Annotated in this window: 52 protein-coding genes, 1 pseudogene and 1 riboswitch (1 of these 54 only partly in view); of the genes and pseudogenes, 30 read left to right on the forward strand and 23 right to left on the reverse strand. The window is 67.7% G+C overall.

Going from position 1 to position 55,685, the window contains the following annotated elements:
- Positions 1-331, forward strand: a pseudogene (locus tag ASF18_RS24170) (methyl-accepting chemotaxis protein); the annotation flags it as partial.
- Positions 332-455: 124 nt separating this feature from the next.
- On the opposite strand, the gene ASF18_RS16530 reads toward ASF18_RS24170, so the two are convergent.
- Positions 456-1,346 carry a LysR substrate-binding domain-containing protein gene (locus ASF18_RS16530; protein WP_244472736.1) on the reverse strand — a complete coding sequence of 297 codons (891 nt, stop codon included), beginning with the start codon at positions 1,344-1,346 and terminating at the stop codon, positions 456-458.
- Between the two features lie 372 nt (positions 1,347-1,718).
- Between ASF18_RS16530 and ASF18_RS16535 the strand changes: the two genes are divergently transcribed.
- The 3 genes from ASF18_RS16535 to ASF18_RS16545 all read left to right on the forward strand — a co-directional run bounded on the left by ASF18_RS16535 (position 1,719) and on the right by ASF18_RS16545 (position 5,066).
- The gene (locus tag ASF18_RS16535; protein ID WP_082487774.1) at positions 1,719-1,988 is read left to right on the forward strand and encodes a hypothetical protein; all 270 of its coding nucleotides are present in this window, start codon (positions 1,719-1,721) and stop codon (positions 1,986-1,988) included.
- Between the two features lie 359 nt (positions 1,989-2,347).
- Positions 2,348-4,048 (forward strand): ABC transporter ATP-binding protein, encoded by a 1,701-nt coding sequence (locus tag ASF18_RS16540; RefSeq protein ID WP_056353141.1) that lies wholly within the window; start codon positions 2,348-2,350, stop codon positions 4,046-4,048.
- Positions 4,032-5,066, forward strand: a complete 1,035-nt coding sequence (locus tag ASF18_RS16545; protein ID WP_056273493.1) for an HlyD family efflux transporter periplasmic adaptor subunit — start codon at positions 4,032-4,034, stop codon at positions 5,064-5,066. Before ASF18_RS16540 ends, ASF18_RS16545 begins: the two co-directional genes overlap by 17 nt.
- Positions 5,067-5,854: 788 nt before the next feature.
- Here ASF18_RS16545 and ASF18_RS23795 read toward each other — a convergent pair.
- Positions 5,855-6,154 carry a hypothetical protein gene (locus ASF18_RS23795; protein WP_156389575.1) on the reverse strand — a complete coding sequence of 100 codons (300 nt, stop codon included), beginning with the start codon at positions 6,152-6,154 and terminating at the stop codon, positions 5,855-5,857.
- Positions 6,155-6,178: 24 nt separating this feature from the next.
- Positions 6,179-7,150, reverse strand: coding sequence for an alpha/beta hydrolase (locus tag ASF18_RS16550; protein WP_056353144.1), 972 nt, complete (start codon positions 7,148-7,150; stop codon positions 6,179-6,181).
- A gap of 1,251 nt (positions 7,151-8,401) precedes the next feature.
- Between ASF18_RS16550 and ASF18_RS24845 the strand changes: the two genes are divergently transcribed.
- From ASF18_RS24845 to ASF18_RS16560, 4 genes are all read left to right on the forward strand, one after another.
- On the forward strand, positions 8,402-8,878 hold the full coding sequence (locus ASF18_RS24845; protein ID WP_244472769.1) for a hypothetical protein: 477 nt from the start codon (positions 8,402-8,404) through the stop codon (positions 8,876-8,878).
- A 76-nt stretch (positions 8,879-8,954) separates the two neighbouring features.
- Positions 8,955-9,521, forward strand: a complete 567-nt coding sequence (locus ASF18_RS23180) for a PilZ domain-containing protein (protein ID WP_082487656.1) — start codon at positions 8,955-8,957, stop codon at positions 9,519-9,521.
- A 66-nt stretch (positions 9,522-9,587) separates the two neighbouring features.
- A complete protein-coding gene (locus ASF18_RS23800; RefSeq protein ID WP_156649902.1) occupies positions 9,588-9,743 on the forward strand; it encodes a hypothetical protein in 156 nt (51 codons plus the stop codon).
- Positions 9,744-9,882: 139 nt separating this feature from the next.
- Positions 9,883-10,101, forward strand: a complete 219-nt coding sequence (locus tag ASF18_RS16560) for a hypothetical protein (RefSeq protein ID WP_056218723.1) — start codon at positions 9,883-9,885, stop codon at positions 10,099-10,101.
- A gap of 384 nt (positions 10,102-10,485) precedes the next feature.
- On the opposite strand, the gene ASF18_RS16565 is transcribed toward ASF18_RS16560, so the two are convergent.
- Entirely contained in the window at positions 10,486-10,677 is a 192-nt protein-coding gene (locus tag ASF18_RS16565) for a hypothetical protein (protein WP_056353148.1), read from the reverse strand.
- A gap of 342 nt (positions 10,678-11,019) precedes the next feature.
- On the opposite strand from ASF18_RS16565, the gene ASF18_RS16570 reads away from it, so the two are divergent.
- From ASF18_RS16570 to ASF18_RS16595, 6 genes are all read left to right on the forward strand, one after another.
- Positions 11,020-11,280: a hypothetical protein gene (locus tag ASF18_RS16570; protein ID WP_056353150.1), complete on the forward strand. Its 261-nt coding sequence runs from the start codon at positions 11,020-11,022 to the stop codon at positions 11,278-11,280.
- 337 nt (positions 11,281-11,617) lie between these two features.
- Positions 11,618-11,827 (forward strand): hypothetical protein, encoded by a 210-nt coding sequence (locus tag ASF18_RS16575; RefSeq protein ID WP_056218733.1) that lies wholly within the window; start codon positions 11,618-11,620, stop codon positions 11,825-11,827.
- Complete coding sequence (locus ASF18_RS16580; RefSeq protein WP_244472737.1) at positions 11,787-12,095, forward strand: hypothetical protein; 309 nt, start codon at positions 11,787-11,789, stop codon at positions 12,093-12,095. The genes ASF18_RS16575 and ASF18_RS16580 overlap by 41 nt, the downstream gene beginning before the upstream one ends.
- A 3-nt stretch (positions 12,096-12,098) precedes the next feature.
- Positions 12,099-12,755: an SOS response-associated peptidase gene (locus ASF18_RS16585; protein WP_056353154.1), complete on the forward strand. Its 657-nt coding sequence runs from the start codon at positions 12,099-12,101 to the stop codon at positions 12,753-12,755.
- A 169-nt stretch (positions 12,756-12,924) separates the two neighbouring features.
- Positions 12,925-13,377, forward strand: coding sequence for a BLUF domain-containing protein (locus tag ASF18_RS16590; RefSeq protein ID WP_056353157.1), 453 nt, complete (start codon positions 12,925-12,927; stop codon positions 13,375-13,377).
- Positions 13,378-13,701: 324 nt separating this feature from the next.
- Positions 13,702-15,171, forward strand: coding sequence for a PAS domain S-box protein (locus ASF18_RS16595; protein ID WP_056353159.1), 1,470 nt, complete (start codon positions 13,702-13,704; stop codon positions 15,169-15,171).
- Between the two features lie 51 nt (positions 15,172-15,222).
- On the opposite strand, the gene ASF18_RS16600 is transcribed toward ASF18_RS16595, so the two are convergent.
- The 3 genes from ASF18_RS16600 to ASF18_RS16610 form a co-directional block, all read right to left on the reverse strand.
- Positions 15,223-15,597, reverse strand: a complete 375-nt coding sequence (locus tag ASF18_RS16600; protein WP_056353160.1) for a response regulator — start codon at positions 15,595-15,597, stop codon at positions 15,223-15,225.
- Between the two features lie 228 nt (positions 15,598-15,825).
- Positions 15,826-16,905 carry a quinone-dependent dihydroorotate dehydrogenase gene (locus ASF18_RS16605; protein ID WP_056353162.1) on the reverse strand — a complete coding sequence of 360 codons (1,080 nt, stop codon included), beginning with the start codon at positions 16,903-16,905 and terminating at the stop codon, positions 15,826-15,828.
- On the reverse strand, positions 16,902-17,294 hold the full coding sequence (locus ASF18_RS16610; RefSeq protein WP_056353164.1) for a DUF952 domain-containing protein: 393 nt from the start codon (positions 17,292-17,294) through the stop codon (positions 16,902-16,904). Before ASF18_RS16610 ends, ASF18_RS16605 begins: the two co-directional genes overlap by 4 nt.
- A 217-nt stretch (positions 17,295-17,511) precedes the next feature.
- Here ASF18_RS16610 and ASF18_RS16615 point away from each other — a divergent pair, with 217 nt between their 5' ends.
- The 3 genes from ASF18_RS16615 to ASF18_RS16625 all read left to right on the forward strand — a co-directional run bounded on the left by ASF18_RS16615 (position 17,512) and on the right by ASF18_RS16625 (position 20,461).
- Positions 17,512-18,144, forward strand: a complete 633-nt coding sequence (locus ASF18_RS16615; RefSeq protein ID WP_056273458.1) for a helix-turn-helix transcriptional regulator — start codon at positions 17,512-17,514, stop codon at positions 18,142-18,144.
- Between the two features lie 87 nt (positions 18,145-18,231).
- A complete protein-coding gene (locus tag ASF18_RS16620; protein WP_056353166.1) occupies positions 18,232-19,347 on the forward strand; it encodes an ATP-binding protein in 1,116 nt (371 codons plus the stop codon).
- A gap of 115 nt (positions 19,348-19,462) precedes the next feature.
- Complete coding sequence (locus tag ASF18_RS16625; RefSeq protein WP_056353168.1) at positions 19,463-20,461, forward strand: TIM44-like domain-containing protein; 999 nt, start codon at positions 19,463-19,465, stop codon at positions 20,459-20,461.
- A gap of 87 nt (positions 20,462-20,548) precedes the next feature.
- Here ASF18_RS16625 and rsmA read toward each other — a convergent pair whose 3' ends face one another.
- From rsmA to lptF, 5 genes are read right to left on the reverse strand one after another with little or no spacing between them, the layout of a single operon-like run.
- Positions 20,549-21,409 (reverse strand): 16S rRNA (adenine(1518)-N(6)/adenine(1519)-N(6))-dimethyltransferase RsmA, encoded by an 861-nt coding sequence (rsmA, locus tag ASF18_RS16630; RefSeq protein ID WP_056353170.1) that lies wholly within the window; start codon positions 21,407-21,409, stop codon positions 20,549-20,551.
- Positions 21,406-22,428, reverse strand: coding sequence for a 4-hydroxythreonine-4-phosphate dehydrogenase PdxA (pdxA, locus tag ASF18_RS16635; protein ID WP_056273447.1), 1,023 nt, complete (start codon positions 22,426-22,428; stop codon positions 21,406-21,408). Before pdxA ends, rsmA begins: the two co-directional genes overlap by 4 nt.
- A 36-nt stretch (positions 22,429-22,464) precedes the next feature.
- Positions 22,465-25,131, reverse strand: coding sequence for an LPS-assembly protein LptD (locus tag ASF18_RS16640; RefSeq protein ID WP_056353172.1), 2,667 nt, complete (start codon positions 25,129-25,131; stop codon positions 22,465-22,467).
- The gene (lptG, locus tag ASF18_RS16645) at positions 25,131-26,219 is read right to left on the reverse strand and encodes an LPS export ABC transporter permease LptG (RefSeq protein WP_056218780.1); all 1,089 of its coding nucleotides are present in this window, start codon (positions 26,217-26,219) and stop codon (positions 25,131-25,133) included. The genes ASF18_RS16640 and lptG overlap by 1 nt, the downstream gene beginning before the upstream one ends.
- Before the next feature lie 15 nt (positions 26,220-26,234).
- Positions 26,235-27,404 carry an LPS export ABC transporter permease LptF gene (gene lptF, locus ASF18_RS16650; protein ID WP_056218783.1) on the reverse strand — a complete coding sequence of 390 codons (1,170 nt, stop codon included), beginning with the start codon at positions 27,402-27,404 and terminating at the stop codon, positions 26,235-26,237.
- Between the two features lie 282 nt (positions 27,405-27,686).
- On the opposite strand from lptF, the gene ASF18_RS16655 reads away from it, so the two are divergent.
- The 4 genes from ASF18_RS16655 to msrP all read left to right on the forward strand — a co-directional run bounded on the left by ASF18_RS16655 (position 27,687) and on the right by msrP (position 32,756).
- Positions 27,687-29,183 (forward strand): leucyl aminopeptidase, encoded by a 1,497-nt coding sequence (locus ASF18_RS16655; protein WP_056353174.1) that lies wholly within the window; start codon positions 27,687-27,689, stop codon positions 29,181-29,183.
- 5 nt (positions 29,184-29,188) lie between these two features.
- Complete coding sequence (locus ASF18_RS16660) at positions 29,189-29,884, forward strand: hypothetical protein (RefSeq protein ID WP_200917626.1); 696 nt, start codon at positions 29,189-29,191, stop codon at positions 29,882-29,884.
- Positions 29,885-29,969: 85 nt separating this feature from the next.
- On the forward strand, positions 29,970-31,664 hold the full coding sequence (locus ASF18_RS16665; RefSeq protein ID WP_056353176.1) for an AMP-binding protein: 1,695 nt from the start codon (positions 29,970-29,972) through the stop codon (positions 31,662-31,664).
- Between the two features lie 135 nt (positions 31,665-31,799).
- Positions 31,800-32,756 (forward strand): protein-methionine-sulfoxide reductase catalytic subunit MsrP, encoded by a 957-nt coding sequence (gene msrP / locus ASF18_RS16670; RefSeq protein ID WP_056353179.1) that lies wholly within the window; start codon positions 31,800-31,802, stop codon positions 32,754-32,756.
- Between the two features lie 57 nt (positions 32,757-32,813).
- Here msrP and ASF18_RS16675 read toward each other — a convergent pair whose 3' ends face one another.
- The 8 genes from ASF18_RS16675 to carA all read right to left on the reverse strand — a co-directional run bounded on the left by ASF18_RS16675 (position 32,814) and on the right by carA (position 42,624).
- Entirely contained in the window at positions 32,814-33,704 is an 891-nt protein-coding gene (locus ASF18_RS16675) for a LysR family transcriptional regulator (RefSeq protein ID WP_055956592.1), read from the reverse strand.
- Between the two features lie 251 nt (positions 33,705-33,955).
- A complete protein-coding gene (gene trxB, locus ASF18_RS16680) occupies positions 33,956-34,930 on the reverse strand; it encodes a thioredoxin-disulfide reductase (protein WP_056219483.1) in 975 nt (324 codons plus the stop codon).
- A 14-nt stretch (positions 34,931-34,944) separates the two neighbouring features.
- On the reverse strand, positions 34,945-35,970 hold the full coding sequence (locus ASF18_RS16685; RefSeq protein ID WP_056353181.1) for a mitochondrial fission ELM1 family protein: 1,026 nt from the start codon (positions 35,968-35,970) through the stop codon (positions 34,945-34,947).
- Positions 35,971-36,020: 50 nt separating this feature from the next.
- Entirely contained in the window at positions 36,021-36,533 is a 513-nt protein-coding gene (locus ASF18_RS16690; protein ID WP_056353182.1) for a hypothetical protein, read from the reverse strand.
- 7 nt (positions 36,534-36,540) lie between these two features.
- Positions 36,541-37,017 (reverse strand): transcription elongation factor GreA, encoded by a 477-nt coding sequence (gene greA / locus ASF18_RS16695; RefSeq protein ID WP_181017364.1) that lies wholly within the window; start codon positions 37,015-37,017, stop codon positions 36,541-36,543.
- A 126-nt stretch (positions 37,018-37,143) separates the two neighbouring features.
- Positions 37,144-40,629: a carbamoyl-phosphate synthase large subunit gene (gene carB, locus ASF18_RS16700; protein WP_056353184.1), complete on the reverse strand. Its 3,486-nt coding sequence runs from the start codon at positions 40,627-40,629 to the stop codon at positions 37,144-37,146.
- A gap of 163 nt (positions 40,630-40,792) precedes the next feature.
- Positions 40,793-41,170 (reverse strand): hypothetical protein, encoded by a 378-nt coding sequence (locus ASF18_RS16705; RefSeq protein ID WP_056353186.1) that lies wholly within the window; start codon positions 41,168-41,170, stop codon positions 40,793-40,795.
- 212 nt (positions 41,171-41,382) lie between these two features.
- A complete protein-coding gene (carA, locus tag ASF18_RS16710) occupies positions 41,383-42,624 on the reverse strand; it encodes a glutamine-hydrolyzing carbamoyl-phosphate synthase small subunit (protein WP_056353188.1) in 1,242 nt (413 codons plus the stop codon).
- 208 nt (positions 42,625-42,832) lie between these two features.
- Between carA and ASF18_RS16715 the strand changes: the two genes are divergently transcribed.
- From ASF18_RS16715 to ASF18_RS16755, 9 genes are all read left to right on the forward strand, one after another.
- A complete protein-coding gene (locus ASF18_RS16715) occupies positions 42,833-43,294 on the forward strand; it encodes a GatB/YqeY domain-containing protein (protein ID WP_056353190.1) in 462 nt (153 codons plus the stop codon).
- A 77-nt stretch (positions 43,295-43,371) separates the two neighbouring features.
- Complete coding sequence (dnaG, locus tag ASF18_RS16720; RefSeq protein ID WP_056353191.1) at positions 43,372-45,288, forward strand: DNA primase; 1,917 nt, start codon at positions 43,372-43,374, stop codon at positions 45,286-45,288.
- 200 nt (positions 45,289-45,488) lie between these two features.
- Entirely contained in the window at positions 45,489-47,483 is a 1,995-nt protein-coding gene (gene rpoD / locus ASF18_RS16725) for an RNA polymerase sigma factor RpoD (protein WP_056353193.1), read from the forward strand.
- 231 nt (positions 47,484-47,714) lie between these two features.
- Positions 47,715-48,962, forward strand: a complete 1,248-nt coding sequence (locus ASF18_RS16730) for an adenylate/guanylate cyclase domain-containing protein (RefSeq protein WP_056218825.1) — start codon at positions 47,715-47,717, stop codon at positions 48,960-48,962.
- Positions 48,963-49,007: 45 nt separating this feature from the next.
- A riboswitch (TPP riboswitch) is annotated at positions 49,008-49,136 on the forward strand.
- Positions 49,137-49,237: 101 nt separating this feature from the next.
- A complete protein-coding gene (gene thiO, locus ASF18_RS16735; protein ID WP_244472770.1) occupies positions 49,238-50,419 on the forward strand; it encodes a glycine oxidase ThiO in 1,182 nt (393 codons plus the stop codon).
- Entirely contained in the window at positions 50,416-50,628 is a 213-nt protein-coding gene (gene thiS, locus ASF18_RS16740) for a sulfur carrier protein ThiS (protein ID WP_056218832.1), read from the forward strand. Before thiO ends, thiS begins: the two co-directional genes overlap by 4 nt.
- Before the next feature lie 34 nt (positions 50,629-50,662).
- Positions 50,663-51,448 (forward strand): thiazole synthase, encoded by a 786-nt coding sequence (locus tag ASF18_RS16745; RefSeq protein WP_056353198.1) that lies wholly within the window; start codon positions 50,663-50,665, stop codon positions 51,446-51,448.
- A 41-nt stretch (positions 51,449-51,489) separates the two neighbouring features.
- Positions 51,490-52,146 (forward strand): thiamine phosphate synthase, encoded by a 657-nt coding sequence (locus tag ASF18_RS16750; RefSeq protein ID WP_056353200.1) that lies wholly within the window; start codon positions 51,490-51,492, stop codon positions 52,144-52,146.
- Positions 52,147-52,164: 18 nt separating this feature from the next.
- Positions 52,165-53,238 carry a nitronate monooxygenase gene (locus tag ASF18_RS16755; RefSeq protein WP_056353206.1) on the forward strand — a complete coding sequence of 358 codons (1,074 nt, stop codon included), beginning with the start codon at positions 52,165-52,167 and terminating at the stop codon, positions 53,236-53,238.
- Here ASF18_RS16755 and ASF18_RS16760 read toward each other — a convergent pair whose 3' ends face one another.
- The 3 genes in view from ASF18_RS16760 to ASF18_RS16770 are tightly spaced (at most 37 nt apart) and all read right to left on the reverse strand, a layout consistent with a single transcriptional unit that may run on beyond the window.
- Entirely contained in the window at positions 53,239-53,991 is a 753-nt protein-coding gene (locus tag ASF18_RS16760; RefSeq protein ID WP_056218845.1) for a hypothetical protein, read from the reverse strand. It lies immediately after the preceding gene.
- Positions 53,992-54,022: 31 nt separating this feature from the next.
- Positions 54,023-54,850: a transglutaminase family protein gene (locus tag ASF18_RS16765; RefSeq protein ID WP_056273412.1), complete on the reverse strand. Its 828-nt coding sequence runs from the start codon at positions 54,848-54,850 to the stop codon at positions 54,023-54,025.
- A gap of 37 nt (positions 54,851-54,887) precedes the next feature.
- Positions 54,888-55,685 carry the 3' portion of an alpha-E domain-containing protein gene (locus ASF18_RS16770; protein WP_056218850.1) on the reverse strand. The gene runs 147 nt beyond the window's last position, so only the last 798 of its 945 coding nucleotides appear in the window; the start codon falls outside the window, past its right edge; it ends in the stop codon at positions 54,888-54,890.

The raw sequence follows: 55,685 nt of genomic DNA on the forward strand, positions 1-55,685 counted from the left end.
TATCGCCCAGATCCAGGGCTCGACAGCGCGTGCCGTCTCGGCGATCGGCAGCATCACCGCACGTATTCAGGACATCAGCGGGGTTGCAACGACGATCGCGGCGGCGGTGGAGGAGCAGGGGGCCGCCACCCAGGAAATCGTGCGCAACGTCGCGCAGGCCGCGATGGGGACGAGCGAAGTCACGAGTAACATTTCGGGGGTAGCCGGCGCCGTCGAAGAGACGGGCGCGGCTGCGAGCCAGGTACTGGGCGCCGCCTCCGAGCTGTCACGCCAGTCCGAGCACTTGAACGCCCAGGTCCGTCAATTTCTCGCAACGGTGCGGGCGGCATAGATGGCCGGCAAAGCGCCGGACACGGTGATGAGGTTCCCATCGACGAGACGGTGCAGCCCTGTTTCGGGACGTTTCGGACCACCTGCGGTGTTCGCAGGACGACAGTGTTGCCGGACCGGCGACGCTACAAAGCGACTGTTTCCTGGCAGGTCGCGTGCCGCTCCAGTGCAGCGATGATCGTGGAGGACAGGAGTTCTGCAGCCGGTGAGAGGGGGCCGGGCGCCCGGTAGAGGACGATCTCGGTGTCCGGCAGCTTCGGCAATCGTAGGCGATTGCCGACCGAGACCAGTCCCGCCGGGATCATCTCGGTCGGCAGCACGGTGACACCGAGTCCCGCCTGAACCGCCGCTTGAAGGCCCGCCAGGCTCTGACTCGTGTAGACCACGCGCCAGGGGCGTCCGCTCGCATCCAGCGCGGACAAGGCGCGCCGGCGGTACACGTCGGGCGAAGGCGGAAGGACGAGCGGCACCGGATCGCTGGCTTCCGTGAGGAGGCGGGGCGATGCGGCCCAGTCGAGGATTTCCCGCCAGACCTTCGTGCCGCCGCCGGACCCCTGGGGCTCGCGCTTGAACAGCATCAGGTCGTAGCGGCCCTTCGAGAAATCGTCGAGCAGGTTCACGGTGAAGTCGCAGCACACCTCCAGCGCGACCTGCGGGTGGGCGCGCGCGAAGCGGGCCAGGATGTCCGATAGGTGCACGGTGGCGAAATCCTCGGGTGTGCCCAGCCGAACCACGCCCCGCACATCCGGTTCGACGATGCGAGAAAGGACCTCGCTCCCGAGCTTCAGCATCTGCCTCGCATACGTCAGCAGAACCTCGCCTTCGGGCGTCAACTGCAATTCCCGACCATCCCGGTCGAACAGGCGTTGTCCAAGGCCCTCCTCCAGCCGCTTGATCTGCAGGGAGACCGTCGACTGGGTCAGCTCCATGCGCCGGGCGGCGCGGGTGAAGCTGCCATTGTCGACGATGGCCACGAAGGTGCGCAGAAGATCGAGATCGAAGGGGAGCGATGGCATCGGCATCCCTTTGATGTCGAGGCCTTCATTCGCCGTACAAGAAGCTGGGACAAAGTCTCGCTGAGCAGATTGACCGAATTCAGCTCCCGTGTGACGGATCGCACATGAAGACTGAAGTGTATGCTTGTGGGTATTTTGAATACAATGACTTCTGCCGTATCGTAAGCGGCGGTGATCGCTCCATTTGAAAACGCAATGCTTTGCATTGTGACGGAGACATTGTTGATTGCCTGGGCTTATCCAAATCTCTGTTGTGGCAGCACGGGACCGATGCGGCGGACAGAGGCCGCTTCGAGCCCCAGCCCAATCACGCGAACCCACCGGTTCGCGTGTCCCAAGCCCAAGCAATGGAGATGAGCCATGAAAGCCGTGATGAAGACCTTTGCTGCGACGCTCGTGGTCGCCCTCGGTGTCGCCGGGGCGACCTCGGTGGCGATGGCCGACTACCGGGTCGGTCCGCAGCAGCGCCCCCTTCCCCCCACCACCTGGGACGGTCTGGTCACCGGCGCGATCACGCTGCCGACAGATCAGGGCTACAGCGCATACGGTTGCCAGCGGAGTTCGGCTCAGGAAGGGAACGCCAATCAGCAGAACTTTCCGGTCCAGCAGTACGGTCAGGTCTCGGGTGGTTATCGCTGCTGACGCCCCTGCCGCCGGCCCATGGGCCGGTGGACGACGCTGACCCCGCGGGCCGCCGGCCAGCCCCCCTCGGTTCGCCAAAGCCGACAGGCTCTGGCGAACCGCTACGCGAGCGCCCGCCGCACATGCGTTCCAAGACCCCCGCAGAGCCCTGCATCCGGCAGGACCGCTTTTCCCGCAGCTGCCTGGAGTGCGAGTCGCCCGTCAGGCGCCCAGCCGACCGCCCGTTGCAGAGCGGATCGGTCGAGTCCGCGCGGACGCGCAGCCGGGGCAAAGGCTGCGCCGTCCTCATCCGAAATCCGAGCACTGGCCGGCCGCGGATCGCGAGCGGCTGCGTGCGCCACCCTGGAACGATGTGAACCATGATCGCGCCGCCGCACACACCGCTGACCTTGGCAAAGGCCCGCAAGCTGATCGGACGCCTCCTGAAGCCGGAGGCCGGATACGTCTGGATGGCGGTCGTCTACGGGGCCGCCATCGCCCTCCTGGGCCTTGCCACGCCCATCTCGGTCCAGTTGCTGATCAATTCGGTCGCGAACACCGCGCTGCCGGCGCCCCTGTTCGTGCTGTCCGGACTTCTCCTGCTCCTGCTGGCGATCGCGGCGGCGCTCAGCGCCGCCCGGGTCTACCTCATGGCGCTGTTCGAGCGGCGCGTCTTCGGCCGCATCGTGGCGGAGATCACCCTGCGCGCGGTCCACGCCCGCAATCCGTTCTTCGACGACGCCCAGCGGGGCGACCTGTTCAATCGGTTCTTCGACCTCATGACGGTCCAGAGGGCGGTGCCGCACCTTCTGATCGGCGGCTTTGCCATCGTCCTCCAATCGACCCTCGGCCTGATCCTGACGAGCTTCTACCACCCTTTCTTCCTGGCCTTTAACGGGGTCCTCGTCGGCGCGCTGCTGTTCCTGTGGCTGGTCTGGGCCGGCCCGGCGATCCGCTCGGGTGTGCGGCTCAGCCACGCCAAGCACGACACCGCCCGCTGGCTGGAGAGCGTGGGCGGCTCAAACGGGTTCTACAAGAGCAGCCGCCACCTCGGCTTCGCCCTGCAGCGCTCGGAAGCCGTGACGGCCGCCTATGTGCGGGCGCACCGCCGCCACTTCGGCCACACCTTCGCGCAGACCCTCGGCTGCCTTACGGTCTACGCCGTTGCCAGCGCGGCCCTGCTGGCGCTGGGCGGATGGCTGATCCTGCAGGGCCAGCTCTCGATCGGGCAGCTCGTGGCGGCCGAACTCGTCCTGTCGGGGGTGTTCTACGGCATCTCGCAGCTCGGCTCCTACCTGGAGAGCTTCTACGACCTCGTGGCCGCGCTGCACGAACTGTCGCTGTTCTACGACATCGAGCAGGAGAACGACCTCGCGCGGACGGGGGCGGTGCCGGCGACCGGCTCCCTTCGCCTACGCGACGTCGAGGTCGAGGGCGGGCGCCTGGACTTCGCCGTCGGCAGCGGCGAGCAGGTCGCCGTCACCGCGGAGGCGCAGGTCGAGCAAGCGGTGGCCGCGCTGCTCAAGCGCTCGGTGCAGCCGCGGCGCGGGTTGGTGATGATCGGCGGGGCCGACATCGCCTCCTTCGAGATGTACCGCCTGCGCTCCGAGATCCTGGTTCTCGACCGTCCGACGCTCGTCGAGACCACGATCCGCGCCTACCTCGCCCTCGCGGACGACCAGGGAGGAGCCACGACCCAGGATTGCCTCGACCGCCTCGGTCTGTCGGAGCGCATCCTGCACCTGCCGCAGGGCCTCGACACCCCGCTCTCGTCCTCGGGCTGGCCGCTCTCGACCCGCGAGATCATGGCCCTGAAGCTGGCCGCGGCGGTGGCGCGGCCCCCCAAGCTCCTGATCCTGAGTACCCTCTACGACCTCGTGGCGCCCGAACACGTCGCGGCGGCGCTGGTGGCCCTGCGCCAGGCGGGCACGACGGTTCTGCACTTCACCCAACGTCCCGAGATACAGGCCTACGACGGCTATCTCTGGCTCTGCAGGCGCGACCAGGTCCGGTTCGCGGATCCCGCGGGTCTGCTCGCCCGCGCCAACGACAAGGAGACGTCCCGTGCTGTCGCGGCCTGAACACCTGCATCACTTCCCGACGCTGACCGCGATCCGCCCGCCCCGTGCCGCCCTCGCGCTCGCCTGGATGCTCGGTATCGGCCTCGTCCTGGCGGCGCTGATCCTCCTCACCGTGCCCTGGGTCCAGACCTCGGCCGGAACGGGCCGCGTGATCGCGCCCAACCCGGCCGACCGCGTGCAGACGATCACGGCCCTCGTCCAAGGGCGGGTCGAGCACTGGTACGTGGAGGATGGCCAAAGGGTCCGGGCGGGCGATCCGATCGCACGGCTGGCCGACAACGACCCCTTCCTGCTTCAGCGGCTCGGGGCCGAGCGGGAGCAGATCGAGGCCGAGATCGCGGCCGCCGAACAAGCGGTGCGGGTGGCCGAGAGCGAGGTCAGCCAGACCCGGGAGGCCGCGGACAAGGGCTTCGTGACGCGGCGCAACTTCGAGGCTGCGCAGATCCGTGTCGCGGAGCGCCGCGTGCGGTTGGCCGAGGTCAGGGGGAAGCTGAGTCGCCTGGATGTGACGGCGAACCGTCAGGCGGCGCAGCTGGTGCGCGCACCACGCGATGGGCGGATCCTGCATATCAACGCGGCGGCCGGAGCGACCCTGGTCAATGCCGGGGACATCCTCGCCACCCTGGCTCCGCACGCCTCCACGCGCGTGGTGGAACTGATGGTCGATGGCCGCGACGTGGCCCTGATCCGGCCCGGGCAGCCCGTGCGCCTCGCCTTCGAGGGCTGGCCGGCCATTCAATTCAGCGGCTGGCCATCGGTGGCCCACGGCCTGTTCGATGGGCAGGTTCGGATGATCGACCCCTCGGCTCAGCCGAACGGCCTGTTCCGGGTCCTGGTGGAGCCGGCACCCGGCAAGATCGCCTGGCCGGACGTCGCGTTCATTCCCCTGGGCGCCAAGGTGCGCGGCTGGATCCAGATGGAGACGGTGACGGTCGGCTACGAACTCTGGCGCGTCCTGAACAACTTCCCACTGGAATTCCGCAGGCCCGGTCGCGAGGGGCAGGAGGCGACAAGATGAGACGCCGTCGAACTGTACGCCCGTTGTCTTCCCCGATGGTCGGAAGGCCGATGGCGGCCATCCGCGCGGTTCCTGCGTTCGAGGATTCCGATCCTGGATGGGGTGTCGAACGCCTGCTTCCCAGCATCGCCTCAAGGACGCTGAAGGGCAGGGGTGGGTCGAATGCGGATGGCCCGCTTCACGATGGGGTCATACGCACACCGGACGGCAACGATGTCGGGAAACAGCGGTCGTTCCGAAATCAGACGTCGCCGAGGCGGCTGTCAGCCGACCTTCAGGCCGGCCTGAAACGCGAAGGCCCACCGTTTCGGTTCGCGGTCTTCCGGTGACGGGTAAGGAAGCTTTAACCACCTTGACCGAAACTGCATCTGTCAGATCGGAGATGGGGTGTTTGCCTCGGTCCGAGCCGATCACGCTGCTGGCCGACACGGCCGGCCGCAATACTGTACGACTGAAGCCGGTTGGTCCGATGGGAGCGGGAGCCTTGCTCGCCTGTCGCGCTGACCGGCTTCGCCATGCGTGGGACAGGCGTAACATGTTGCGGGAATAGCGCTTCCACGTGATCGGGCGTAGGCTCGCCGGATGTTCAGGTGGCGCATCTACCTTGTGACGACAGCGGTGCTTGCACTTCCCATCAGCGGCTTCTGGCTTCATGCCTGGCACATCGGGGCCGGCTTGAAGTGGCTTGAGCCGGACGTCGATTTGTTGGTGATCGCAGCTCTTTCCGTCTGAGCCAGTGCGTTTCTGGCCTTTTCCGTGACGAGATCGATTGCGCGGTCCTAGGTCCGTCAGGAATTGTAGCTGACGAGCGCGACCACCCACGATCCGTGGTCCTTCACGAGGGCCTGTGCTCCAGCCTCGCTGGCCGTCGGAGCATGAGAGCCGGATGGCTGGATCTCATAGACGTCATAGCTTGCCGCCGTGCTCGTTGGCCCGACGTGACCAAACCCGCGAGCCGCACGGCCATGATGGCGGTCAAAGAGAAAGACCGCATCATCCGGGGAAGCCACGTTTCCGGCTTGACCAAAGCGTGCCGTATCGCCGTAGACGCGGCCCGTAGCTCTCTCGATTGCGATGTAGTGTGCCATGCGAAATCGTCCCGCCCTTTCTGATTACACACGGTCGCCGCGTGCCATCTCGAACGCGCGGTCGATGGCCTGAACGACCTGCTTTGGCGCGAGATGATGGATCATGTGGCCCATGCCCGGGACGACGATGAATTCGCTCTGAGGCAAGGCGTGGTGCAATCGCTCGGATTGACGTTCGACATCTGCGATCTGATCGTCGGCCCCGGCGATGATGACGACGGGCAATTTGAGTTCGCGGTAGTGCGCCTGCAGTTCGACCGTCACCGGGGTCATCAACGCAGCATCCTCAGCGGATGCTCGGAGCTGCAGAGGTCGCAGCATCATCTCCTCGGGGAACTCCCGATCAAACCGCTCCGGCACACGAGCCGGCGCGAACATCCCCTTGATCATGCCAGGCATGAGAGCTCGACCAACGAGTGGCGATACGGTGTAGCGCAGGACGTCCCCGATGCCGGGGATCGCCGGGGGTGAAGCCAGGATCACATCGGCTCGCAGCGTCGGGTAGTAGTAGCCCGAAGCCAAGACGAGGCTCCGCACGAGGCTTGGCGCCTGCAGCGCCAGGGCGATGGCGACAAGGCTGCCCCAGGAGTGCCCAAGGACCACCGCGTTCGAGACGCCAAGCCGCTCCAGAGCCTTTTCGTACAACGTCGCATGAGCCCGCGGGGTCCAGATCCCGCGGGGCCGGCTGCTGTAGCCATAGCCCGGCCGGTCGAAGATGATGACCCGATAGCGCTTGGCGAGTTCGTCCACGATTCCGCTGACCAAGAAGTCCTGGATCATCGTGCCGTTGCCGTGGATCAGCACCAAGGGCTGACCGTGGCCTCGGACGATGTAGTGCAAACGCACACCATCCACGGTCATGAAGTCGCCGATGGGCGGTGTGCGCCGCTCGGCTTCGCGGGCGCTCACGACCGCAAACAGCGCGGATGCACCAAGAGCAGCAGCAGACCCGATGAGAGCGGGAACCAGCCAGGGCGTGGTCGAGCGGCGCGTCATAGTGTGATCCTCTGTGGTGAAAGTGGCTCCCTGATCGAGGAGACGGTGCGCGTGCGATGGGGGTCGAGCGTTCTCAGGGACGAGGGGCGGTTTCCAGGAGCCGGGGTGCCATCGCGGCGAGAGCCAGGAGTGGCCCTGGCATCACGACGCCGGCCCGCCGCATGGTCTGAGCAGCGGCTCGGCAACCCTGGATGTCGTTCGTGCCCGCCGCGCTCTCGATCTGCTGCACGTTCTCGGCGGAAGGTTTGGGAGCCGCGGGCGCAGCCGGGACCGTCGCAGACGCAACCTTCGCAGGTCCCGATGCCGTGGCCGTGGAGCCTGCCGGAGCGGCCTTGTTCTGCGCCTCACCCTGGGGGCCAGCCGCACCCGGTCCGGAGGCGGTGATCTGCCCGCTCTGACCCGAGGTGTTCTGGGGCGTGCCCGGAGCTGAGGGCTTCGCTGACGTATCGTCACTCTTCTTGGCCGTCACCGCTGTTGCGAGCTGTGGCGGTGCCTCCGCGGCCTTTGTCGCGGCCTCGGGCTGTTTCACGAAGGCAACGAGTTCCGTGCAAAGGTTCGCAGGTCTACCGGTTCCGCCGCTGCTATCGGGCGTGGGCTGACTCAATGCGCCTTGCGCGCGTGCAAGGGCTGGGTTCAGAACCAGCGCGGCGATCGTCATCGCCTTTAAAGCCCGCATGTCGATGTCCTTGGATCAGCCGGGAACGGCGCAGACGCGTTCGGAGGTGCTGATCACAAGAAACTGATCGCAGGGTGATTGGTTGCGATGGAACCTCGATGATGAACCCCAGAAAGCACTAGACATTCGCTCGAATGGCCGGGATGTCGAAGATCCGATTGTTTTCCGATTACCCTTGCCGGGTCCGATCTACGCACCCTCGAGACGCCCCATCTCTGTCGGGAAAGATAGGATTGGATTTCCATTGCGGATGAAACGTACCGGAATCACTATCCCGATATGCCCTCGTCTCGACCCTCGACCTGCAGCGTGATGCGCTGACACGAGCCGGCTGCGAGTGCCTGCTCGAGGAGAAGACGTTCGATAAGGCCGGGATCAAGGGCCCCGAGTTCGAGGCGGCCCTCGCCTCACTCCGCCCCACCGACGTGCTCGTCGTCTGGACGCTCGCTCGTCCAGATGATGCGCACCATCGACTCTATCGATCGCGGCCATCGCCACGCGCCTCGGGGTCAGCCGGGACACGCTCTTCAGCGAGTTCCTCCAGGCCCGCCCCCGCAGCGAGGCAGACGTAGCGGATCCGGCGCGAGCACCGCTTCGTCTACCCCACCGACTGGCCGCATCTCTCGGCCGTGATCCGCTTGGAGCGAGCCAAGGGACGTTGCGAGGTCTGCGCCCGTCCGCATGGACGGCGCGTCTTCCATCTGACGGATGGGCGCCGGTGGGACGGAGAGGAGGGGTCCTGGCGTGACGGGGCCGGGCGCTTCGTCTGTCCGGCGAGTGGGGCCGACGATGTTCTGGGTACCGTACGAACCACACGCGTGATCCTGGCCACCGGCGACCGCGACACGACGAACAACGCGACTCGGGACCCTTCGGCCTTCGGCCAGCGCAGCCTCATGAACCCCCATCGACCCGAGCACCAGCGCCGGCGCTGGTATACCTTGTTCAGGCGCAACGCTTTAGGTGATCTCTTCAGGGCCCGTACTAGATTTGCATGTACCCAATGTCTCACAGGAAGTTCCGCAGAGACACAAAATTCTTTTCCCGGGTAATTTCATTGTTTGTTAACCCGGCAATCGGGATATTGGCTCGAGTTTGATGTATTAATGCAAAAAAATGGTATAGTAGATGCCTGATCGGCGGCGATTTAAAAGACAGCAATGCAATCTGGAGGCAAGGATCTTCGTTCCGCTCTCAAGTAACCCTATTCCTTGCCTCATCACAGATATCTCCACTCACGGAAGCTTCGTGCGTACGCCGAAGAACGCGCCCATCCCGGCAAATTTCGATCTTGCGATCGGCTTGAGCAGCCTACCCCGTGCGTGTCGCATCGCCCGGCGAGAAGCGGACGGCTATGGCATCGAATTCCTTGATCCTGTTCGTCATGAAATAGAGGAAATCCTCATCGAGACCGCGTTCAAGGAAGACCTCGTCTTCGAAGCGCTCAACCCAGCCCTGGACAGCGAAGCCACGATGACCCGGGTGCGTCTTCGTCGAGCCGTCGACGCGGTGATGGATCTGATCGAGCGGCGCAACGCCATGGGCTGGGCGTATATCGAGCCCTTGCCGGATCCGTTTGATCAATCTCGGGAAGCGCTTCGCAGCACCAGCGCGGCTCTGATGCCGGCTTCGACCGCAAAGCTCTTGGCGCCTCCCTTCAGCAAGGGGCAAGGCCGTCGTTCGGCGGCTTTGTGACCGCCGCACCACGAGCGATGTTTCTCGTTCGTTCCGCAGGCCGAAGGTCTCGCCTCAGGAGGGGTCTTGGATCAGAAGAGGGGGCATTCCAGCTTCTGGTCCCGCGTCATGCCCCTCGCTTCCCATTCCGTCCTCCGGCAGCATCGCGAAGTCGTCGCCGTGATGGCCACCTATGGGATGTTCCTCGGCGGCATGCTGGTGCTCGCCTGGGCGATCTCCTGAGGGAGTCCGTGGATCGGTACGAGGCCATCGTGCATCGCGCGGCAGAGATCCGCGGCCGGGGGCCGCGCTGTCCCGGGTGGTGGCGTTCAGCGAGCTGAGATAGACCCGCCGCCCCAGGATGGGTGTGATAGGGGACGGAATGAGCGACCAGCGCAGCGCCGATTTCCTTGCCGTGGTCATCGAGAATGCGGAGCTGCGCCGGCAACTCGCGGAGGTTCAGGACCAATGCGTCGAGCTGGCGGTCGACGCGGGTGAGCAGCACGCCGCGAACGAGGCCCTGCGTCTCCGACTGGCGCAGGCCGAGCGCGAGTGCGATGCCTGGCGCGCAGAGGCCGAACAGGGGCGGCGCACGGGCTGACTGTCGGGGGGACCGCACCATTCGACCACCGGTTCGACTGATCGAGGCTCGTGAAGCCGGTCGTTCCCGCGCAAGCCAAAAGGCCTCCCGGGCGTTCCATGTCGTGCCGACGGCGGCCAAAGCCGAGATGCCTGAACGGGGAGGGCATACGAACGGGTTGCCCGCGGAGACGGTCGAGGTACGCGATGACGTGATCGCCCGGGGCGAGGCGCATCGGAACGAGCCCATCGCAACCTTTCATGCCCTCGGCAGCCGGGGGGAGCGTTCGACGGCGAACCTATGAATGCGAGGGCAGATCGAGGGCACGCTCGCCGCGATGCGGTGGCGTCGCGCCTGACTGCACGCGCTAGAGCCACGCACCGGGTAACCCGCCTGCCACGCGGCTCATTCCCAGTCGATCTCCAGGGAGCGCTCGAACGCCCCATCGCCGAGCTCCTTGCCTTTGGGATCGACGACCACGACGTCCCGAAAGCCTCGCCGCCGCAGCTCCCACGTCTTCTCCATCGCCTGTTCGTCCGTGCCGCAGGCGAAGGTCATCACCCTGCCATTCGGATCAATCCCCTTCACTGTGAACACGACATCGTCTCCGCTCTCGACCGGGATATGGGGTTGGCATTTGCGAGATCGTAGCCCGGATCGGATCACAGGTGGCCAAGTGGGGCAGCCTGGATCCTGGATCGGAAACGTCCGCTCAGGCAATGTCTCTGGTATACCTCTATCAGATGCAACGCCTTGGGATGTCTCTTCGGTGCCCCGTGCCTGACCAGCCGAGGCCGGATTTGCGACGCTCAGTTTTAATCCGGTGCAGTGCGTGTCCCCTGGCACGTCAAGAATGAAATTAGCTCCCCATATTAGTTTCAGACAGAGAGAAACGAACCAAGACATTGGTTCGTACTGTGAAGGAGCTCGTAAGCTTTAATGAAGACCCGTATCGCCGCCCTCGTTACTGCCCTTGTCCTTGGCGTTGCTCCGATCTCGTCCGCCATGGCCTATGACAGCCCCTCTCGCTACACGTCGTTCGCACCCTACGACGTCGAGACCACGGGCTCGGTCAACGACGTGCGCCGTCCTCCGGCCTATCTCGGTTGCCCGATGAGCTCGGCCGCCGAGGGCAACGCCAACCAGCAGAACTTCCCCACCCAGCAATACGGCCAGACCTCGGGCGGAAACCTCTGCTGATTGGACTCGCGACGGAGACTCCCATGCTGCTGAAAGGCTTCTCCACCGCGATGATCGCTGCCTTCGCGGGTGGCATCGTCTGCACCATCGTCGGCTCGGCCAATGCCTTCTTGAGCCTGTAAAGGCCGAGCCCTACGGATATGCCTTCGAGACCCGCCTAGCCCTGGCCGCGGGGGGTATCTTGCTATGCTTGACAGCTTTTCGAAGCGCAGCGTGACGCTCCCCCTGGCAAGGCGTTTCTGCCCTCTGTCCCCGGTCTGCACAGGTCGTCCACAAAGCGTTTGACCCGCGCCCGTCCAGAATGTTCCTGCTTTGTACTGAAGGGGGGACAAGACCCATGACCGCAACGCAGATCGCCGAGATGGCGTCCATGAGCGAGGCCGAGATGATCGCTCTGGCCTACGCAGAAGCGGCCGGTGGCGATGCCCGCCGGGCCCTGCTGCAGGCCATCGAGGACATCCTGAGCTTGGAGGCGAAGCTGGCCACGGCCGAACGGCGGATCTCCTATGGCTACGTTCGCGGTGCCGGACCCGGTCGGGGCACCTGACGTGGAGCGCCTGTGCGATGTCCGCGCCGAACGCATCGTCCTCCTGTGCAGTCCCTGCGGACGGCGCGGATCCTATGTGATCGAGCGACTGCGCCAGCGCTTCGGCGCGCATGCCTCGGTGCTAGACGTGTACCTGGCCCTCACGCAAACCTGCCGCTTCCAGCGCGAGGTTGGAAGCCGGACCCCCAACGTCTACGGCATCACGTGCCGGGCCAAGCTCGACACCACGGGTGGCCCTGAACCCGCGGGGCTGCCGTCGAGGACCTGAGCCATGTGCAACCTCTACAGCCTGATCACGCCACAGGCCGAGATCCGCGCTTCCTTCGGCGTGTCGGTCGATCGCACCGGCAACCTGCCGCCGCTGCCGGGCATCTTCCCCGATCAGCGCGCGCCGATCGTGCGCGTGACCGAGGACGGCGAACGCGTCCTGGAGATGTTGCGCTGGGGCATCCCGGGCCCGAAGTCGTTCGGCGAGCATCCTGTGACCAACGTGCGCAACGTGAAGAGCCCGCACTGGCGGCCCTGGCTGAAGCCGCAGTACCGCTGCCTGGTACCGGTCTCCTCGTTCAGCGAGTACGCCGACACCAAGCCGCGAAAGACGCCGACCTGGTTCGCTCTCGGCGAGGACCGGCCGCTGTTTGCGTTCGCCGGCAACTGGCGCCCCTGGACGGGGGTGCGCGGCACGAAGGCCGAGAACCCCGACCGCATCGAGGAGGAGCACCACCTGTTCTCCTTCCTGACCTGCGAGGCCAACGGTATCGTCGGCCCGATCCACCCGAAGGCCATGCCGGTGCTGCTGACGACGCCGGAGGCGTGGAGCACCTGGCTCGCGGCCCCGACCGAGATTGCGCTGGAGCTTCAGCGTCCCCTGCCGGATGCGATGATGCGGATCGTGGCGACGGGATCTCGAAAGGATCCGGCAGAGTGAAAAATCGAGCGGCTTCGCAAATTCCTACCTTGTCATTTGATTAACTTAGCTGCCAAACAAGCAAATCAGATTAAAGACGATCTTCACTGGACTACGTTATCAATCCATCTGGTCGAGAGAGAAAAAGATCTACTCATACAACGCCTGATGGCAGAAGCGAAAAACTGCGATGATCCACCAGCTTGTTTATTACAGCCGCAACGTCGTCCTCGGAAACGACCGGGCGATGCTGACGAATTTGCGGGAGATCGTCACAGCCTCACAGCGCAACAACAGCCGAGACGGGATCACCGGGTTCCTGATCTTCGACAAGACCTGGTTCATCCAGATCCTGGAGGGTGAGCAAGTGCAGGTAAGCGCGACTTATACTCGTATTGCACGGGATCCGCGCCACACGACGGCGACCATCATGGATGCGCGCAACAGTCCGAGCCGCTTCTTTCCCAACTGGACCATGGGAGGCGCCATGCGGACGCCGGAGGTGGAAGAGGTCTACCTGCAGCATGGCATCGGCAGCGCCATCGAGCCCACACGCCTGAAGAGCACGCAGGTCATCAACCTCGCGCTCGACCTCCAGGCCTTCGATACCGCCAAGCGTCAGGCGCAGCGTCTCGCCAGCTAACGGTATCCCACCGTCATTCTGGTGGCGCCGATCACCACTCTGGCCTTACTGGAATCGAACGCCGTGGGAGGCCTCGGTCGCTGTTCAGCGGCTGAGGCGCAGCCCGAGATCTCGCCGGTCGTTGGAGCGGAAGATCGAACGCCGACGAGGTTCAGGTCTTGATGCCCGTGAAGGTCTTCGAGATCGGCGGCTGGGCTCGCGCTTACCGATGTTCACGAGCGTCGGGACCGAACGCGCAGCGGCGATGGGCGGTGTGACAATCACACCCCTGGCCTGATCAGGATCGTTCACTAGAACACTTCTGATCACCGGGACGGCCGACACTTGAACGACTACGAAGACGGCGCGCGCATCGACGCCGAGATCACCAGCTCCGTCGTCGGCTCCGATCCCTTCGCCGCTGCCGTGCGGGCGACGCGCATGCCGATGGTGATCACCGATCCGCGGTTGCCCGACAATCCCATCGTGTACGTGAACGACGCGTTCGTGAAGCTCACCGGCTACGAACGCTCGGAGATCATCGGACGCAACTGCCGTTTCCTGCAGGGCCCCGAGACGAACCCCGAGGACGTCAAGCGGGTCAGGGACGCCATCGACCGGCGCGTCACCATCGAGATCGACCTGAAGAACCACCGCAAGGACGGCATCGCTTTCTGGAACCGCCTCCTCGTCTCGCCTGTCTTCGCGCCCGACGGCGACCTGACTTACTTCTTCGCCTCGCAGTATGACGTGACCCTCGAAAAGGAGCGGCTTGTCGTCCTCCAGAAGGACCGCGACGCCCTGGAGGCGGAGTCGGCCCGCCGCTCCCTCGAACTCATCGAGAGCGAGGAGCGCCTCCGATTTACCCTGAAGGCCGGACGCCTCGGAGCCTGGACGCTCGATCTCGGCGTCATGCGCCTGGTCTCGTCGGATGGGTTCAAGGAGAACCTTGGTCGCCCGCAGAACGAACCGCTGACCTACGAGGAGATGCTCAAGGCCATCCATCCGGAGGATCTCCCCAGGAAGCTCGCGGCCCGGGACGCTGCGATTGCCGGCCACTCGGACTACGACGTCGAGATCCGTGTCATCACTCCGCGAGGCGAGACACGCTGGCTGCAGTTTCGCGGCCAGGCCTCGTACCGCGCGGATGGCACGCCTCTGAGCATCGCCGGGATCAGCCTGGACATCACGGACCGCAAGCGGGCCGAAGAGCACCGCGACCTCCTTGCGGGCGAGCTCAACCACCGCATCCAGAACACCCTGGCGACCGTCCAATCCATCTCCCGCCAGACGCTGCGGGGTGCCGCTTCCTTGGAGGAGGCGCAGGTCGCGATGGAGTCCCGCCTACGTTCCTTGTCGGCCGCGACGGAAATGCTGGCCCGGGGCAGTGGCGATTGGGCGACTCTGACGGAGGTCGTCATTGCGGCGCTGCACCCGTTCGGCGTCGAGCAGGGTCATCGCTTCAAGATCGGCGGACCGATCCTGCGCCTCGCACCGCGCGTCGCCCTGGCCTTCGCGCTGGCCATCCACGAACTCGCGACGAATTCCGTCAAGTACGGTTCCCTCTCGCGGGACGACGGACGGGTGATCGTGAGTTGGGATATCGTGGATGGGTCCAGTCCCGACCGGCTCTGGTTCCAGTGGCAGGAGGTCGGTGGACCCCGGGTCTCGCGACCGACGCGAACCGGCTTCGGCTCCCGCATGATCGAGCGCGCCCTGGCCCAGGAGATCGGGGGGACGGCCGAGATCGATTACCGCCCGCGCGGCGTCGTGTTCACGGCCGAGGCGCCGCTGCTGGAGATCACCCGAGACTGAAGGGGCGCCGTTCGGTCTGGCATCCTCATTCTGGTAAACGCCATCCAGATGTCAGGCCGCGTGGTGGATGGCGTCGACGACCTGGGAGGAGCTGTAGGGTTTGGCGACGAACAACCCGTGATCCGGCATGTCCCGATTCGCGAACCGGTTGCGTCCCGAGGTCACGACGAGCCGGATGTCGGGCCAGGCGTGGTGGACGCGCTCGGCCAGGGTCACTCCGCACATAGACCCGGGCATATCGACGTCCGTGAAGAGCACGCCGATGTCCGAACGCTCGTGAAGGATGAACCAGGCTTCATCGGCTTGACGTGCCTCTACCACCGAGAAGCCGGCATCCTCCAGCATGTCGACCGCCATCATGCGGACAAGGTCATCGTCCTCGACCACAAGCACCAACGATGTTTCGGGATCGCGTTTCCTCGACATTGCTGTTCAACAAGCGACCTCCGGAACGGTTGCCTGTGGGATCGTTAGGCCCAGGGGCATTCCCGACCTTGGCCGCCTCGGTGTTTGATCCCGCGGTGTGGTGATATGGCTGAGCACCATGCTGCAAGGGACGCGCTCTGGTCCGGGTTCTCCCTGGAAGCGGGGCACTCCGTCGCGCGATCCGGTGACGTGAAGAGAGCGTAAGGGCGCTGGCCCGGCGCTGCGGCGTCAGCCCGGCAGGTTTGCCAGGGCGGCGGCGTCGCGCCCGACCACGGGGGCGAGCTGGGGCACGCCCTCGGCCTTCATGCGCTCCACCAGCCCGACCTTGATCTTCGGGATCAGCCCGGGACCGGCATAGACGAGGCTCGAATAGAGTTGGAGCAGGCTGGCGCCGGCCCGGATCTTGGTCCAGGCGGCCTCCGCCGAGTCGATGCCGCCGACGCCGACCAGGGGAAGCTTTCCGCCGACCCGCAGATAGGTTTCGGCGAGGAGACGGGTCGCCGCCGCGAAGAGCGGCCGGCCCGAGAGGCCGCCGGTCTCGCGGGCGAGGCTCGCCTCGCGAAGGGTCCCGGGCCGGGCGATGGTGGTGTTGGACACGACCAGACCCTGGACGCCGCGCCGCAGGGCGGTGGCCGTCATCGCGTCGAGGGCGTCGAGGGTGATGTCGGGCGCGATCTTCAGCAGGATGGCAGTGGCCGGATGGGTCGTGTCGCGGGCCTCGACCACCCGGGCGAGCAACTCGTCGAGGAAGGCTTCGCCCTGGAGGTCCCGCAGGCCGGGGGTGTTCGGCGAGGAGACGTTGACGGTGACGAAATCCACCAGCGGCGCCAGGGCGCGGGTGCAGGTCACGTAGTCGGCGAGGCGGTTGGTCGAATCCTTGTTGGCACCGATATTGACGCCGACGCGCCCCGGCCGGCCCTGGCGGGCGGCGAGGCGGCCTCGCACCACCTCGAGGCCCTCGCTGTTCAGGCCGAAGCGGTTGATGACCGCTTGGTCCTGTTCAAGCCGGAAGACCCGGGGGCGGGGATTGCCCGGCTGCGCCTTCGGAACGACGCCGCCGACCTCGACGAAGCCGAAGCCGAGTCCGAGCAGGGCATCGGGCACCTCGGCGCCCTTGTCGAAGCCCGCCGCGAGACCGACCGGATTCGGAAACCGGCGGCCCAGGGCCTCGACGGCGAGACGTGCATCGTCGGCCGGCGGCCGGCGCGGGGGCAGGGCGGCGAGGCCGCGCAGCGTGAGATTGTGCGCCGTCTCGGCATCGAGGCGGTGCAGCAGGGGCTTGGCCAGGGGGAAGAGGGCGCCGATCATGCCGGGCGTCCTTCCGCTTGGGGGCCCGCGCCGGCGAGGGGGGCTGCGCCGAGATCGCTCGGGAAGACGTGGCGCCCGTCGGCCCCGAGGGGCAGGTCGGTCACGGACCGGACGGCCTTCAGGTCTAGGACGGCGTAGAGGTGCGGGAACAGATCGCCCCCCCGCGACGGTTCGTATCGCAGGGCCGGCCCGAGATCTTCGGCCTCCACGGCGACCAGAACGAGGTCCTCGGCGCCGGCGAAGTGGCGGGCCGCGGTCTCCCCCACCTGAGCGGCGGTGGAGAAATGGATGTAGCCGTCGGTGCGGTCGATCGGGGCGCCCTCGAAGCGGCCGATATCCTCGGCCCTGCGCCAGAGGGCCCGGGGGGAGATCTTGTAGATGAGCGCCATGCCCGCTCCGTACCGGGTTTCGCAGGGCCGATCAAACGCCGCCGCGACGTCCGAAACTGCAACCTCACGGATAAGTTGACATCATGAGTTGCGAGGACCCGAGGATGAAGCGACCGGCTGAATCGGTAGCCTTCGCACCATTGCCATCCGAGTAGAATAGTTCTACTTTCCTAACTCTAGGCTGGACGTCTTACCCGTAATACGCTTTGAGCTTTCGATGCTGTCTCATGAACAGATTTGGACCGCAATCGACCGCCTAGCGGAACGTCACGGATTCTCCGCGTCCGGTCTCGCTCGGCGGGCCGGACTGGACGCGACGAGCTTCAATCGCTCGAAGCGCATCGGCCCCGATGGCCGCAAGCGCTGGCCCTCCACCGAATCGGTCTCGAAGGTGCTGGCCGCCACCGGGGCGAGCCTCGACGAATTTCTCCGTCTGATCGAAGCGCGCGATGGACCGCCGCGCACCATGATCCCGCTGATCGGCATGACCCAGGCCGGCGCCGGGCGCCTCTTCACCGACGAGGGCATGCCCACCGGCGGTCCCGGCTGGGAGGAGATCGAGTTTCCGGACCTGGCCGACGATCGCGCCTTCGCCCTGGAGGTGCAGGGCGATTCGATGGCCCCCCTCTATCGCGACGGCGACGTGCTCATCGTCTCGCCGACCGCCGGGGTCCGCAAGGGCGACCGGGTGGTGGTGCGGCTCGCGGCCGGCGAGGTGCTGGCTAAGGAACTGAAGCGCAAGACCGCACGCACCATCGAGCTCGCTTCGCTGAACCCGGACCACGAGGACCGGGTCGTCAACGTCAGCGACATCGCCTGGATCGGCCGGGTGATGTGGGTGCGCCAGTAGCGTCTCCGGCGCAGCTTTGCCGTTCTCCCGGTTGGGGCTATGCCTTGCGGCCGGAGGGGCCGCGTGCCCCGGATCGGCGGACAGGCCATGGCATCGCCCCGGACGGACGATCACCCTGCGGAAAGCGCGCCGGAGGCCGGCCTCGCCCGACTGCTGACCGCCTCGGCCGTGCCGGCCGCGCTGCTGGCGCCGGACGCGCCCGGCGGCCGCATCCTCCTCGCCAACCGCGCCCTCCGCGACCTCGTCCGCCGGCCCGCCGATGCGCCCTCCGACGGCGACCTGCGCGACTGGCTCGGGCTCGCCGGTGACCGGGACTCCGGCGCCACCTTCGCGGCGGCCCTCTCCGGTGGGGCGCCCGAGGGCGTCGAGGTGCTGGCGCGCCTGGGCGGCGGTGCGGCATTCTGGGTGCAGGTCTACCTCGTCCCGGTTCCGGAAACCCCCTACCGGCTGGCGCAGGTCGTGGACGTCACCCGCCGCCACGACGCCGAGGGAGCCCTCGCACTCTCCCGTCAGCGCGAGGCGCTGGGCCTGCTCACCAACAGCGTGGCCCATGAATTCAACAACTTCCTCCAGATCCTCATCGGCTACATCGACGGGCTGAAGCGTCGTCTGGGGGACCGCGACGAGCCCTTCATTCAGCGCGCCATCGTCCGCTCCACGGACGCGGCCGAGCGCGCCACCACTCTGACCCGCCAGCTCCTGGCCTTCTCGCGCCGCATCGCGCCCGATGTCCGCCCGGTCGACCTGAACGGGCTGATCGAAGCGTTCGGCGCCCGGACTGGCCCGACGCTGCCGGCCCGGATCACCCTGGAGACCCGGACCACGCCGGGGCTCGCCTGCGGCCTCAGCAACCCGACCCAGATCGAGCTCGCCCTCAACCACATCGTGGCCAATGCCTGTGAGGCCATGCCGGCGCCCGGGCGCATCGTGATCGCGACCTTCGCGGTGCCCCCGGGGGACCGGGCCCTGCAGCGGCCCGGCGACGGCGCCGTCGGCATCACGGTGACCGACGAGGGCCAGGGCATGTCCCCCGAGATGGCGGCCCGCGCCCTCGCGCCCTTCGTCACCAGCCGCGAGGCCGGTCGGGGTGCCGGGCTCGCCATCGTCCACGGCCTCGTGAAGCGCCAGAACGGCACGGTGTCGATCGACTCGAAGCCCGGTGAGGGCGCCACGGTCCGGATGGTGTTCCCTTCCGCGCTCTGAGGGGAATCCAACAGGATTCTGCCAAGAACAGCGGACTAAAACTCCGGCGCGAACGTCACCATATCAGGAGCGGCGTCATCGCCGGACTTCCCAGTTGTTCACCAGAGGCGTTTTCATGCTCACCTCCACCACTCGCCGGAAGCGCGCGGCATCCATCCTCGCGCTCGCCGCGACGCTGGTTCTCGCAGCGCCCGTCGTCGAGGCGCGTCCCGGTAGCGGCAGCAGCGGTGGCATGGGCTCGCGCGGCTCGCGCACCTACGCGCCGCCCTCGGCCACCACCACGGCGCCCGGCGCCCCGGCCCCGATCCAGCGCTCGCAGACCCAGCCCGGCCCCGCCATGGGCAATCCCGGCATGAACACCGCGGCCCAGCCCGGACGGCGCTTCGGCGGCGGCTTCATGGCCGGCCTGCTCGGCGCAGGCCTGCTCGGCGCGCTCCTGGGCGGCGGCTTCTTCGGCGGCCTCGGCGGCATCGCCTCGTTCCTCGGCCTGATCCTGCAGGTCGGCCTCGTGGTCCTGCTCGTCTCCTTCGCCGTGCGCTGGTTCCGCCGGCGCCAGGGCCAGCCGGCCGCGGCCGGCCTGTCCCGCTCCAATCTCGACGGCGCCGGCGCGAATCCGGGCCCGTTGGGTGGCGCACCCCTGGGGGGCACCCCGACGGGCGGCGGCTACGGCAACGCCCAGCGCGGTCCCGCACCGGTCCAGCCCGCGCAGGCGCGTCCGGTCCAGATCGGACCGGGCGACTTCGAGAGCTTCGAGATCGCCCTCAACGACGTGCAGGCTGCCTATGGCCGTGAGGATGCGGCCGCGCTCCGCAGCCTCGCCACCCCGGAGATGGCCGGCTACTTCCTCGAGGAGTTGCGCGCCAACGAGGCACGTGGTGTCGTCAATCGGATCTCGGACGTGAAGCTGCTGCAGGGCGACCTCTCCGAGTCTTGGGGCGAGGGCAATGCCGAGTACGCCACGGTGGCGATGCGCTACGCCATCAAGGACGTGACTCTCGACCGTAAGACACAGCGGGTCGTCGAGACCGGCGAGCCCGAGGCGGTCGAACTGTGGACCTTCGTACGCGAGCGCGGCGGCCGCTGGATCCTCTCGGCGATCCAGCAGGGTCGCTGAACGACCGACATCGGCGATGAGCCGCTGAAACGAAGGGCCCGCGCGGAGATGTCCGCGCGGGCCCTTCCGCGTTTCAGGAGGCGGTGATCAGGCGGGCCTGTAAGCCTGCGCCATCGCCACGAAGGCCGAGACCGGCACTTCCTCCGCCCGTGCCGTATCGGGGATGCCGGCCGCGTCCAGAAGCCGGGCCGGATCGGGCACCGCCGCCTTGAGGCTCTGACGCAGCATCTTGCGCCGCTGCCCGAAGGCCGCCCGGGTGATCGCCTCCAGGGCCTGAACCGAACAGGCCAGCGGCTCGCGCCGGGGCGTCAGCCGCACGATGGAGGACGTCACCTTCGGTGGCGGCACGAAGGCCGAGGGCGCCACGTCGAAGAGGATGTGGGCCTCGGTCCGCCAGCCGCAGAGGACGCCGAGGCGGCCGTAATTGGCGCGGTCGTCCTGGTCGGCGACGATGCGCTCGGCCACCTCGCGCTGGAACATCAGTGTCAGGGAATCCCACCAGGGCGGCCAGGCTGCGCTGGCGAGCCAGCCCACCAGCAGGGGCGTGCCGATGTTGTAGGGCAAGTTGGCGACGATCCGTACCGGCCCCGTGCCGATCAGCGGCACCGGGTCGAAGCTCAGGGCATCGGCATCGACCACGTCGAGGCGCCCCGGATAGTGCGCCGCGATCTCGGCCAGCGCCGGAAGCGCGCGGGGATCGCGCTCGATGGCGATAACCCGGGCGGCGCCCTCCGCCAGGAGCGCACGGGTGAGGCCGCCGGGGCCGGGGCCGATCTCGACCACGGTCACGCCGTCGAGCGGGCCGGCCGAGCGGGCGATCCGTCCCGTGAGGTTGAGGTCGAACAGGAAGTTCTGCCCGAGCGCCTTCTTGGGCTCCAGGCCGTGCCGGCGCACCACCTCCCGCAGGGGCGGCAGGCCATCGCTGCTGGTGCTTCCGTCCTCGCTCACGCGCCGGCCTTCACGAGACGGGCGGCGAGGCGGAGCGCCGCCATCAGGCTGTCGGGTCGGGCGATGCCCTTGCCGGCGATGTCGAAGGCGGTGCCGTGGTCCGGCGATGTCCGGATGAAGGGCAGGCCGAGGGTGACGTTCACGCCCTCGTCGAAGGCCAGGGTTTTGATCGGGATCAAGGCCTGGTCGTGGGTCGGCGTCAGGGCCACGTCGTAGGTCTCCCGGGCCCGCGCGTGGAACAGGGTGTCGGCGGGCAACGGCCCGCGGATGTCGATGCCCTCGCTCTGCAACTGCAGCACCGCCGGCTCCAACACGTCACGATCCTCCGTGCCCATGGTGCCGTTCTCGCCCGCATGTGGGTTGAGGCCGGACAGGACGAGGCGCGGCCGGGCGAGACCGAAGCGCCGGCGCAGGTCCTCCGCCACGATGCGGGCGGTGCGCAGGACGAGATCCTGCGTCAGCAGGTCGGGCACCCGCCGAAGGGCGACGTGAATGGTCACCGGCACCACCGCCAGGGTTTCGCTCCACAGCATCATCACGGGAAGCGGCGGGATCTCGCCGGGCTCCACCGCGCAGGCGGCCAGGAACTCGGTATGGCCCGGATGCGCGAAGCCGACCTGCGTCAGGACGTACTTGGCGATCGGGTTGGTGACGAGGGCGGTCGCCGCCCCGGCACGGACGAGGGTCACCGCCGTGGTGATCGATTCCAGCGTCGCACCGGCATTGGCGGAATCCGGCCGGCCCGCCACGGCATGAATGGCGGCGCCACTGGGAAGGGCCATCACCGGCAGGGCGCGCCCGAAGACTTCGGTGGCGAGATCCGGGCCGACATCCGCGATGGGAACTCGCAAGTTCAGTTCGCTTGCCCGCCGCTCGATGAAGGCGGGGTCGCCGATCAGGAAGAAGGGCGGCAGCCCGGGCCCGGCGTCCCGCAGGCGCCAGGCCATGAGGGCGAGTTCCGGTCCGATACCGGCCGGATCTCCGAGGGTGAGGGCGATCGGCCCGTGCAGGCTGCTCACCGCAACACTCCGTGTCGTTCCAGGGGCCAAGCCGCCTCAGCGGACCGTCGAGATGCCGTCGGCCGTGATGGCCGTATTCAGGTTCTGGCGGAAGTCCGCCTCGCCCAGGGTCTTCAGTTCAAGCCGGAGCAGGACGGTTCGGTTGCGCTCGCTGGTGCCGAGGGCCGCCGCTACCGGCGAGACGATGTAGTTGACCGACACCGTCGTGCACTCGTCCTGGTATCCACCGCCGATGCTCATGCCCGAGAGATAGGCGCGTCCCGGGTTGCGGTAGACGGGCGCGTCCCCGACGGGGTTCGCGAGGTAGGAGGCGTAGGCGGTCTGGAAGTTGTCGCGCACGTCGAGGTAGTGCGACAGGTCCACCAGGGCCGAGCCCGTGACGAACCAGTTCGGCGTCACGTGATAGGTGGCCGAGGCGGTGACGCCCTCGCGGCGGTTGGCGAAGCCGAGGGCGGGCTGGGCCTTGTAATAGGAGTAGAACGCCGAGAGGTCGATCGGCGCGAAGGGAGCGAGGCGGGCAATCACGCCGGTCTCGACCCGGTTCACTCCGAGATCGGCGTGATCGAAGCGCCCGCGGGTGATGAAGGTGATGTGCTGGTTGGGCGACAGCTGGAACCGGCCGACGAAGTCCGAGGCCCGGCTGTCGAGGCCGGAATCGAGGCCGACATTGGCGATGTCGCCGCGGCGGAACGAGTTCACGCCGGCGATCTGGATCGATTCGCCGAACATCACGTTCGCGTACCAACCGGCGGGAGTCACGACGGAGTACTGCGCGCCCAGATTGGTGCGCATGCCGCCCTCGACCCGGTCGTAGCCCGAGAACTTGTCCCACTCGAACAGCGAGGTGTCGTCGAAGATCAGGCTCTGCGCGTCCTCGTTCGGCAGCCGGCCGATCCGCGTCTCGCTCGGTCGCGCGATGACCTGCGCGATCGGCTCGATCGTATGCACGCCCAGCGGCCCGAAATTGCTGACGAACGGGTAGCGGTAGTCGATGCCGACGGCGGGCAGGACGCGCCCCGAGAAATCCGCGTCCTGCGTCGCGATGTTGGCGGACAGGGCGTTCTGGTAGCCGGAGGTGCGCGGGTCGACGAAGAACGCGTCCGTGCGCAGGTAGGCGAAGGGCGTGAAGACCTGGCCGACGTCGTCGATGAAGCTGCGGCGCCAGGACAGCTGGGCCGAGGCGCGGGTGTTCGTGCCGGCGAGGCCCCGGATCACGCACTGGCCGCGCGAGAAGGACGTGCAGGTCTCGTAGAGGTAGTAGGTCCGGCCGTTGATGGTCGGCGTCTGGAGATAGGCCGTCGGGCTCTGAACGGCCTGGAAATCCGTCGCCTGGCGGGTCAGGCTGGTGATGTTGGCCTCGAACCGCACCTCGCCGCCCAGGAAGCCGGGTCCGTTGATGCGCTTGTCGTAGTCGATCACCGGCGCGACGAAGGGCTGCTCCTTCTGCCAGTCGAAGCTCGACAGGCCCTTGAAGTAGTAGCCCCGCGCCTCGAACCACGAGCGATCGCCCTGACCGATCAGGTAGGCGGTCGACACGGCCTCACGGAAATAGTCCGTGGTGATGCTCTGGTTGCGGATGCGGTAGTTGTCGAGGAACCACTTGTCGGTGACGCCGACGACGTCCCAGCCCGTGCGCCAGCGGTCGTTGATGTAGAACTGGCCCTTGGACTCCACCGAGCCGCGGAAGTCGCGGTCTCCCGCCCCGAGGGGGCCGGGCAGGAAGGCGCTCGGCGTGGTCTGGAAGATGCCGGAGAGGCGCAGGTTGTAGGAGCCCGTCTCCAGCCGGTGCCGGAACTCCGCTTGGCCGAGGACGCCCTGGTTGCTCAGGAAGGCCGGCGACAGCGTCAGGTCGTAGTTCGGCGCCAGGTTGACGAAGAACGGGGTCGCGAGGCCGGAGCCCAGGGCCGTCGAGGTGAGGAAGCGCGGCGTCAGGAAGCCGGTCTTGCGCTTCACCGTCGGGTCGGCGGTCTCGAAATACGGCAGGTAGGCGACCGGGATGCCGCCGATCTCAAGGGTCGATTCCTCGAACGCGACGGTGTGGGTCTGATTGTTGTGGACGATCTTGGTAGCGCGGATCTGCCAGAGCGGCGGCGTCTCCGGATTGTTCTTGCAGGGTTCGCAGGCCGTGTAGGTGCCGTAGTCGAAGCTGGTGCTGTCGCCCTCGATCCGCTCGGCGCGGGGCGCCGAGAAGCGGGTGCGGACGGTCTGCCCGTTGAGCTGGACGCTCTGCTGCACCCGGAGGGCGTCGATGAAGCCGTTCTTGAAGTCGTCGGTGAGCTCCATCTTGGAGCCGGTGACCACCGCGCCCGACGCTTCCGTCAGGCGCACGTTGCCCTCGGCGAAGACCCGGCTCGCCTTGCGGTCGTAGATCACCCGGTCGGCCTGCAAGGTACGTGGGCCGTAATGCAGCTCGGCGTTGCCGCGGGCCGTCACCGTGTTGCGGTCGTTGTCGTAGACGAGCTCGGCGGCCTCCACGAGAAGGCGCTCGGCCGGCTTTCCCGAGTCCGGCTTGCCGGCGTCCGCCTTCGGGGCATTGGCCCGCGGGGCCCCCTGGGCGAGCGCCTGCCCGCCGGTCGCCGCGGGGGCGACGGCCGTGAGCAGCGCCACGAACCCCGTGGCCAACGTGATGTCGGCGACCTTACGCAACGCCAGTCCCAACTCCTGCCAAGGCCTGCGCCCCTTCGCCACCACCGAGTCCGACATCAGCCGTCCTCCTGATAGAGAAGCGTGAGCGTACCAAGGAGACTCCCTACCACGGCCGGGAACCACGCCGCCACAGCCGGCGTCACGATTCCCGAGGCACCGAGGCCTTCCAGCACCTGTCGGGCGACGTACAGCACGAACCCCGCCGCAACGCCGCTCAGCACCAGTTTGCCGACACCACCAAAGCGGAAGAACCTTAAGGAAACGCTGGCCGCCACCAGCACCATGGCCAGGAACAGGACGGGCCGCGCCAGCAGGACGTCGTACTGGAGGCGGTACCGCGTGGCGTCGAGGCCGGCCCGCTCGGAGCGTGAGATGGTCTCCGGCAGTTGCCAGAAAGGCACGGATTCGGGCGGCGTGAAGCGCTGGCGCACCTGCGAGGGCACCAGGGTCGAGGCGATCAGGTAGGTGTCGAAGGTTTCGGCAGGCTGGCCCTTGGCCATCACCCGGGCTTGGCTCAACTCCCAGTAGCCGTCGTGCAGGCTGGCCTTGGCCGCCTCGATCTGCGCGGTGAAGATGCCGGCCTCGTCGAAGGCGAAGACCGAGACGCCGGCCAGCGTGGTGGTGCCCTCCACCGCGGTGTCGGCGCGGATGATGGCCTGCCCGTCGAGGCTGCGCTGGCGGATCCAGAGATCCTTACCCGAGTTGGCCTTGGTCGAGCGGGCGAAGATTTTCGCCTCGATCTCGGTGGAGCGCTGCTTCATCAGCGCCGAAATCGGATTGTAGACCCCCACCGTGAAGGCCCCGATGGCCAGCGCCACGAACACGCCCGGCTGCAGGAACTGCCAGGCCGAGATGCCGGCGGCCCGGGCCACCACCAGTTCGAGCTTGCGCGAGAGCTGGAGCAGGGCGGCCATCGAGCCGAACAGGATGGCGAAGGGCAGCACGCCCTCGGCCACTGCCGGGGTTCGATAGAGCGAGAGCTGCGCCATCAAACCTGTGGACGCGCCTTCGGCGTCGCCGGCGCGTCGCAGGAGTTCGACGAAATCGAGGGTGTAGACCAGCGTGAAGACCGTGAGGAACACCCCCAGGATCGTGCGCACGAAGCGCATCGCGAAGTAGCGGCCAAGGGTGGCGCCGATCAGCATGGCGTCAGCTCCGCCTCACTGCACGCCGAGGCGCGGGCGCCGGCCGAAGCGGCCGACGAGCCCGGTCGCGGCCCGGCCCACCCGGGCGTTCCAGTCCCGCACCGCCGCGCCGTTGAAGATGATCACCGCCGAGATCAGGATGGCGAGGAGGGGCACGGCGTAGACGGCCACCACCGCGCCCGGACTGCGCGCCGCCGCGCTGGAAGCCGCGAAGCCGCCGATGCGCACGACCACCACCGCGAGGACGGCGCCGGCCACCGCGAGGCCGCGCCCCTGGCGGGTGGTGCGCGGGTCGCCGAGAGCCGCGAAGGCGATGAAGGTCAGGGCCAGCGGGTAGAGCCAGGACGAGAGCCGGTCGTGCAGCTCGGCCCGGAAACGACCCTTCTGCTGCTTGTAGTAGGTCTCGCTGGTGTCGGGGAACAGCAGCTGCGCCGTGGCGCGTTCGCGCGGCTTGTAGACCAGCTCGGCGTCGGGCGGCGTGAACGCGGCGAGGTCGACGGTGTAGCGCTCGAAGGTGATGATCGAGGCGTCGCGGGAATCTTTCTGCTGGCGGTGGATGCTGCCCTTCTCCAGGGCGAGATAGCTCTGGCCGCCATAGTCCAACGCCTGTCCGCGCTCGGCGAGGTAGACCACCGACTTGCCCGCCTCGCGCTTGTCCTGGATGAACAGGCCGAGCAGGGCGCCCCCCGGGCCGCGCTCGCGGAAATGGAAGGTGATGCCGCTGTCGAGGCTGGTGAACTGCCCCTCCTTGACCACGTTGGCGATAAAGTCGCCGCGCACTCGGGTCAGCACGTCGCGCAGTTCCTGAAACGACGATGGCATCACCTGGATCGTCAGGAAGGCCACCGCGAGGCTGACCGCGAGGCCGAGGCTGAGGAAGGGGCGCAGGATCTGCCGCGGTCGCATCCCTGCCGCCGACATGACGATGAGCTCGGAATCACCGTTGAGCTTGTTCAGCGCGTAGACGACGGCGATGAACAGCGCCACCGGAGCGATCACGGTGATCAGGGTCGGCAGCGAAAGACCGGTGATGAGGAAGAAGATGACCAGGGTCTGACCCTTGGCGGTGATGAGGTCGAGCTCGCGCAGGGCCTGCGTCACCCAGATCGTACCGGTCAGGCCGACGAGGCAGGCGAAGAAGGCCCCGAGCGCGATTTTGAAGATGTAGCGCTCGATCTGCGTCATGGGTTCTCGTGGATCGGCGTCTCGCGGATCGCCCCCCGCATCGCCCGGCGAGGCCTCGGCCCCACCCGTTTGTATCCGTCCCGCCCCCCGGCCGTCGACTCCGATCCGGGCGCGCCGATTCGGGCGCTTTCACGGCCGTCCGGTCGCGTTGCGTTCTGTGCCTCAACAGGTACACAGAAGCGCCGGGAGTGGCACGTCCGATGCCGTGCCGCTCCGCACATCCTGCACGCACCACTTCGAACGCACGGTTCGTTCGAGCCCAATCCTCGGAAAGCTAGCGTCATGGCGGACGGAATTACGATCGCGTTCGGGCCCCTCGGCCCGGTGGGCCGGGGCGACGTCGTCCTCTTCGTCGGCGACGATCTCGCCCTGGCTCCGGCCGTGGCCCAGGCGATCGGCGGCGGCGTGGCCGATCTCGTCGCCCGTGCCGCCGCCAGCGAGCGCTTCAAGGGCAAGTCCCTGTCGGCCCTGGCACTGCCCGCACCCGCAGGCCTCGACGCCGACCGCCTGGTGGTGATCGGCCTCGGCTCGGAGAAGGACCGCGCCAAGATCGACTGGCCTGCGCTCGGCGGCTTCACCGCCAGCAAGGTCTCGGGCCGGAACGCCCAGGCCGCCCTGATCCTCGCCGGTCTCGATGTCACGGCCGAGAACGCTGCCGATTTCGCCCTCGGGGCCCGCCTGCGCCACTACAGCTTCGACCGTTACAAGACCAAGAAGAAGCCCGAGGGCGAGGATGCCAGGGCCACCGCGCTGACCCTGATGGTGGCCGATGGCGCCGCCGCCGAGTCGGCCGCGAAGGTCTCGGAGGCGGTCTCCGACGGCGTCATCCTGGCGCGCGAGCTGATCAATGAGCCGCCGAACGTCCTCTATCCGGAGGAGTTCGCCCGCCGGGCCGAGGCACTGACGCAGCTCGGCGTCGAGGTCGAGGTTCTCGGCCCTGGCAAGCTGGAGGCGCTCGGCATGCGCGCCCTCCTCGCCGTGGCGCAGGGCTCGACGAAGGAGGCCCGCGTCGTGGTGATGCGCTGGAACGGCGCCGCCGACCCGGCCGAGGCGCCCCTAGCCTTCATCGGCAAGGGCGTCTGCTTCGATTCCGGCGGCGTCTCGATCAAGTCCGCCGGCGGCATGGAGGACATGAAGGGTGACATGGGCGGAGCCGCCTGCGTCGTCGGCACGATGCACGCGCTCGCCAGTCGGAAGGCGAAGGTGAACGTCGTCGGCGCCATCGGCATCGTTGAGAACATGCCGGATGGCAACGCCATGCGCCCGAGCGACATCATCACCTCGATGTCGGGCCAGACCATCGAGATCATCAACACCGACGCCGAGGGCCGCCTCGTCCTCGCCGACGTGCTCTGGCACATCCAGAGCGCCTACAAGCCGAAGTTCATGATCGACCTCGCGACCCTGACGGGGGCGATCATCGTCGCCCTCGGCCAGGACATCGCCGGGATGTTCTCCAACGACGACGCGCTCTCGGCCAAGATCACGGCCGCCGGCGAGGCGACGGGCGAGGCCGTGTGGCGGATGCCCCTGATTCCGGCTTACGACAAGGCGATCGACTCGAAGTTCGCCGACATGAAGAACTCCGGCGGCCGCCATGGCGGCGCGGCGACCGCGGCGTCCTTCCTGAAGCGCTACGTCAACGACGTGCCCTGGGCGCATCTCGACATCGCCGGCGTGGCGATGTCCTCGTCGGCGAGCGAGATCAACAGGAGCTGGGGGGCGGGCTGGGGCGTGCGCCTGCTCGACCGCCTGGTGCGCGACAACTACGAGGCCTGAGCCGCGTGCTGCCGGCCGTGACTCCGCTGGCGGCAGCGCTCCTGGCGATCGCGCTCGCTTTCGCCACGGGGTTCGACCAGCGGGTGGCCATGCCGCCCGAGCTCGACGCCCGCTTCTACGGCTTCTTCCTCGATCGTTACCCGCTCTTCGCGGTGGCCATCGTCTACGGACTCGCCTGCCTCGGCCTGCGGATCCTGCGGCCGGGATCGGCCGGCTGGCCCCGCCGCCTCATCGGCGGGGCGCTGGCCGTGGCCCTGTTCCTGGCGGCCTGCCTCTATCCCACCTTCGGCGGCGTAGCCCTGCGCCTCGCATTCGCCAGCGGCGGCACCGCCTTCATCACGCAGCAGCCGATGCCGGCGGCCTACGCCCTCGGATCAGCCCTCGCCGCGACGGTGTTCGGAAGCGTCCTGGGGGTCGGCGCCCTGCTGATCGGCAACGGTCCTGCGGGTCGATCCCAGCCCCGGCGCTGGATGCGGGCCGCGGTCGACGTCCTGCTCCGGTACCTCGCCCTCTGGTTCGCCCTGGCCATGCTGGGCTTCGCCCACGCGGCGGGGTTCGGCATCTGGCCGCGCCGATCGATGACGATCGGGGATGCCCTGTTAGCCGGTACCCTGGCCTGCATCGCGTTTCTGCCGCACCTGAGTTGCAACGGGCTGACGACGCGGCAGGATCGTTTGCGCCTGTCCCGCGCCGACGCTTGATCCCGCCGCCGGAATGCCTGAGGATAGTTTAGGTGTGAACTAAGGAGGCAGGAAGCCGCCGGGTCGCATCGCAGGGAGGATCGACATGGCCGAAACCCGGAGCGCCGTGCGCCCGTGGCTGTCCGCGTATCCGCCGGGCATTCCCGCTGAGCTCGATGTCGACGGCCTCGGAACGCTGGTCGACCTGTTCGAGGAGTGCACGGCGCGCTCGGCCGCGCGGCCCGCGCTGGAGAGCTTCGGAGCCCGCATCTCCTACGCGGCCCTCGGGGCGTCGGCGGAGGCCGTCGCCGCGTGGCTGGCGGCGCAGGGCCTGACCAAGGGCGATCGCGTCGCCATCATGATGCCGAACGTCGCCGCCTATCCGGCGACGATCTTCGGCGTGCTCCTCGCCGGCTGTATCGTCGTCAACGTCAATCCCCTCTACACGCCGCGCGAGTTGACGGCGCAGCTGAACGATTCGGGCGCGCGCATCCTCTTCGTCCTGGAGAATTTCGCCCATACCGTGGTGCAGGCCCTGCCGGACCTCGCCCTCGACCGCGTGGTCCTGGCCGGTCCCGGCGACGGCCTCGGCATGAAGGGGCGGCTGATCACCCTGGTCTCGCGCCATGTGAAGAAAGCCGTCCCGGCCTATCGCTTGCCCGAAGGACTCGCGGTCCGCTTCGACGCGATGATCCGCGCGGGCACCGGCAAGCCGAAGGTCCGGGTTCCCGTCGTGCCGGACGACTTGGCGTTCCTGCAATATACCGGCGGGACCACGGGGGTCGCCAAGGCCGCGATGCTGACTCATCGCAACATCATGGCCAATGTCGAGCAGAGTCGGATCTGGTTCCGCGTCTCGGCCGAGGACGGCGCAGCGCGCGTCATGGTCACGGCGCTGCCACTGTATCATATCTTCGCCCTGACCTGCTGCTTCTTCTTCTTCATGAAGGTTGGTGGCTGTTGCCTGCTGATCGCCAACCCGCGCGATGCCGACGGCTTCATCAAGACCCTCAAGGGGACGCCCTTCACCCACTTCTCAGGGGTGAACACCCTGTTCAATCTGCTCATCAACCATCCGAAGATCCGCGAGGTCGACTTCTCGAGGTTGGATTTCGTCATCGCGGGCGGGATGGCGGTGCAGGCGGCGGTCGCCGAGAAGTGGAAGGCGATCACCGGTCGCGCCATCGTGGAGGGCTACGGCCTGTCCGAGACCTCCCCGGTGGTCTGCGTCAACCCGCCGGATCTCTCCGCGTGGAGCGGCACCATCGGGTATCCCTTGCCCTCGACCGACGTCTCGATCCGAGGGCTCGACGGCCGCGAGGTCGATATCGGCGAGCCCGGCGAACTCTGCGTGCGCGGCCCCCAGGTCATGGCCGGCTACTGGAAGCGCCCGGACGAGACGGCCCACGCCACCACCGTCGATGGCTACTTCCGCACCGGCGACGTGGCGGTGCTGAACCCCGATGGACAGGTCCGCATCGTCGATCGAATGAAGGACATGATCCTGGTCTCGGGCTTCAACGTCTACCCGAACGAGATCGAGGACGTGCTCGCGAGCCATCCGGGCGTACTCGAATGCGCCGTGGTCGGCGCGGTCAACGACGAGACCGGCGAGATGGTCGTCGCGCATGTGGTGCGCAAGGACGACGCGATGACCACAGACGCACTCCGGACCTTCGCCCGCTCGCAGCTCACCGGTTACAAGGTTCCCCGCCGGGTCGTCTTCCACGACGCCCTGCCCAAGACCAACGTTGGCAAGGTGCTGCGTCGGGCCCTTCGCGACGATCCGCCCCCTCCGTGATCGCGTTCCGCCCGTAACCTGCGGCCGCCTGCCGGCGAAGGGTGACATTGAGACGGCTTGCGCGCTCGCCGCGTCCGGCCAATGTCAGGACAACAGGCCGGCGCGCCGCGATTCGCGCTGAACGGAGGGAACGACATGAACATCAGACGCACCCACGCATGGGAGATGCCCGAACATCTCGCGACGCCGGAGAGCGTCTTCCTCGATCGCCGACGCCTGCTTGGAGGGGCCGCGGGCCTGGCGGCCGCCTCGCTGATCGGGACGGAGAGCGCCCGGGCGGCGTCCGACCCGACCGCCGATCTCTATCCGGCCAAGCGCAACGAAACCTATACCCTCGACCGCCCGCTGACCCCGGAGAAGTTCAGCGCCGACTACAACAATTTCTACGAATACGGCACCTCGAAGTCGGTCCTGCCGGCCGCCAACGCCCTGAAGACGCGGCCCTGGACGGTGGCCATCGACGGCCTCGTCGAGAAGCCGATGACCCTCGGAATCGACGACCTCATCCGCAAGATGCCGCTGGAGGAGCGCCTTTACCGGCACCGCTGCGTCGAGGCTTGGTCCATGTCGGTGCCCTGGACCGGATTCCCCCTCGCGAAGCTCGTGGCGCTGGCGAAGCCCACCTCAGGCGCGAAGTACATCCAGATGCAGACCTTCCTCGACCGGTCGATGGCGCCGGGCCAGAAGTCGTTCCTGTATCCCTGGCCCTACACCGAGGGGCTGACCCTGGAAGAGGCGGGCAACGACCTCGCCTTCGTCGCCACGGGCGTCTACGGTAAGCCGCTCGCCAACCAGTTCGGCGCGCCGATCCGCCTCGTTGTGCCGTGGAAATACGGCTTCAAGTCGGTGAAATCGATCACCAAGATCTCTTTCGTGGCCGAGCGTCCGAAGACCTTCTGGGAAGGGCTGCAATCGGCCGAGTACGGCTTCTGGGCCAACGTCAATCCGGCGGTGTCGCATCCCCGCTGGAGCCAGGCCACGGAACGGGTCCTGGGCACTGACCAGCGCGTGCCGACCCTGATCTACAACGGCTACGGCGAACAGGTGGCCGGACTCTACAAGGGGCTGGAGAAGGAGCGCCTGTTCGTCTGACGGGCCCTGCGGCGGGGCAGGTCGCCGCCCCGTCCGCTCAGGCGTCCGGTGTCGCTTCTAGTACGTCCAGCGCTGGGCCTTGGCCACGAGGAAGTCGCGGAACGCTTGCACACGGGCGACGGACCGCATCTCCTCGGCATAGACGAGATAGCTTTCCATGTGCGGCATCTCGGTCTCGCGCATGACCTGAACCAGGCCCGCCTGACCCTCCGCCGCGTAGTCCGGGAGGATGCCGATGCCGGCGCCGGTGTCGATGGCCTGCTGCAGGGCGGTGATGTTGTTCACCGTGAAGTGGATCGTCCGGCGCTCCTGTCCCTCGCGGCCGACGGTGGAGAGCCAGTGCGTCGCGAGCAGGTAGGACGGCTCGTTGCCGCCGAACGAGACCAGGCGGTGATTGTCGAGGTCGGCGATGGATTTCGGCTCGCCGAAGCGCTTCACGTAATCCTGCGAGGCGAAGGCGTGGTAGTGGACCGTGAACAGGCGCCGCTGGATCAGGTCCGGCTGGGCCGGGCGCCGCATCCGGATCGCCACGTCGGCCTCGCGCATGGCCAGGTCGAGTTCCTCGTTGGTGAGGATGAGTTCGACGCGCACGTCCGGGTAGAGGTCGAGGAATTCGGCGACACGCTGGGCCAGCCAGGCCGTGCCGAGGCCGACGGTGGTGGTGACCTTGAGGTCGCCGGTCGGCCGCTCGCTCGTTTCGACGAGGCGCGCCTTGGTGTTCTCCAGGCGCAGCTTCATGTCCCGCGCCGCGCGGAACAAGAGGTCGCCCTGTTCGGTCAGGATCAGGCCGCGGGCGTGGCGGTGGAACAGCGGCGCCTTCAACTCGCGTTCGAGGGCGCTGATCTGACGGCTGACGGCCGACTGGCTCAGGCCGATGTCGTCGCCCGCGCGCGTGAAGCTGCCGGCTTCCGCCACGTTGAGGAAGATGCGGATCTTGTCCCAGTCCAAGGCGTCCACTCCCGTACGCAACCCGACGCCGGCTGACCAAGCTTCCCATCTCGCGGCGTGCGAGTCGGCTATCCGAGCCTGGCCCGAGCGACCCGGACCCTCCGGCCCACGCGGGACGTGGACGGAAAGGTTCGAGTCATGCGGGTGACGCCGACGGCTCATGCCGTCAGCGCTTAGGTTAGTGGGTCGACCTTGCGATTGTCTTGACGTCGCGCGCAAGACGCATGGCGCCGTCGTCCGCCAGAATCTTCCTATTCTGCGGCAGCTTGCTGGGGTGTTTCGCCGACTTCGAGGGCTGCCAGGTACTTCTCGGCGTCCAGGGCAGCCATGCAGCCCATACCGGCGGCGGTGATCGCCTGACGGTAGACGTCGTCGGTGACGTCGCCCGCGGCATAGACCCCGGGGATCGCCGTATGCGTCGTGCCTGGCGCCGTCTCGATGTAGCCGCCGTCGCGCATGGCCAGTTGACCCTCGAAGATCGCGGTCGCCGGCTGGTGGCCGATGGCGATGAACACGCCATCCGTTCGGCGCTCCGTGATTTCGCCGGTGCGGGTGTCCTTGAGGCGGACATGGGTCACCGACGGCGGCTTCTCGCTCCCGCAGATCTCCTCGACCGCGTGGTGCCACACCACTTCGACGTTGGGGTGCTTGGACAGGCGCTCCTGCAGGATGCGCTCGGCGCGGAACTCGCCCCGGCGGTGGACCACGATGACCTTGGCGGCGAGGTTGGCGAGGTAGAGCGCCTCCTCCACGGCGGTGTTGCCGCCGCCGACCACCACGACCTCCTTGCCCCGGAAGAAGAAGCCGTCGCAGGTGGCGCAGGCCGAGACGCCGAAGCCCTGGTATTTGGCCTCCGACGGCAGGCCGAGCCACTTGGCCTGGGCCCCCGTGGCGATGATGACCGCGTCGGCCGAGTAGGTTTCGCCGGAATCGGCCTCCAGCCGGAACGGCCGGACCTGGAAATCCACCTTGGTGATGTACTCGGACACGATCTTGGTCCCGACATGCTCGGCTTGGGAGCGCATCTGCTCCATCAGCCAGGGACCTTGGATCGCCTCGGCGAAGCCCGGATAGTTCTCGACATCGGTGGTGATCATGAGCTGGCCGCCGGGCTGGAAGCCCGAGATCATCAGCGGCTCCACCATGGCACGGGCGGCGTAGATCGCGGCGGAGTAGCCGGCGGGGCCGGAGCCGATGATGATGAGTTTGGAATGGGTGTGCGCCATCGCTCTCGTCTCCTTCAGGCCCATCGCGCGCGGTGCTCGGCATAGGCCTTGGCCATCGCGCCTGCGATGACGGGGGTCGCATCCAGGGGCTGGTAGTGCAATTCCTCCAGGCGGCCGACGAAGGGCTTCAGGGCCCCGGCCATCGCGAGTCCCGCGAAGAGCCGCCTGTGGCGGATATAGGTCTTGGGCAGGTCGAACAGGAGGACGGGAGCCCCGGTGCTTACAGCCTCCCCGACCATGTTGGCCGAATCCGAGGTGACGACGATCGAATCGGCGATCGCCAGCATCGAAACATAGGGATTCGGGCTGCCACCGTCCCAGAAGAAACCGCCTTTCGTCGCCACCATGGTCCGCAGAGCGTCCCGCAGGTTCTGCGGCGTGCGCCGGGACACGGTGACCATGAGGGAACAGCCGCCGTCGGTGAGCTTGTCGAGGTCGCGCAGGAGCCTGCGCATATCCGCCGGGCGATAGCTCAAATGTCGGCTGTCGCCGCCGATCAGCACCGCGATGCGGGGCCAGGGCAGGGTGGACAGGCGCGGGTCCGGGTGCGCGCGGGCCTCGGCGAGGCGCTCCGGTGTGACTTTGTGCGGCGGTGTCAGGGTGGTGAAGACGTTGGGGCCGCGCAGGTCGTCGTAATCGGGCACCCAGACGAAGTTCGCCGCGTCGTGGCCGATGCGGGGATCCTTCAGGAAGGCCGTGAAGGTGCGGCCCTCGGACGCCGTGCGCACGGCGCGGAGATACGGGACGGACCGGCGCCCGGACGCGATCAGCAGATCGGGGAGGTGCCCGGACAAGGCGCCGCGTGCGTTGCCCGGCCGGTCCCGCGGGTCGGTCGGTCCCCAGGGTGCCATCCAGCCGAAGGGGGGGCGGGGCGCGATCCGACGGATCTCGAACGGCAGGCCGAGGGTTTCGGCGAGGCCGACGCATTGGTTCTCGTCGCCCGCCTTGCCGTCGGTGACGATCCAGGTCCTGGCCTGAGCGAGGTCGGGAAGCGGCGCAGCGGCGCCGGTGGTGGAGGGCATCGCGGACGCTGCCGACATCAGGTGATCCAGGTCAATCCTCGAGCGGAGCCATCCGCCACGCCGTCCACTCAATCCTGGGGCAGGGCGCGCCGGAGCCAGCCCGCATAGTGCTGGGCGATGGCGGTCACCCGGCGGCGCTCGGAAGCCGGGTCGTACCAGGCCCCGCCCGAACTCGACGGGACCGCGGAGAGCTGGGGATGACGCGCGAGGATCTCGCCCCGACGTCCGATGAGCAGGGCCTCGCCGTCAAGATAATCGCTCTGCGTGCCACCGCCGAGGCGGCCACGTCCGCCGTCGCCACCGGCATAGGGATTGATCGAGAGGCCCGTGATCCGCACCAGTAGCACGGGCCCGCGGCCGCCGAGCCGGTCGGCGAATTCAGCTTTCAGGGCGGAAAGCAGATCCTCACGCAGCGCCAGGGCCGGAACGCCGCCGCCGAGGGCAAGCAGGGGTCGGACATCGACGTCGACGCCGGCCAGGCGCTCGCCTCCGAGGCTCGGCAGGTCCTCGGCCCAGGCCGATCCGAGCAGTGCGACGAGACCGAGCAGCGGAGCCGCTGCCCGGAAGGGGCCCAACCGCATGGGCGGCTCAGCCGCCGTACTGGACGGCGACGACCTCGTAGGACTTTCCGCCGCCCGGCGTCGTCACTTCGACGGTGTCGCCGACGCCCTTGCCGATCAGCGCGCGGGCGATCGGGGAGGTGATGGAGACCAGGCCGGAGCGCACGTCCGCCTCGGGCTCGCCGACGAGCTGATAAGTCTTCTCTTCCTCGGTGTCCTCGTCGAGGAGCTTCACCGTGGCCCCGAACTTGATCTTCGTCCCGGAAAGCTTCGACACGTCGATCACCTCGGCGCGCGAGATCATGCTTTCGAGCTCCAGGACGCGGCCCTCATTGTGGGACTGTGCCTCCTTTGCAGCATGGTACTCGGCATTCTCCGACAGGTCGCCCAGGGCGCGGGCCTCGGCGATGGCCTGGATGATCCGCTGGCGCTCCACCTGCTGGCGGTGCTTCAACTCCTCCTCCAGCGCTGCGTAACCGCGCACCGTCATCGGAACCTTGTCTATCGTCATCGTCTCGCGCCACAATGAATAAGCCCGGCCAGGAGCACGCCGCTCCTTCCGGGCCAGAGTAAGTTACTCCTGAACCGCCAACAACACGGCTTCCGTTCAACACGGAAGCCGCGCGAGACTTCAGGCCGCGAAGTATTCCTGCAAGGCGCGGACCTTGAGATCGCCTCCGAGATAGGCCTTGATGCCCTCGGCCGCAGCCATCGCTCCTGCAAGAGTGGTGTAGTACGGCACTTTATGCAAGAGGGCCGCGCGCCGGAGGGACCGCGAGTCCGACAGGGCGCCCGCCCCCTCGGTGGTGTTGAAGACGAGCTGGATGTCGCCGTTCTTGATCGAGTCGACGACGTGCGGCCGGCCCTCCAGGACCTTGTTCACGCGCTCGGTCGGGACGCCCTGATCGGCTAGGTAGCGCTGCGTGCCGCCGGTGGCGATGATGGTGAAACCGAGCTCCGAGAGCAGGCGGATCGCCGGCAGGATGCGCTCCTTGTCGGCGTCGCGCACCGAGACGAAGACCGCGCCGCCCTTGGGCACCAGGGTGCCCGAGCCGAGCTGGCTCTTGGCGAAGGCGACCCCGAAGCTCGAATCGAGGCCGATGACCTCGCCGGTGGAGCGCATCTCGGGCCCGAGCAGCACGTCGACGCCGGGGAAGCGGGCGAAGGGGAACACCGCCTCCTTGACGGCGATGTGATCCAGGACCTTCGGCTGCAGGGCGAAGCTCGCCAGGGATTCGCCGGCCATCACCCGGGCCGCGATCTTGGCGATCGGATCGCCGATCACCTTGGCGACGAAGGGCACCGTCCGCGAGGCGCGGGGGTTCACTTCGAGCACGTAGATCGTGCCGTCCTTGATGGCGTACTGGACGTTCATCAGGCCGCCGACCTTCAGCGCCAGGGCCATGGCCCGGGTCTGCCGTTCCAGTTCGGCGATGATCTCCGGCGACAGCGAGCGCGAGGGCAGCGAACAGGCCGAATCGCCCGAGTGGATGCCCGCCTCCTCGATGTGCTCCATGATGCCGGCGATGAAGACGTCCTTGCCGTCGCAGAGGGCGTCGACGTCGATCTCGGTGGCGTCCGACAGGTAACGGTCGAACAGGAGCGGGTTCTTGCCCAGGACCGTGTTGATCTGTCCGGTCTTGTCGTTGGGATAGCGTGCCTTGACGTCCGACGGGATCAGGCTCGGCAGAGTGTCGAGGAGGTAGTCGGCGAACTGCGCCTCGTCGCGGATGATCGCCATGGCGCGGCCGCCCAGCACGTAGCTCGGACGTACCACGAAGGGCAGGCCGAGATCCGAGGCGATAAGCCGGCTCTGCTCTACAGAGTAAGCGATGCCGTTCTTCGGCTGCTTCATGCCGAGCTTGTCGAGGAGACGCTTGAACTGGTCGCGGTCTTCGGCGAGGTCGATGGCATCCGGCGAGGTGCCGAGGATCGGCACGCCGGCGGCCTCAAGGGCGCGGGCCAGCTTCAGCGGGGTCTGCCCGCCGAATTGCACGATGACGCCGTGGAGCGTCCCGGCCTGGCGCTCGGTCTCGATGATCTCGAGCACGTCCTCCTGGGTCAGGGGCTCGAAGTAGAGCCGGTCGGAGGTGTCGTAATCGGTCGAAACCGTCTCCGGGTTGCAGTTGACCATGATGGTCTCGTAGCCGGCTTCCGAGAGCGCGAAGCAGGCGTGGCAGCAGCAATAGTCGAACTCGATGCCCTGTCCGATCCGGTTCGGGCCGCCGCCGAGGATGATCACCTTCTTGGCGTCTGTCGGACGTGCCTCGTCCACCACCGTGCCCGCGAAGGGCGCCACGTAGGTCGAGTACATGTAGGCGGTGGGCGCCTGGAACTCGGCCGCGCAGGTATCGATGCGCTTGAACACCGGGCGCACGCCCAGGGCCCGGCGCGCCTTCCGCACGCTGTCCTCGTCGGTCCTGGCGAGTACGGCCAGGCGGGCATCGGAGAAGCCGGCGGCCTTGAGCTGGCGCAGCGCCCCGGGGGTGTTCGGGATGCCGTGCGCCTTGACCCGGTTCTCCAGGTCGATGATTGCCTGGAGTTGCTCCAAGAACCACGGATCAATTTTGCAGGAGGTATGGACCTCCTCGTGGCTGACGCCGAGGCGCAGGGCTTGGCCGACCTTCAGGAGACGATCGGGCGTCGGGGTTCCCAGGGCGGCCTTGATGGCGTTGTGGTCGTCGCCCTTGCCGAGTCCCTCGATCTCGATTTCGTCGAGACCGGTGAGGCCGGTCTCGAGGGAACGCAGGGCCTTCTGGAGCGATTCCGCGAAGCAGCGGCCGATCGCCATGGCCTCGCCCACCGACTTCATGGCGGTGGTCAGCGTCGGCTCGGCGCCGGGGAACTTCTCGAAGGCGAAGCGGGGAATTTTCGTGACGACGTAGTCGATCGACGGCTCGAACGAGGCCGGTGTCGCGCCGCCGGTGATGTCGTTGGCGATCTCGTCGAGGGTGTAGCCGACGGCGAGCTTGGCCGCGACCTTGGCGATCGGGAAGCCGGTGGCCTTCGAGGCCAGGGCGGAGGAGCGCGAGACGCGCGGATTCATCTCGATGACGATCATCCGGCCGGTGGCGGGGTCGATGGCGAACTGCACGTTCGAGCCGCCCGTCTCGACGCCGATCTCGCGCAGCACCGCCAGGGATGCGTCGCGCATCACCTGGTATTCCTTGTCCGTCAGCGTCAGGGCCGGCGCGACGGTGATGGAATCGCCGGTATGGACGCCCATCGGGTCGATATTCTCGATGGAGCAGACGATGATGCAGTTGTCGTTCTTATCGCGAACGACTTCCATCTCGTATTCCTTCCAGCCGAGGACGCTCTCCTCGATCAGGACCTCGTTCGTCGGCGAGGCGTCGATGCCGCGCTCGACGATGTCCAGGAATTCCTCGCGGTTGTAGGCGATGCCGCCGCCGGTGCCGCCCATGGTGAAGGAGGGGCGGATGATCGCCGGCAGGCCGACTTCGGCCAGCGCGATCAGCGCCTGCCCGATGGCGTGCTCGCCGTAGCGCTTGCGCCGCTCGGACTCGCCCCGGTGCCAGGTCTTCTCGAATGCGGCGAGGGCGGCGGCGCGGGCCTCGCCCTCGTTCGCCGCCTCGATGCGGGCGACCTCGGCCAGGTACTTCTCGCGGTCGGCCTTCTTGGCCGCCGAGGCGTTGGCCAGGGCCGATTTCGGCGTCTCCAGGCCGATCTTGGTCATCGCGTCGCGGAAGAGGTGGCGGTCCTCGGCCTTGTCGATCGCCTCGGTGGTGGCGCCGATCATCTGGACGTCGAACTTCTCCAGAACGCCCATTTTCTTGAGGGACAGGGCGCAATTCAGCGCCGTCTGGCCGCCCATCGTCGGGAGCAGGGCGAAGCCGCCCGGAATGGCGTGGCGTTCTTTCTCGATGATCTTGGCGACAATCTCGGGCGTGATCGGCTCGACATAGGTCGCGTCCGCCATGTCCGGGTCGGTCATGATCGTGGCCGGGTTCGAATTCACCAGCACGATCCGGTAGCCCTCCTCGCGGAGGGCCTTGCAGGCCTGGGTCCCGGAATAATCGAACTCGCAGGCCTGACCGATGACGATCGGCCCCGCACCGATGATCAGGATCGAGGAAATGTCGGTGCGTTTCGGCATCGGGCGCCTTGGCTGCAGGCACGCGCGCCCGGCCATGCGCGGTGCCGGAGAAGCGGCACGGGCCTGGGGGCGCTAGCGGCGTGGATTGTCGTTGATCTTGGCACTTACACGCAGCCCGCCGCCATTGGAAGGGCGCGGGCCGAAGGTGAAGCGCTGAAGCGTCTCAGAAGCCCAGGTAGAGAGCCGAGATGGCGCGGTCGATGGACAGGTAGAACACCCCGAAGGCGACCACGGCGGCGGCGGCGAATTCGAGTGCCGCATTGGAGAGGGTCTGGCTCCGGCGGAGCATCTCGCGGCCGAAATACAGGCCAATCCAGGCGAGCGTCATCACCACCGGTAGCGCGAACAGGAAGGACCAGGTGCTCTCGACGCGGTCGAGGCTCGCGGCCGGGTCGATCAAGGCGCGGATGTTGCGGACCCACGGCGCATAGCAGGCCGAGTAGAGGGCGGTCATCCACGCGAGGCTGACGGCCACGCCGAGATGGAACGTGAAGAGGCGATGCAGGCGCGAGAAGTCGTTGCGCGCGTCGTCGAACGTCATGTGGAAATCCCCGGCAAGCGTCGGAACCGACCCGGCGACGATCTTCGAACGCCGTCCTTAGCGGGCCGTTAACGATGCCGGGATGCCCCGGAATGCCGGATTTTTTGTGACGCGGCGGGAACCTTTTCGCGGTTGGCATCGCCTGCGTGCAGGGCTGGCCTGCCGCCGCCGCGGTGGCCGGAAGGGGCATCGCCTCCGTCCGGCCATACGAATCAGTCGGCGGTGGTGACCAAGGTCTCGGGCTTGCCGGCCTTCATCAGGGCGACGAAGCGCTCGAACAGGTAGTGGCTGTCCCGCGGGCCGGGCGAGGCCTCCGGGTGGTGCTGAACCGAGAAGGCCGGCCGGTCGGTGAGGGTGAGGCCGCAATTGGAGCCGTCGAACAGGGAGACGTGCGTCTCCAGGGCGGTCTCGGGCAGGCTCGCCGGATCGACCGCGAAGCCGTGGTTCATCGAGACGATCTCGACCTTGCCGGTGGTCTTGTCCTTCACAGGGTGGTTCGCGCCGTGGTGGCCCTGCGCCATCTTCACCGTGCGGCCGCCCAGCGCCAGGCCCATCAGCTGGTGCCCGAGGCAGATGCCGAAGGTCGGCACCTTCTCCTGCAGCAGGGTTCGGATCACCGGCACCGCGTATTCGCCGGTGGCGGCCGGATCACCCGGGCCGTTCGACAGGAACACCCCGTCCGGCTTCATTGCCATGATCTCTTCGGCGGTCGTCGTGGCGGGTACCACGGTGACGTCGCAGCCGGCCTCGGCCAGAAGCCGCAGGATGTTGCGCTTCACGCCGTAGTCGATCGCAACGACCTTGAGCCCGGTTCCGGGCTTGCGGTCGCCGTAACCGGTCTTCACACCCCAGGTAGTCTGCGACCATTCCGAGCGCTCCCGGCTCGTCACCGGCGGCACGAGGTCGAGACCCTCCATCGGCGCGAGAGCCGCGGCACGGGCCTTCAGGGCCTCGCGGTCGAAGCGGCCCTCCGGATCGTTGGCGATGACGGCGTTCGGCATGCCGTTGTCGCGGATCAGGGCGGTGAGCGCCCGGGTGTCGACGCCGGTGATGCCGACGATGCCGCGGGCCTTGAGCCAAGCGTCGAGGTGGCTCGACGAGCGCCAGTTCGATGGCTTGGTCACGGCGGACGCGATCACGGTGCCGCGCACGCCGGAGGCCGGCGCCGCATCGAGGCTCTCGAGGTCCTCGTCGTTGGTACCAGTGTTGCCGATATGCGGGAAGGTGAAGGTGACGATCTGGCCGGCATAGGACGGGTCGGTCAGGATCTCTTGGTAACCGGTCATCGCGGTGTTGAAGCAGACCTCACCGTCGGCGGTTCCGGTCTGGCCGATGCCGAAGCCCTCCAGCACGGTCCCGTCCGCCAGGACTAGAAGGGCTGTAGCCAGGGGCTCGGCCCAGGGAGCGGGGGGCGCGGGCACGGCAGGCGTCTGGACGCCATCATCTTGCAGCATCGGCGTGATCTCGCTTATGTCCGGCCGATCCCGGCGCCGTATAGCGGCGCATGCGGGCGGCTTGTCGTGCGGCGCTCATAGCGAGCGTGCCGTGTTAGGGTCAATGTGGCCCTCGCGTCGGTGCGTCTCAAGAACCCTGGTTCGCGCAGCAATTCGCAGACCACGCCGTTGATCCGCTGCCCTGGGTTCATTTTTCAGGAGTCACACGATGCTGCGCGCCCGTCTCACCACCGAGATGAAGGAAGCCATGAAGGCCGGCGACAAGGCGAAGCTCGCCACCGTCCGGATGATCCAGGCCGCCTTGAAGGACAAGGACATCGAGGCGCGCGGCCTCGGCAAGGAGCCGGCCTCCGAGGAGGAAATCCTCGCGCTCCTGCAGAAGATGATCAAGCAGCGCAACGAATCGGCCGCGGTCTACGACCAGGGTGGGCGGCCGGAGCTCGCCGAGAACGAGCGCAACGAGGTCGCGATCATCGCCGGATTCCTGCCCCAGCAGATGGACGAGGCCGAGACCCGGGCGGCCATCGACAAGGCCGTGGAAGAGACGGGGGCCGCCGGCCCCAAGGACATGGGCAAGGTCATCGCCGCCCTGAAGGGCGCCTATGCCGGCCGCATGGACTTCGCCAAGGCGAGCGCCCTCGTGAAAGAGGCTCTGAACGCCAAGGCGTGAGGGCGTCCCGGCAGCGCGCGGCGGCGTTGGGGACTCCTTAAGCGCGGTGCGCTAGGATCGACGGTCGCAGAGGTCTCATGCGTTACCCGCCCCACATCCTCGAAGAGATCCGTGCGCGCCTGCCCGCATCCGACATCGTGGGGCGGCGCGTCCGGCTGAAGAAGGCGGGCCGCGAGTGGCGCGGCCTGTCGCCGTTCAATGCCGAGAAGTCGCCCTCCTTCTACGTGAACGATCAGAAGCAGTTCTATCACTGCTTTTCCTCGGGCAAGCACGGAGATGTCTTCACCTTCCTGATGGAGACGGAGGGGCTGAGCTTTCCGGAGGCCGTGGAGCGGCTGGCGGCAGAGGCCGGCGTGTCCCTGCCGGCCCCGAGCGCCGATGCCCGCGAGCAGGAGACCAAGCGCGCCGGGGCCTTCGACGTCATGGAGATGGCCGCCGCGTTCTTCGAGGAGCAGCTGCGCGGCCGCGCCGGTGCGGAGGCACGCGCCTATCTCGACCGGCGCCAGCTCGGCCCGGAGACCCGGAGCCGCTTCCGTCTCGGCTACGCGCCCGGTGACCGCTACGCTCTGCGCGACCACCTCGCCGCCAAGGATGTCGACCGCGACCTGATGGTCGAGCTCGGTTTGCTCGTGGCCGGCGAGGACATCCGCGTTCCCTATGACAAATTTCGCGACCGGGTGATGTTTCCGATCGCCGATTCGCGCGGGCGCGTCATCGCCTTCGGCGGCCGGGCGATGCAGAAGGACGCCAAGGCGAAGTACATGAACTCGCCGGAGACGCCGCTCTTCCACAAGGGGCAGCTCCTCTACAATCTGCACCAGGCCCGCAAGCCTGCGCACGATCGCGGCGTCATCATCGCCGTCGAGGGCTACGTCGACGTCATCGCCATGACCCTGGCGGGCCATCCCAACGCGGTGGCGGGCCTTGGCACGGCGCTCACCGAGGAGCAGATCGGCCTTCTCTGGCGCAACGCCGACGAACCGATCCTATGCTTCGACGGCGATGGCGCCGGCCAGCGTGCGGCCTTCAAGGCCCTCGATGTGGCGCTGCCCGGCCTGACGCCGGGCAAGTCCCTGCGCTTCGCCATGCTGCCCGAGGGCCAGGACCCCGACGACCTCCTGCGCGCCGAGGGAAAATTGGCCATCGACCGGGTGCTCGACGCGGCCCGGCCCCTCGTCGAAGTGCTGTGGTCGCGCGCCACCGACGGGGCGCCGCTCGATACGCCCGAGCGGCGAGCCGGTCTCGCCAAATCGCTGCGCGAGATGGTCGCCTCCATCCGCGACGAGACCGTGCGGGGATTCTACCGGGACGAGATCGAGGGCCGCCTGCGCGCTCTCTCTCCGCAGGCCGCCTCCGGGCGCCGCGGCCCCTGGGAGCCGCGGGCGGCGTCCGCGCGACCCGCCTTCCAGCGCCAGCCCCGTCCGGGCGATCCGCCACCCTCGCCGCGAATCACCACCAAGTTCAATCCGCTCTATGCCGGCGAGACCAGCGCCTCCGGCCCGGTGGCGTTTCGCGACCGCGAGGCGATGATCGTCTCCAGCCTCCTCGTCCACCCCGAACTGCTCGGGATCGAGGCGGAGGATCTCGCCGAGCTCGAACTGGGCGACCCGGATGCGCAGGCGTTGCGCTCCCTCCTGCTCGACAGCCACGCCGACGCGGATCAGCCCGGCGTCGCGGTTCTGGACAGCCGATTGAAGCGGGCCGGGCTCACGGAAGCCGCCTCCCGGCTCGCCAGTCATGTGCGCCCGGGCGATCGATGGACCCTTGACGCGCATGCCGATCCTGTGCGTCTCGAAGACGCATTGCGTCAGGCCGTGATCTTGCACCGCAAGTCTGGAGCGCTAAATAGCGAACTCCGCTTGGCTGAGCGGGCCCTGGTCGAGGACGAGACGGAGGCGAACTTCGCTTGGCTGTGCGACGTAAAGGCCCGTATGGCCGTCATCGCTGGTGCGGAGGCGGACGAGGTGGTGCCGGATGAGGCGTCGACACCCTGAGACGTGCACCGCGAATGAATTCGGCCGCCATTGGCGGCTCATGGTTAACAATCGGTCAAGCGTCTCGCTTGCATACCGGGATCTGACTTCGACGCGGCTGTCACTTCGGCGGACCGCACATCACATGCATTTCAGCGTCGACGACGCGGAGTGAGCGACATGCTCCCGCGCGATGCTGACACGACAACCATAGGCGGACCATGGCGACGAAGGCAACGGAACGGGACGAGACGGATGCTGCTCCGGAGCAACAGACCGACGGGCCGCTCCTCGATCTGACGGATGCCTCCGTCAAGCGGATGGTGAAGCTCGCCAAGAAGCGCGGCTACATCACCTACGAGGAGATCAACGAGGTTCTGCCCGACGGTCAGTCCGACCCAGACCAGATCGAGGACGTGCTGTCGCAGCTCTCGGAGATGGGCATCAACGTCGTCGAGGCGGAGGAGACCGAGGAGACGACGGAGGCTAAGGGCAACGGCGAGGCCGACGACGAGGACGGGGCGGAGGGGACCGAGGTCGCCGAGATCGCCCCCACCAAGCCCGTTGCCCTGCGCGCCGAGACGACCAAGGAGCCCACCGACCGCACGGACGATCCCGTGCGCATGTACTTGCGCGAGATGGGCTCCGTGGAGCTCCTGTCCCGCGAGGGCGAGATCGCCATCGCCAAGCGCATCGAGGCCGGTCGCGAGGCGATGATCGCCGGGCTCTGCGAGAGCCCGCTGACCTTCCAGGCCATCATCATCTGGCGCGACGAACTCGTCGACGGCCGGGTGCTCCTGCGCGAGATCATCGACCTCGAAGCGACCTATGCGGGCCCCGACGCCAAGAACGCGATGCAGATCGCCGACGGCACGGAGGAGAGCGAGGACGGCGAGGGGGATGCGCCGACGCCGCCCGAGGGCGACGACGAGGACGACATGGAGAACAACGTCTCCCTGGCGGCCATGGAGACCGAGATCAAGCCGCGCGTCCTCGAGACGTTCGACAACATCGCCAACAATTACCGTAAGCTGCGCAAGCTGCAGATCGAGCATGCCGAGCTCAAGGCCTCGGGCGGCACCCGCACCGATGCGCAGGAGCGTAAGCAGGAGGAGCTGAAGGACGCCGTCGTCACCGACGTGAAGTCGCTCTCCCTCAATGCCAACCGCATCGAGGCCCTCGTCGAGCAGCTCTACGACATCAACAAGCGCCTCATCTCCCATGAGGGCCGCCTGATGCGCTACGCCGAGAGCCACGGCGTCGCCCGCGACGAGTTCCTGCGCCACTACCAGGGCTGGGAGCTCGACCCGAACTGGATGGAGCGCGTCGGCAGCCTCGGCGGCCGTGGCTGGAAGAACCTCGTCGAGAAGGGATCGAGCGAGGTCGCCCGGCTGCGCGAGCAGATCCTGACCCTTGCGTCGGAGACGGGCCTCGAGATCGGCGAGTACCGCAAGATCGTCAACATGGTCCAGAAGGGCGAACGCGAAGCCCGCCAAGCCAAGAAGGAGATGATCGAGGCCAACCTGCGCCTCGTGATCTCGATCGCCAAGAAGTACACCAACCGCGGTCTGCAGTTCCTGGATCTGATCCAGGAGGGCAACATCGGCCTGATGAAGGCCGTCGACAAGTTCGAGTACCGCCGCGGCTACAAGTTCTCGACTTACGCCACTTGGTGGATCAGGCAGGCGATCACCCGCTCGATCGCCGATCAGGCCCGCACCATCCGCATCCCGGTGCACATGATCGAGACGATCAACAAGATCGTCCGGACCTCGCGCCAGATGCTGCACGAGATCGGTCGCGAGCCGACCCCGGAGGAGTTGGCCGAGAAGCTGGCCATGCCGCTGGAGAAGGTGCGCAAGGTTCTCAAGATCGCCAAGGAGCCGATCTCGCTCGAAACCCCGATCGGCGACGAGGAGGACAGCCACCTCGGCGACTTCATCGAGGACAAGAACGTCGTCCTGCCCATTGACGCGGCGATTCAATCCAACCTGCGAGAGACCACGACGCGCGTGCTCGCCTCGCTCACGCCCCGCGAGGAGCGGGTGCTGCGCATGCGTTTCGGCATCGGCATGAACACCGACCACACCCTCGAGGAGGTTGGCCAGCAGTTCTCGGTAACCCGCGAGCGCATCCGTCAGATCGAGGCGAAGGCCCTGCGCAAGCTCAAGCACCCGAGCCGTTCGCGCAAGCTGCGCAGCTTCCTCGACAACTGACATCTTCGTTTGCGCCGGCTCGCCCCGGCCAACGACCCCTGCGAATGAGCCGGCTCCTCTCGGGGTCGGCTCTTTCGTTTCGACTTCCCGGCCATCGATGCGCATGAAGCGCGCCGAGCGGCGTCGGCTCCGGCCCGGTCTGCACTGTTGAAGCGGTGACGCCGGCACGATACGCACGAAACCAGAGCGGTGGCCGTTGCCGGACGCCATCTTCCAACCCACCTTGGCCATATGCTCGATCAAGGCCCGCCCCAGCCTTCCCCCACCGCCGAAGCCGATGGCTCGGAGGCGGCCGACGTCCCCTTCGGCGCCCTCCAGCAATGCGTGGCCCTGCGCGACTGGCTGCTGAGCGAGGGGGCCCGCATGCCGAAAGCGGAAGACCTGCTCTCCGGCCTCGCCGAACGCCTGATCGCGCTGGATGTGCCGGTGGACCGCGCCACCACGGCCATCGACGCCCTGCATTCCGAGTATTCCGGCGTCGGGCGGTTCTGGACCCGCGAGACGGGCTCCACGGTCCGTCTGTTCCCGCACGGGGAAGCGTCGGACAAGGCCTATCGGGCAAGTCCGTTCTTCCGTGTTCACGAAACCGGCGCGTGGCTGATCCTCGATCTCGCCGAGACCCCGGATGAGGCCTTCGCGGTCATTCCGGACCTGAAGGCCGAGGGCTACCGGCACTACATCGTCGCGCCGCTGTTCTTCACCAACGGCACGCGCAACGGCATCTCCTTCGCCACCCGATCCGAAGCGGGGTTCCGCGACGAGGACGTGGCGATTCTCCGCTTCGTCATGCCGACACTGGCGGCGGTCATGGAGATGCGCAGCGTCAACAAGCAACTGGATCACGTCCTGCGGATCTATGTCGGCGACGAGCCGCACAAGGCGATCCTCGGCGGCTCCATCCGTCGCGGTCACGTCCAGCGCATCCGCTCGGCGATCCTGTTTGCCGACATGCGCGATTACACGCGCATCTCCGCCGACATGACGCCGGAAGAGGCGGTCGACCTCCTGAACATCTTCTTCGACTGCCTAGTGCCGGCCATCGAGCGCGAGGGCGGCGAGGTCCTGAAATATCTCGGCGACGGCCTGCTGGCGATTTTTCGCGAACCCGGAGATGATTTGGGCGGTGCCGCCAAGGGGGCGCTCACCGCCTCGCAAAGCGCCATGGCGGCCCTCGCGGAGGCTAATGCGCTCGGCCGCTTCGCCAATCCCGTGGCCGCCGGCATCGCCCTGCATCACGGCGAGGCCGCCTACGGCAATGTCGGCTCCGGCGCCCGACTAGACTTCACCGTGATTGGACGCGACGTGAATCTCGCTAGCCGCGTCGCCCGGCTGAACCGGACGCTGGGCGAACCGATCCTGATGACGAAGCCCTTCGTCGACTTCCTCTGGGACATGCCGGAGCCTCTCGGCGAACATGCGCTCGATGGGTTCGCCGAACCCATGGGTGTCTATCGGCCGGCGCGCCCGCCCGCTGCCTGAGGCCCGCTCGGGGATTGACCCCGATGCGCGGACGGCCCACATCAGGGGTGTTCCAGGGAGATCCCCGGCAAGGGGCTGAGAAACCGATGGCCGTCCGCTCGCGGATGGCGGCGCGGAAATCCTTCGAACCTGACCCGGTTCATACCGGCGTAGGGATTGGACCGCGGGTTTCTCCTCGAGCCCGGCACGCTTCACCACGCGAAGCTGCAGCCCCACCAATCTCGACGCCTGTTGCGGAGATTGTGTTGGACGTGACCCCGAACGCCTTCCTCAACCTGCGACGGACGCATGGCGTTGCGCCGCCGGCCGCCGTTGCCCCGGCACGCAGTGACGTGGTCATCGTCGGCGCCGGCCTGATCGGGCTGTCGATCGCTTGGCGCGTGACGCAGGCCGGGCGATCGGTGACCGTGCTGGAGCGCGACACCGTCGGCGCCGGGGCGAGCCTCGCCGCCACCGGTATGCTGGCCCCCGCTGCCGAGCACGAGCCCGGCTCCGACCCGCTGCTGCCCCTGGCCCTGGAGAGCCTGTCGCGCTGGCCTGGTTTCCGCGATGCCCTTCAGGCCGCGGCCGGCCTCGACATCGACTACCGAGAGGAGGGCACCCTGGTGCTGGCCATCGGCCGCGACGAGGTCGAGCGCCTGCGCTTCCGGCACGATCTGCAGAAGCGCTCCGGGCTCGACGCTCGCTGGCTGACCGGTCCCGAGGCCCGGGCCCGCGAGCCGCGCCTGCGCCCCGCCGTCACCGCCGGCCTGTACTGCCCGCACGACCATCAGGTCGATCCGAGCCGGGTAATGGCCGCCCTCGTGCGGGCCTGCCTCGCCGCAGGAGTCGCCATCGTGGAGGGCTGCGCGGTCGAGGCGCTGGATTGGAGTGCCGACCGGGTCACTGGCGTCCGTACGGCCCAGGGCATCAGCCGGGCCGACACCGTCGTGCTCGCCTCCGGCGCCTGGAGTGGGGAGACGGGACTCCTGCCCGATCATCTCGCCCTGCCGGTCCGGCCCCTGCGCGGCCAGTCCCTCGCCCTACGGACTACGGCCCGCACCGGCACCCTCGCCCACATGGTCTGGACCGAGCAGGTTCACATGGCACCGAAGAGCGACGGCCATCTCATCGTCGGCGCGACGGTGGAGGATTGCGGCTTCGTCCCCGGCGTCACAGCCGGCGGCCTCTACGCCCTGCTGGAGGGCGCCCGCCGCGTCCTGCCCGGCATCGAGGAGATGGCAGTGGAGGCGATCTGGAGTGGCTTCCGGCCGACCTCGGACGACGATGCGCCGATCATCGATGCCCTGGCGCCCGGCCTCGTCGTCGCCACCGGTCATCACCGCAATGGCTACCTGCTGGCCCCCGCCACCGCCGATGCGGTCGTGGCCCTGGTCGCCGAGGGAACGCTGCCGGATTATGCCCGGGATTTTGGTCGAGCCCGCTTCGCGTCGGCACCGCAGAGGGTGTTCGCATGAAGCTCACGGTCAACGGAGAGGCCCGCGAGAGCACGGCTGCCGACCTCGACGCCCTGTTCCGGGAGGAGGCCGAGGAGACCGGCATCGAGAGCCCTCAGGGCATCGCCATCGCGCTCAACGGTTCCGTGGTTCGCCGCCGGGACTGGGCGCTCACCGCCCTCAGCGACGGCGACCGCGTCGAGATCGTCCGCGCGATGCAGGGCGGATGATCGAAAGGGGAGACATCATGACAGGAAGGTGGGAATGACCGAGATCGCGAACGACATTGACTCGCTGGTGATTGGCGGTGTGAGCCTGGGCTCGCGTCTTTTCATCGGTACCGCCGGCTACCCCACCCAGAGCATTCTGTTCGATGCGGTGGCGGCGTCCGGCGCCGAGGTGGTCACGGCCTCGATCAGGCGGGTTTCGCTCCAGGGGCACGGCTCGGATACGCTGCGCCGGCTCAAGGGGCACCGCTTCCTGCCCAACACCGCCGGCTGCGAGACGGCGCGCGACGCGATCATGACCGCCGAACTCGCCCGCGAGGCCCTCGACACGAACTGGATCAAGGTCGAGGTCATCGGCGATCGCGAAACGCTGTATCCCGACGTGGCCGAACTGCTGGATGCCTGCCGCCACCTCGTCGATGACGGCTTCACCGTGCTGCCCTATTGCAACGACGATCCGGTGGTCTGCCAGCGTCTCGCCGATCTCGGCTGCGCCGCCGTGATGCCCATGGGCTCGCTGATCGGCTCCGGCATGGGTGTGGCCAACCCGGCCAACCTGGAGCTGATCTGTCGGCGCTCGCCGGTGCCGGTGATCGTCGATGCCGGCATTGGCACCGCCTCCGACGCGGTCATCGCCATGGAGCTCGGCGCCGCCGGCTGCCTCCTCAACACCGCGGTCGCCAAAGCCGACGATCCCGTGCGGATGGCTCGTGCCATGCGCAACGCCGTCCAGGCCGGCCGCGACGCGTATCTTGCCGGCCGCATCCCGAAGCGGGGCCGGGCCGAGCCGTCGAGCCCGCAACTCGGTCTCGTGGGCTCGTGAGCCGGGTTGCGTCCGACGCGCCCGCTTACCGGCGCACGGCGATGAGCGGCCTGCCCGCGCGGCTACTGGTGGTGACGGACAGGTCGGCGACCGACGTACCGGAGGTCGCCGCCCGGAACCTCCGCGCCACCCTCGAACGCCTCCTGCGGGCCGGCGCCCGCTGGGTCTGGTTTCGGGAGCGCGACCTGGCGCCGGATGCACGGCGCGCGCTCGCCCGGGATATCGCGCGCCTGGTTCAGGCCGAGGGCGGTTCACTGACCATCGGCGCCGATGTGGCGCTCGCCGCCGAACTCGGGGCCGACGGAGTCCATCTGCCCGGTGGAACCACCGCGGCCGAGATCGCCGAAGCCCGCCGGCGCCTATCCGGCGGTCGCATCGGGGTTTCGGCGCACACACTGGAGGAGATCGCGGTGGCCGCGCGGTCCGGCGCCGACTACGCTACCCTCAGCCCGATCTTTCCGACGCAGAGCAAGCCCGGCTACGGTCCCGCCCTCGGAGCGGCGGCCCTGGAAACCGCCGCCGGGTTCGGCATGCCGGTCATCGCCCTCGGGGGAATCACGGTCGACCGCGTGGACGCATGCCGCGCTGCGGGCGCTGCCGGCGTCGCGGTGATGGGCGCACTGATGCACGGCGCGGACCCGGTGGCCGAGGTGCGCGCCTATCTCGCCCGCCTCGGCGCGACATCCGACGAGCGGTGACAGGCAAGGAGGCAGCGCATGTGGGGAAAGAACCGCTTTCTCGAGCGCGTAAGGGTGCAGCATCCGATCATCCAGGCGCCGATGATCGGACCGAAGCCGGCCCTTGCCGCCAGCGTCAGCGCGGCCGGGGGCCTCGGCTCCCTCGCCTGCGCGGCGATGAACCCGGACACGGTACGCAACGAAGCGGCGGCGATTCGGGCGCGGACGGACGCGCCGTTCAACCTGAACTTCTTCTGTCACGTGCCGGACGTGCCGGATGCAGCGCGTGAGTCCGCCTGGCGCAGCCGGCTCGCGCCCTACTATGCGGAACTCGGCCTTGATCCGTCGGCTCTGATCGTCATGGCACAGCGGTTGCCCTTCGACGCTGCGATGCTCGCGGCCGTCGCCGACGTCCGGCCGGCGGTGGTCAGCTTCCATTTCGGCCTGCCGGAAGCGGCGCTCCTCGACCGCGTCCGGGCGCTCGGCTGCATCATTCTCTCGTCCGCAACCACGGTGCGCGAAGCGCGCTGGCTCGCCGAGCGCGGGGTCGATGCGATCATCGCGCAGGGAGCCGAAGCCGGCGGGCATCGCGGCCTGTTCCTCGGCGGCGATCCCGCGACGCAAGTCGGCACGATGGCTCTGGTGCCCCAGGTGGTCGACGCGGTGGACGTGCCCGTCATCGCGGCCGGGGGCATCGCCGATGCCCGCGGGATCGGCGCCGCCTTCATGCTCGGCGCCTCCGCCGTTCAGCTGGGAACGGCCTACCTGCGCTGCACCGAGGCCGGTCTCTCGGGGCCGCACCAGGAGGCCCTGCGCCGCGCCCGCGATGAGGACACCACGATCACCAACGTCCTGACGGGCAAGCCGGCCCGGGGACTCGTGAACCGCGTCATGCGCGAACTCGGGCCCTGGCACGCGGAGGTGCCGGTCTTCCCCACCGCCGCCATCAGGCTCCAGCCCCTGCGGATCGAGGCCGAGCGACGCGGCTCCGGCGACTTCTCGCCCCTCTGGGCCGGGCAGGGAGCGCCCCTTGCCCGCGAGACTGAGGCGGGTCGCCTGACCGCTGAGCTCGCGGAGGGCGCGCTCAGGCTCCTCGGCCGCGCGAGGGCGTGATCACTTCGCCGTGGCCGGGCCGTAGGGCGGCCGGGGGATCGCCCGATGGGCGGCACGCAGCGCCGCCGACCAACGCTCCCGCAGATCGTGGAAGTAGCTCTCGCCGGCTTCGATCCGGTGGTTTACCTCGAGGTCGAGGGCGTTGCGGCGGGCGACCGCGATGTCAATGGGCAGGCCGACGCCGAGGTTCGAGCGCATCGTCGAATCCATCGAGACGAGGCCGACCTTAAGGGCGTCGTAGAGGTCGGTCTCGTACTTCACCGCCCGGTCCAGGATCGGCTTACCGTACTTGTGTTCCCCGATCTGCAGAAAAGGCGCGTCGCCGCTGCACTCGATGAAGTTGCCGGCCGAGTAGATCAGGTAGAGCTTCATCGGGTCTGAGCCGATCTGTCCGCCGAACAACAGCGAGACCGAGAAGCGCAGGTTGGCCGCCTCGAACCCCGCCTTCTCGATCTCGCGGACCCGCCGAATGGCGCGGCCCACGAGCTGGGCCGCCTGGAACATCGTCGGCGCCTCGACGAGCTTCATCTTCGGCTCGCCGGCATCGCCCTCGACTCCCTCGGCGAGAAGGCTGAGGACCGACTGGGTGATCGAGAGATTCCCGGCGGAGGCCAGCATCATCACGCGCTCGCCCGGCACGTTGAAGTGGTGGAGCTTGCGGTAGGTCGAGATGTCGTCGAGCCCGGCATTGGTCCGGGTGTCGGCGATCATCACCAGCCCCTCCTCGACGAGGACACCGACGCAGTAGGTCATGGAGCGGTCTTTCTCGCGCGTCCGTCCGCGATCAGGACTGGACGGAAGCCTGTGCTTGCTCGACGCGAAGCGTCACGTCGAGTGTTTCTGTCCCGCCGCCCATGCGGCTGCCGCGAATCGGAGCCGCCCCGAGATAGTCGAGGGCGACAGCCACGCGGATATGCGCCTCGGTGGTGGCGATACCGTGGGCGGCGTCGAAGCCGATCCAGCCGAGCCCCGGCACCAGCGATTCAGCCCAGGCATGGCCGGAGCCTTGATCCGCATCCCGGTCGGCGTGGTGGTAGTAGCCCGAGACGTAGCGGGTGGGAATCTCGAGGTGGCGGGCCGCCGCGATGAAGAGATGGGTGATGTCCTGGCAGACGCCCTTCTCCTGCACGAAGGCCTGCGCGGCGTTCGTGCTGGCGCTGGCCGGGCCGGGGACGAAGGTGACCCGCTGGTGCACGGCGGCGAGCAGCCGGTGCAGACACGGTAGGGGGGCCGGGTCGCCGGCCGCCGCGATCTCCTGGGCGAAGGCCTGAATGGCGTCGTTGGCCAGGGCGAGATCCGAATCCCGCAGGTAGAACACGTCCGGCAGGCGCTCGATGGTGCCGCGCACGATGCCGTGCATCTCCAGGGTGTCGACCTCTCCGGTGACCCGGATCGACAGGGCCTCGGCCGGCTCGTCCGCCGTGAACCAGTGCACCACGTTGCCGAAGCCATCCTCGCGCTCGCTCACGCGGCCGTCGACGGAGGGCTCGATGCGCCAGCGCCGGACATACTGGCCGTCATGGTCGCGAGGACGCAGACGCAGGACCTGAATCAGCCCGCGGGCGGGCTGCTCATAGGTATAGTTGGTCTCGTGGAAGACGCGGATTCGCATGCGGCGACCTTTGCGCGGCGTCGGGCCGGGGCCGGCCCTATACCAGATATTGCTCGATGACCGCTGCGCCGAGGCGATTGTTCTCGACGATGAACTCCGTCACGAACTCATGCAGGCCGGATGAGAAGATGCGGTTGATGTTCTCGCCTTCCAGGCGTGCCAGGGTATTGCTGGCCAGGCGCTGGCTCGCGCCGCGCCGCCCGTAGGCGTCGGCGATGAGGTCGAGGTGCTCCACCAGCATGCCGTAGCAGTTGGTGAAGGAGCGCGGCATCTGCCGGTTCAGGATGAGAAGATCGGCGACCAGGAGTGGCTTCACGCTCTCGCGGTAGACCCAGTGATAGGCGTTGAAGGCCGAGACCTCGCGCAGGATCGTGGTCCACTGGAAATAATCGAGGCTGCCGCCGATCTTCTCCGTGGCGGGGAGCAGGATCCGGTACTTCACGTCCAGGATGCGGGCGGTGTTGTCCGCCCGTTCGATCGCCGTTCCAAGGCGTGTGAACCAGTAGGCGTCGTTGCGCAGCATCGTGCGGTAGGCCGAACCGTCGAAGGCGAGGGAGACACCCTTCACCCAGTCGAGGAAGCGGGTGAACTCGTCGCGGTTGAGGTCGCGTCCCTCGTAGTTGCGCAGTTCGAGCCAGGCGCCGTTGATGGCGTCCCACATTTCGGTGGTCAGCGCCGTGCGGACGCTGCGGGCATTCTCGCGCGCGGTCTCGATGCAGGAGCGGATCGAGGAAGGATTGTGGGGGCTGAAGGCAAGGAAATCGCAGACGGTCGCTTCCGTGACGCTGGCGTAGAGCGGCTTGAACACGTCCGGATCGCCCGCCGAGGCCAGGGC

Source organism: Methylobacterium sp. Leaf89 (assembly GCF_001422215.1).
In the GTDB taxonomy this organism is placed as follows: domain Bacteria; phylum Pseudomonadota; class Alphaproteobacteria; order Rhizobiales; family Beijerinckiaceae; genus Methylobacterium.

What these genes read in the sequence shown, in the direction of transcription:
- ASF18_RS16530 (WP_244472736.1), bottom strand. Translation starts at nt 1,346, where the DNA reads ATGCCATCGCTCCCCTTCGATCTCGATCTTCTGCGCACCTTCGTGGCC.
- ASF18_RS16535 (WP_082487774.1), top strand. Translation starts at nt 1,719, where the DNA reads ATGAAGACCTTTGCTGCGACGCTCGTGGTCGCCCTCGGTGTCGCCGGG.
- ASF18_RS16540 (WP_056353141.1), top strand. Translation starts at nt 2,348, where the DNA reads ATGATCGCGCCGCCGCACACACCGCTGACCTTGGCAAAGGCCCGCAAG.
- ASF18_RS23795 (WP_156389575.1), bottom strand. Translation starts at nt 6,154, where the DNA reads ATGGCACACTACATCGCAATCGAGAGAGCTACGGGCCGCGTCTACGGC.
- ASF18_RS16550 (WP_056353144.1), bottom strand. Translation starts at nt 7,150, where the DNA reads ATGACGCGCCGCTCGACCACGCCCTGGCTGGTTCCCGCTCTCATCGGG.
- ASF18_RS23180 (WP_082487656.1), top strand. Translation starts at nt 8,955, where the DNA reads ATGCCTGATCGGCGGCGATTTAAAAGACAGCAATGCAATCTGGAGGCA.
- ASF18_RS16560 (WP_056218723.1), top strand. Translation starts at nt 9,883, where the DNA reads ATGAGCGACCAGCGCAGCGCCGATTTCCTTGCCGTGGTCATCGAGAAT.
- ASF18_RS16570 (WP_056353150.1), top strand. Translation starts at nt 11,020, where the DNA reads ATGAAGACCCGTATCGCCGCCCTCGTTACTGCCCTTGTCCTTGGCGTT.
- ASF18_RS16575 (WP_056218733.1), top strand. Translation starts at nt 11,618, where the DNA reads ATGACCGCAACGCAGATCGCCGAGATGGCGTCCATGAGCGAGGCCGAG.
- ASF18_RS16580 (WP_244472737.1), top strand. Translation starts at nt 11,787, where the DNA reads ATGGCTACGTTCGCGGTGCCGGACCCGGTCGGGGCACCTGACGTGGAG.
- ASF18_RS16585 (WP_056353154.1), top strand. Translation starts at nt 12,099, where the DNA reads ATGTGCAACCTCTACAGCCTGATCACGCCACAGGCCGAGATCCGCGCT.
- ASF18_RS16590 (WP_056353157.1), top strand. Translation starts at nt 12,925, where the DNA reads ATGATCCACCAGCTTGTTTATTACAGCCGCAACGTCGTCCTCGGAAAC.
- ASF18_RS16600 (WP_056353160.1), bottom strand. Translation starts at nt 15,597, where the DNA reads ATGTCGAGGAAACGCGATCCCGAAACATCGTTGGTGCTTGTGGTCGAG.
- ASF18_RS16605 (WP_056353162.1), bottom strand. Translation starts at nt 16,905, where the DNA reads ATGATCGGCGCCCTCTTCCCCCTGGCCAAGCCCCTGCTGCACCGCCTC.
- ASF18_RS16610 (WP_056353164.1), bottom strand. Translation starts at nt 17,294, where the DNA reads ATGGCGCTCATCTACAAGATCTCCCCCCGGGCCCTCTGGCGCAGGGCC.
- ASF18_RS16615 (WP_056273458.1), top strand. Translation starts at nt 17,512, where the DNA reads ATGCTGTCTCATGAACAGATTTGGACCGCAATCGACCGCCTAGCGGAA.
- ASF18_RS16620 (WP_056353166.1), top strand. Translation starts at nt 18,232, where the DNA reads ATGGCATCGCCCCGGACGGACGATCACCCTGCGGAAAGCGCGCCGGAG.
- ASF18_RS16625 (WP_056353168.1), top strand. Translation starts at nt 19,463, where the DNA reads ATGCTCACCTCCACCACTCGCCGGAAGCGCGCGGCATCCATCCTCGCG.
- ASF18_RS16640 (WP_056353172.1), bottom strand. Translation starts at nt 25,131, where the DNA reads ATGTCGGACTCGGTGGTGGCGAAGGGGCGCAGGCCTTGGCAGGAGTTG.
- lptG (WP_056218780.1), bottom strand. Translation starts at nt 26,219, where the DNA reads ATGCTGATCGGCGCCACCCTTGGCCGCTACTTCGCGATGCGCTTCGTG.
- lptF (WP_056218783.1), bottom strand. Translation starts at nt 27,404, where the DNA reads ATGACGCAGATCGAGCGCTACATCTTCAAAATCGCGCTCGGGGCCTTC.
- ASF18_RS16655 (WP_056353174.1), top strand. Translation starts at nt 27,687, where the DNA reads ATGGCGGACGGAATTACGATCGCGTTCGGGCCCCTCGGCCCGGTGGGC.
- ASF18_RS16665 (WP_056353176.1), top strand. Translation starts at nt 29,970, where the DNA reads ATGGCCGAAACCCGGAGCGCCGTGCGCCCGTGGCTGTCCGCGTATCCG.
- msrP (WP_056353179.1), top strand. Translation starts at nt 31,800, where the DNA reads ATGAACATCAGACGCACCCACGCATGGGAGATGCCCGAACATCTCGCG.
- trxB (WP_056219483.1), bottom strand. Translation starts at nt 34,930, where the DNA reads ATGGCGCACACCCATTCCAAACTCATCATCATCGGCTCCGGCCCCGCC.
- ASF18_RS16685 (WP_056353181.1), bottom strand. Translation starts at nt 35,970, where the DNA reads ATGTCGGCAGCGTCCGCGATGCCCTCCACCACCGGCGCCGCTGCGCCG.
- ASF18_RS16690 (WP_056353182.1), bottom strand. Translation starts at nt 36,533, where the DNA reads ATGCGGTTGGGCCCCTTCCGGGCAGCGGCTCCGCTGCTCGGTCTCGTC.
- carB (WP_056353184.1), bottom strand. Translation starts at nt 40,629, where the DNA reads ATGCCGAAACGCACCGACATTTCCTCGATCCTGATCATCGGTGCGGGG.
- ASF18_RS16705 (WP_056353186.1), bottom strand. Translation starts at nt 41,170, where the DNA reads ATGACGTTCGACGACGCGCGCAACGACTTCTCGCGCCTGCATCGCCTC.
- carA (WP_056353188.1), bottom strand. Translation starts at nt 42,624, where the DNA reads ATGCTGCAAGATGATGGCGTCCAGACGCCTGCCGTGCCCGCGCCCCCC.
- ASF18_RS16715 (WP_056353190.1), top strand. Translation starts at nt 42,833, where the DNA reads ATGCTGCGCGCCCGTCTCACCACCGAGATGAAGGAAGCCATGAAGGCC.
- dnaG (WP_056353191.1), top strand. Translation starts at nt 43,372, where the DNA reads ATGCGTTACCCGCCCCACATCCTCGAAGAGATCCGTGCGCGCCTGCCC.
- rpoD (WP_056353193.1), top strand. Translation starts at nt 45,489, where the DNA reads ATGGCGACGAAGGCAACGGAACGGGACGAGACGGATGCTGCTCCGGAG.
- ASF18_RS16730 (WP_056218825.1), top strand. Translation starts at nt 47,715, where the DNA reads ATGCTCGATCAAGGCCCGCCCCAGCCTTCCCCCACCGCCGAAGCCGAT.
- thiS (WP_056218832.1), top strand. Translation starts at nt 50,416, where the DNA reads ATGAAGCTCACGGTCAACGGAGAGGCCCGCGAGAGCACGGCTGCCGAC.
- ASF18_RS16745 (WP_056353198.1), top strand. Translation starts at nt 50,663, where the DNA reads ATGACCGAGATCGCGAACGACATTGACTCGCTGGTGATTGGCGGTGTG.
- ASF18_RS16750 (WP_056353200.1), top strand. Translation starts at nt 51,490, where the DNA reads ATGAGCGGCCTGCCCGCGCGGCTACTGGTGGTGACGGACAGGTCGGCG.
- ASF18_RS16755 (WP_056353206.1), top strand. Translation starts at nt 52,165, where the DNA reads ATGTGGGGAAAGAACCGCTTTCTCGAGCGCGTAAGGGTGCAGCATCCG.
- ASF18_RS16760 (WP_056218845.1), bottom strand. Translation starts at nt 53,991, where the DNA reads ATGACCTACTGCGTCGGTGTCCTCGTCGAGGAGGGGCTGGTGATGATC.
- ASF18_RS16765 (WP_056273412.1), bottom strand. Translation starts at nt 54,850, where the DNA reads ATGCGAATCCGCGTCTTCCACGAGACCAACTATACCTATGAGCAGCCC.